49 protein-coding genes and 1 pseudogene (1 of these 50 only partly in view) are annotated in these 57,498 nt (G+C 64.5%); 17 read left to right on the plus strand and 33 right to left on the minus strand.

Translation table 11 applies throughout. The annotated features are described in order from the left end of the window. Positions 1-682: 682 nt before the first annotated feature. Both GGD67_RS33265 and GGD67_RS33270 read right to left on the minus strand, forming a co-directional pair. Positions 683-1,900: pseudogene (locus GGD67_RS33265) on the minus strand (ComEC/Rec2 family competence protein); the annotation flags it as partial. A 95-nt stretch (positions 1,901-1,995) separates the two neighbouring features. Next, positions 1,996-2,229: a DUF2171 domain-containing protein gene (locus GGD67_RS33270; protein WP_024341296.1), complete on the minus strand. Its 234-nt coding sequence runs from the start codon at positions 2,227-2,229 to the stop codon at positions 1,996-1,998. 387 nt (positions 2,230-2,616) lie between these two features. Between GGD67_RS33270 and GGD67_RS33275 the strand changes: the two genes are divergently transcribed. Continuing rightward, positions 2,617-3,939 carry an MFS transporter gene (locus tag GGD67_RS33275; protein ID WP_018320231.1) on the plus strand — a complete coding sequence of 441 codons (1,323 nt, stop codon included), beginning with the start codon at positions 2,617-2,619 and terminating at the stop codon, positions 3,937-3,939. A 135-nt stretch (positions 3,940-4,074) separates the two neighbouring features. Here the strand turns inward: GGD67_RS33275 and GGD67_RS33280 are convergent, their stop codons facing one another. The 3 genes from GGD67_RS33280 to GGD67_RS33290 form a co-directional block, all read right to left on the minus strand. Continuing rightward, the gene (locus GGD67_RS33280; RefSeq protein ID WP_018320230.1) at positions 4,075-4,437 is read right to left on the minus strand and encodes an SPW repeat protein; all 363 of its coding nucleotides are present in this window, start codon (positions 4,435-4,437) and stop codon (positions 4,075-4,077) included. Between the two features lie 171 nt (positions 4,438-4,608). Beyond that, complete coding sequence (locus GGD67_RS33285) at positions 4,609-4,995, minus strand: nuclear transport factor 2 family protein (protein WP_179738714.1); 387 nt, start codon at positions 4,993-4,995, stop codon at positions 4,609-4,611. A gap of 7 nt (positions 4,996-5,002) precedes the next feature. Continuing rightward, positions 5,003-6,679 carry a glutamine--tRNA ligase/YqeY domain fusion protein gene (locus tag GGD67_RS33290; protein WP_018320228.1) on the minus strand — a complete coding sequence of 559 codons (1,677 nt, stop codon included), beginning with the start codon at positions 6,677-6,679 and terminating at the stop codon, positions 5,003-5,005. Between the two features lie 176 nt (positions 6,680-6,855). Between GGD67_RS33290 and GGD67_RS33295 the strand changes: the two genes are divergently transcribed. The 9 genes from GGD67_RS33295 to GGD67_RS33335 all read left to right on the plus strand — a co-directional run bounded on the left by GGD67_RS33295 (position 6,856) and on the right by GGD67_RS33335 (position 18,242). Continuing rightward, positions 6,856-8,778 carry a hypothetical protein gene (locus GGD67_RS33295; protein ID WP_179738716.1) on the plus strand — a complete coding sequence of 641 codons (1,923 nt, stop codon included), beginning with the start codon at positions 6,856-6,858 and terminating at the stop codon, positions 8,776-8,778. A gap of 143 nt (positions 8,779-8,921) precedes the next feature. Next, positions 8,922-10,352, plus strand: coding sequence for a glutamate--tRNA ligase (gltX, locus tag GGD67_RS33300; RefSeq protein ID WP_179738718.1), 1,431 nt, complete (start codon positions 8,922-8,924; stop codon positions 10,350-10,352). 147 nt (positions 10,353-10,499) lie between these two features. Next, positions 10,500-11,804, plus strand: coding sequence for a citrate synthase (gltA, locus tag GGD67_RS33305; protein WP_018320224.1), 1,305 nt, complete (start codon positions 10,500-10,502; stop codon positions 11,802-11,804). A gap of 261 nt (positions 11,805-12,065) precedes the next feature. Then, positions 12,066-13,244 (plus strand): ROK family transcriptional regulator, encoded by a 1,179-nt coding sequence (locus GGD67_RS33310; protein ID WP_179738720.1) that lies wholly within the window; start codon positions 12,066-12,068, stop codon positions 13,242-13,244. A gap of 57 nt (positions 13,245-13,301) precedes the next feature. Beyond that, complete coding sequence (locus GGD67_RS33315; RefSeq protein ID WP_179738721.1) at positions 13,302-14,588, plus strand: ABC transporter substrate-binding protein; 1,287 nt, start codon at positions 13,302-13,304, stop codon at positions 14,586-14,588. Then, a complete protein-coding gene (locus GGD67_RS33320; RefSeq protein ID WP_018320221.1) occupies positions 14,585-15,508 on the plus strand; it encodes a carbohydrate ABC transporter permease in 924 nt (307 codons plus the stop codon). The genes GGD67_RS33315 and GGD67_RS33320 overlap by 4 nt, the downstream gene beginning before the upstream one ends. Continuing rightward, positions 15,501-16,358 carry a carbohydrate ABC transporter permease gene (locus tag GGD67_RS33325; protein ID WP_179738723.1) on the plus strand — a complete coding sequence of 286 codons (858 nt, stop codon included), beginning with the start codon at positions 15,501-15,503 and terminating at the stop codon, positions 16,356-16,358. The genes GGD67_RS33320 and GGD67_RS33325 overlap by 8 nt, the downstream gene beginning before the upstream one ends. A gap of 10 nt (positions 16,359-16,368) precedes the next feature. Continuing rightward, positions 16,369-17,478 carry an ABC transporter ATP-binding protein gene (locus tag GGD67_RS33330; protein ID WP_018320219.1) on the plus strand — a complete coding sequence of 370 codons (1,110 nt, stop codon included), beginning with the start codon at positions 16,369-16,371 and terminating at the stop codon, positions 17,476-17,478. Beyond that, positions 17,475-18,242 (plus strand): SDR family NAD(P)-dependent oxidoreductase, encoded by a 768-nt coding sequence (locus GGD67_RS33335; protein WP_179738725.1) that lies wholly within the window; start codon positions 17,475-17,477, stop codon positions 18,240-18,242. Before GGD67_RS33330 ends, GGD67_RS33335 begins: the two co-directional genes overlap by 4 nt. Before the next feature lie 137 nt (positions 18,243-18,379). On the opposite strand, the gene lpxB is transcribed toward GGD67_RS33335, so the two are convergent. Genes lpxB through lpxA form a run of 3 tightly spaced genes read right to left on the minus strand, consistent with a single transcriptional unit; the run spans position 18,380 to position 21,223 of the window. Then, positions 18,380-19,558, minus strand: a complete 1,179-nt coding sequence (gene lpxB / locus GGD67_RS33340) for a lipid-A-disaccharide synthase (protein ID WP_179738727.1) — start codon at positions 19,556-19,558, stop codon at positions 18,380-18,382. After that, positions 19,555-20,412, minus strand: a complete 858-nt coding sequence (locus GGD67_RS33345; RefSeq protein ID WP_049814974.1) for an LpxI family protein — start codon at positions 20,410-20,412, stop codon at positions 19,555-19,557. The genes lpxB and GGD67_RS33345 overlap by 4 nt, the downstream gene beginning before the upstream one ends. A gap of 19 nt (positions 20,413-20,431) precedes the next feature. After that, positions 20,432-21,223, minus strand: coding sequence for an acyl-ACP--UDP-N-acetylglucosamine O-acyltransferase (gene lpxA / locus GGD67_RS33350; protein ID WP_179738729.1), 792 nt, complete (start codon positions 21,221-21,223; stop codon positions 20,432-20,434). A 174-nt stretch (positions 21,224-21,397) separates the two neighbouring features. Between lpxA and GGD67_RS33355 the strand changes: the two genes are divergently transcribed. Continuing rightward, complete coding sequence (locus GGD67_RS33355) at positions 21,398-21,721, plus strand: KTSC domain-containing protein (RefSeq protein WP_179738732.1); 324 nt, start codon at positions 21,398-21,400, stop codon at positions 21,719-21,721. Between the two features lie 30 nt (positions 21,722-21,751). Here the strand turns inward: GGD67_RS33355 and fabZ are convergent, their stop codons facing one another. The 16 genes from fabZ to GGD67_RS33435 form a co-directional block, all read right to left on the minus strand. Then, the gene (gene fabZ / locus GGD67_RS33360; protein ID WP_018320213.1) at positions 21,752-22,213 is read right to left on the minus strand and encodes a 3-hydroxyacyl-ACP dehydratase FabZ; all 462 of its coding nucleotides are present in this window, start codon (positions 22,211-22,213) and stop codon (positions 21,752-21,754) included. Further along, a complete protein-coding gene (gene lpxD, locus GGD67_RS33365; RefSeq protein WP_179738734.1) occupies positions 22,210-23,277 on the minus strand; it encodes a UDP-3-O-(3-hydroxymyristoyl)glucosamine N-acyltransferase in 1,068 nt (355 codons plus the stop codon). The genes fabZ and lpxD overlap by 4 nt, the downstream gene beginning before the upstream one ends. A 125-nt stretch (positions 23,278-23,402) precedes the next feature. Continuing rightward, positions 23,403-25,940, minus strand: coding sequence for an outer membrane protein assembly factor BamA (bamA, locus tag GGD67_RS33370; protein WP_179738736.1), 2,538 nt, complete (start codon positions 25,938-25,940; stop codon positions 23,403-23,405). A 177-nt stretch (positions 25,941-26,117) separates the two neighbouring features. Next, a complete protein-coding gene (gene rseP / locus GGD67_RS33375; RefSeq protein WP_038949774.1) occupies positions 26,118-27,269 on the minus strand; it encodes an RIP metalloprotease RseP in 1,152 nt (383 codons plus the stop codon). Between the two features lie 44 nt (positions 27,270-27,313). Beyond that, positions 27,314-28,537: a 1-deoxy-D-xylulose-5-phosphate reductoisomerase gene (gene dxr, locus GGD67_RS33380; RefSeq protein ID WP_179738738.1), complete on the minus strand. Its 1,224-nt coding sequence runs from the start codon at positions 28,535-28,537 to the stop codon at positions 27,314-27,316. 4 nt (positions 28,538-28,541) lie between these two features. After that, positions 28,542-29,384 (minus strand): phosphatidate cytidylyltransferase, encoded by an 843-nt coding sequence (locus GGD67_RS33385; protein ID WP_179738740.1) that lies wholly within the window; start codon positions 29,382-29,384, stop codon positions 28,542-28,544. Continuing rightward, positions 29,381-30,139, minus strand: coding sequence for an isoprenyl transferase (locus tag GGD67_RS33390; protein WP_018320207.1), 759 nt, complete (start codon positions 30,137-30,139; stop codon positions 29,381-29,383). The genes GGD67_RS33385 and GGD67_RS33390 overlap by 4 nt, the downstream gene beginning before the upstream one ends. A 100-nt stretch (positions 30,140-30,239) precedes the next feature. Then, positions 30,240-30,803: a ribosome recycling factor gene (gene frr / locus GGD67_RS33395; protein WP_026202318.1), complete on the minus strand. Its 564-nt coding sequence runs from the start codon at positions 30,801-30,803 to the stop codon at positions 30,240-30,242. 70 nt (positions 30,804-30,873) lie between these two features. Further along, complete coding sequence (gene pyrH / locus GGD67_RS33400) at positions 30,874-31,590, minus strand: UMP kinase (RefSeq protein ID WP_026202317.1); 717 nt, start codon at positions 31,588-31,590, stop codon at positions 30,874-30,876. 60 nt (positions 31,591-31,650) lie between these two features. Then, positions 31,651-32,574: a translation elongation factor Ts gene (gene tsf / locus GGD67_RS33405; protein WP_018320204.1), complete on the minus strand. Its 924-nt coding sequence runs from the start codon at positions 32,572-32,574 to the stop codon at positions 31,651-31,653. A gap of 132 nt (positions 32,575-32,706) precedes the next feature. Next, positions 32,707-33,702: a 30S ribosomal protein S2 gene (locus GGD67_RS33410; RefSeq protein WP_018320203.1), complete on the minus strand. Its 996-nt coding sequence runs from the start codon at positions 33,700-33,702 to the stop codon at positions 32,707-32,709. Positions 33,703-33,923: 221 nt separating this feature from the next. After that, complete coding sequence (locus tag GGD67_RS33415; RefSeq protein ID WP_179738742.1) at positions 33,924-36,473, minus strand: caspase domain-containing protein; 2,550 nt, start codon at positions 36,471-36,473, stop codon at positions 33,924-33,926. 142 nt (positions 36,474-36,615) lie between these two features. Continuing rightward, positions 36,616-36,978, minus strand: coding sequence for a DUF2846 domain-containing protein (locus GGD67_RS33420; protein WP_026202316.1), 363 nt, complete (start codon positions 36,976-36,978; stop codon positions 36,616-36,618). A gap of 309 nt (positions 36,979-37,287) precedes the next feature. Continuing rightward, positions 37,288-38,031: a carbonic anhydrase gene (locus GGD67_RS33425; RefSeq protein WP_092257205.1), complete on the minus strand. Its 744-nt coding sequence runs from the start codon at positions 38,029-38,031 to the stop codon at positions 37,288-37,290. 128 nt (positions 38,032-38,159) lie between these two features. Continuing rightward, the gene (gene dnaE, locus GGD67_RS33430) at positions 38,160-41,663 is read right to left on the minus strand and encodes a DNA polymerase III subunit alpha (RefSeq protein WP_179738746.1); all 3,504 of its coding nucleotides are present in this window, start codon (positions 41,661-41,663) and stop codon (positions 38,160-38,162) included. A gap of 487 nt (positions 41,664-42,150) precedes the next feature. Next, positions 42,151-42,873 carry an outer membrane protein gene (locus GGD67_RS33435; protein WP_018320197.1) on the minus strand — a complete coding sequence of 241 codons (723 nt, stop codon included), beginning with the start codon at positions 42,871-42,873 and terminating at the stop codon, positions 42,151-42,153. A gap of 253 nt (positions 42,874-43,126) precedes the next feature. On the opposite strand from GGD67_RS33435, the gene GGD67_RS33440 reads away from it, so the two are divergent. Continuing rightward, positions 43,127-43,447: a DUF3551 domain-containing protein gene (locus tag GGD67_RS33440; RefSeq protein WP_018320196.1), complete on the plus strand. Its 321-nt coding sequence runs from the start codon at positions 43,127-43,129 to the stop codon at positions 43,445-43,447. Position 43,448: 1 nt separating this feature from the next. After that, complete coding sequence (locus tag GGD67_RS33445; RefSeq protein WP_018320195.1) at positions 43,449-43,715, plus strand: DUF3551 domain-containing protein; 267 nt, start codon at positions 43,449-43,451, stop codon at positions 43,713-43,715. Between the two features lie 50 nt (positions 43,716-43,765). On the opposite strand, the gene GGD67_RS33450 is transcribed toward GGD67_RS33445, so the two are convergent. Both GGD67_RS33450 and GGD67_RS33455 read right to left on the minus strand, forming a co-directional pair. Then, the gene (locus GGD67_RS33450) at positions 43,766-44,404 is read right to left on the minus strand and encodes an HD domain-containing protein (RefSeq protein ID WP_026202315.1); all 639 of its coding nucleotides are present in this window, start codon (positions 44,402-44,404) and stop codon (positions 43,766-43,768) included. Between the two features lie 44 nt (positions 44,405-44,448). Beyond that, positions 44,449-44,910, minus strand: a complete 462-nt coding sequence (locus GGD67_RS33455; protein ID WP_018320193.1) for a carboxymuconolactone decarboxylase family protein — start codon at positions 44,908-44,910, stop codon at positions 44,449-44,451. Between the two features lie 108 nt (positions 44,911-45,018). Between GGD67_RS33455 and GGD67_RS33460 the strand changes: the two genes are divergently transcribed. Further along, on the plus strand, positions 45,019-46,428 hold the full coding sequence (locus GGD67_RS33460) for a PLP-dependent aminotransferase family protein (protein WP_179738747.1): 1,410 nt from the start codon (positions 45,019-45,021) through the stop codon (positions 46,426-46,428). Between the two features lie 22 nt (positions 46,429-46,450). Here GGD67_RS33460 and map read toward each other — a convergent pair whose 3' ends face one another. The 3 genes from map to GGD67_RS33475 form a co-directional block, all read right to left on the minus strand. After that, positions 46,451-47,200 (minus strand): type I methionyl aminopeptidase, encoded by a 750-nt coding sequence (gene map, locus GGD67_RS33465; RefSeq protein ID WP_092257216.1) that lies wholly within the window; start codon positions 47,198-47,200, stop codon positions 46,451-46,453. Between the two features lie 132 nt (positions 47,201-47,332). Then, a complete protein-coding gene (locus GGD67_RS33470) occupies positions 47,333-48,232 on the minus strand; it encodes a GNAT family N-acetyltransferase (protein WP_179738748.1) in 900 nt (299 codons plus the stop codon). Between the two features lie 53 nt (positions 48,233-48,285). Continuing rightward, on the minus strand, positions 48,286-49,662 hold the full coding sequence (locus GGD67_RS33475) for an FAD-binding oxidoreductase (RefSeq protein ID WP_179738749.1): 1,377 nt from the start codon (positions 49,660-49,662) through the stop codon (positions 48,286-48,288). Positions 49,663-49,771: 109 nt separating this feature from the next. Between GGD67_RS33475 and GGD67_RS33480 the strand changes: the two genes are divergently transcribed. Together GGD67_RS33480 and GGD67_RS33485 are read left to right on the plus strand one after the other, a co-directional pair. Further along, positions 49,772-50,680 carry a LysR substrate-binding domain-containing protein gene (locus GGD67_RS33480; protein WP_179738751.1) on the plus strand — a complete coding sequence of 303 codons (909 nt, stop codon included), beginning with the start codon at positions 49,772-49,774 and terminating at the stop codon, positions 50,678-50,680. Between the two features lie 142 nt (positions 50,681-50,822). Then, on the plus strand, positions 50,823-52,130 hold the full coding sequence (locus tag GGD67_RS33485; RefSeq protein WP_179738753.1) for a hypothetical protein: 1,308 nt from the start codon (positions 50,823-50,825) through the stop codon (positions 52,128-52,130). Between the two features lie 48 nt (positions 52,131-52,178). On the opposite strand, the gene GGD67_RS33490 is transcribed toward GGD67_RS33485, so the two are convergent. Continuing rightward, the gene (locus GGD67_RS33490) at positions 52,179-52,958 is read right to left on the minus strand and encodes a helix-turn-helix transcriptional regulator (protein ID WP_179738755.1); all 780 of its coding nucleotides are present in this window, start codon (positions 52,956-52,958) and stop codon (positions 52,179-52,181) included. A gap of 110 nt (positions 52,959-53,068) precedes the next feature. Here GGD67_RS33490 and GGD67_RS33495 point away from each other — a divergent pair, with 110 nt between their 5' ends. Next, positions 53,069-54,148, plus strand: coding sequence for a zinc-binding alcohol dehydrogenase family protein (locus GGD67_RS33495; protein WP_179738757.1), 1,080 nt, complete (start codon positions 53,069-53,071; stop codon positions 54,146-54,148). A gap of 84 nt (positions 54,149-54,232) precedes the next feature. On the opposite strand, the gene GGD67_RS33500 is transcribed toward GGD67_RS33495, so the two are convergent. The 3 genes from GGD67_RS33500 to proS form a co-directional block, all read right to left on the minus strand. Further along, positions 54,233-54,937: an ABC transporter ATP-binding protein gene (locus tag GGD67_RS33500; protein ID WP_018320184.1), complete on the minus strand. Its 705-nt coding sequence runs from the start codon at positions 54,935-54,937 to the stop codon at positions 54,233-54,235. Positions 54,938-54,944: 7 nt separating this feature from the next. Further along, a complete protein-coding gene (locus GGD67_RS33505; RefSeq protein ID WP_018320183.1) occupies positions 54,945-56,225 on the minus strand; it encodes a lipoprotein-releasing ABC transporter permease subunit in 1,281 nt (426 codons plus the stop codon). Positions 56,226-56,315: 90 nt separating this feature from the next. After that, positions 56,316-57,498, minus strand: the 3' portion of a protein-coding gene (proS, locus tag GGD67_RS33510; protein WP_018320182.1) for a proline--tRNA ligase. Its footprint extends 137 nt past the window's final position; 1,183 of the gene's 1,320 nt are visible here — the last part of the coding sequence; its start codon lies off the right edge, out of view; the stop codon is at positions 56,316-56,318.

Consider the following 57,498-nt stretch of genomic DNA (forward strand, 5'->3'; position numbering starts at 1 on the left):
CCGATGGACACAGTAGCTGCCTATGCGATCTCGGCCTTTATCGTCGGCTTTGGCATCGGGATCTTCATTGCCGGCCTAAACTCTGGCGCGCCAGCTCTATGGGCCTGCGTCGCCCTGATACCCGTCCTGATCGGGCTCCTGAGTGCCTTCGGTCCCAAATAACAAAACGGCAAAGAACGGCCCCAGCTTTTGGCGGCGGCTGGGACCGTTGGACTACTCCGGGACCGGGGCATGGAGCCGGAGCACAGCACCAATCCAGTCGCTTGCCGGTCGTTCCTGGACTGTCCGCGGGATTGAGGCCCCAACTCAGCGGCCTTACTTCTAGGTGTTCCGCGTGTAAATACACGTTTAGAGAACAAATGCTGACCTATTTAATTTCCACGGGTGTTCTTTCCGGAGAACAACGGGGGCGCGCAACTTAAAAGCGATTTATTTGGTTGTGCGGTTGTGTTTAGGCGAACAAGCCGGGAAGATTGACGACGGCCAGGCATCGAACACCACGTGAACGCCCGCTAGTCACTCCGGGACTTTTTCCGGGACTCTGCGCTGCCAATCCGGGGTTTTTGCCCAGTTTTGAGCGGCTTTCGTTCCGGGGGAGCGATGCCGGCAGCTCCAAAAACCGTAGGGAACTCAATGGCTTTGCTGGCTTGGACAGGGCTCAAGTCCGTGACGCATTCAATCTCTGAAAACTCGGATGCACCAGCGCCTCCGGTGCGACCGCGAGCACGATCAGCGCCGCCACTGCGAGCGTGCGGAAGGTGATGGCGCGGCGATCGACCATCACTGCGATCAGCACCACCGCCGTCATGAAGAACGATCTCTGTGTCGCGACCTCCGCGCCCGACAGCAGCAGATAAAACGCAGCCGCGACCAGCGCTGCGGCCGCCGACCATTTCTTGATGGCAAAGCCGGCCGCAAGTCCCGGGATCAAGGCCAGCAATGCGCGCACCGCGAAGAAGACCACGCCGGCGACGACCGCCATGTGATAGCCGGAGATCGAGAGCACGTGCCCGAGCCCCGAGATGAACATCGCGTCGTTGACCGGCGTGGAAATCGCATCGCGCCGCCCAGTGAGCAGCGCTGTCGCGATCGCGCGGTTGTCGCCCTCGAGCGTGGCCCGGATGCGCGCATCGATCGTATCGCGCAGGCCTTGCATGAAGGCGGCATAGCGCAGCCGCAGGCCGCCGGCATCGGGCGGGATTGAGGCCGTGATCGCGCCCATCACGAAGCCGGAAGCGCCGATGCCCTGAAAGAACATGTCGCGCGAGAAATCGTAGCTGCCGGGGCGCACCGGCGAGAGCGGCGGCATCAGCCGCGCCTTGAGCTGCACGAAGCTGCCGACCTCGGGCGCAGTGCCTTTGCGCACCGACAGGCGGACGCGCTCCAGCTTGACCTCGCTGCGCTGCGCCTCCATCGCGGTGACGCGCAGCACGAAACGATCGGTGCGCTCGCGGATATCGCGGGCCTCGACGAAACCCGACAGCGACACCGAATAGAGCGGCTTGGCCAGCACGGGGTGGGCGATGCGCGCCGTCTTCCAGGTCGCCACGGCAAAGCCGGAAGCGACCGCCGCAATCATGATCGCAGGCGCAAAGAGCCGGCTCCGCCGCAACAGGATCGCGCCAAACGTGAGCGCGATCGCCGTCGCGGCAACGACCCACAGCACTGGCTCATGATCGGCGGCAAAATAAAGGGCGATGCCGCCGCCGAAGGCGACCGGCACCCACGGCAACAGTCGCCCCGCGCCGGCCTCGGCGCGGGCCCATTCCCGCAGCGTCTCGACGATTGCCGGCCAAGCTCCAAAGCCCGCGGGGGCAAAGCCGCCAGCCGGTGCCGCACGGCCGACCGGCCACGTCCCGGCAACTCCCTGGGAGCGTATTGGCCGGCCCGGCTCCGCCATATCCCTGCACCTAACGCGACGCGACTGGCACAGAGGCTACCGGAACGTGCGACCGCGCGAATAGCGGTACAAATCGGGAACGCGAGAAGGCGCCCCTACTTTTCCTCTTCCATGGTCACGGCGACCGACGCCTTGGCAGAGAGCCGCACCTTGTTACCCTCGACATCGGCAACGAGACCCTTGTCGATGAAATGATGATGGCCTTTGTGGCTACCCTCACCGCTGTCCTTCTTAGTCAACTTGATGCGATTGCCTTCGACGCGATCGACCGTGCCGACGTGGACGCCGTCGGCGCCGATGACTTCCATATGCTCTGCGATGTTCTGCATGGTGGGTTCCTTTTCCGGCCCCCTCACAACGCCTGAGACGCCTTTCCGTTCGCTGATTACCAGACGTCGCGGACAATTCGAGTCCTTGCGATCTCTGTCGCAAAAACGCCCCGTGTCAGATCGATTGAGCCGAAAGTCTCATAAGTTGGCAGCCCGCGGTGGGATTACACTACGGTTCCCCGCCTCCCCGACAGACGGGCAGGCAGTGGTGGCTCTCGGCTCTAAGGCCGCCGGAGCTCTTCTCAGGTGGCGCCAAACGCGCCTGAGGTCAGACGTTGCCGACGCAACTCTTTGAATTGGCGCCTGCAACGCCGCGCATCACGCTCTCCGCGAGAAGATCGACGCTGAATCAAGCGAGGAGGCGTTTTGAAACCATAGGAGGCGCACATGCAGGTACCGAGCGATTTTCGCCGCGTGATCATCGCTGCGTCGGTAGGAAACATCATCGAATGGTATGATTTCTATATCTTTGGCAGCCTGGCCGCAGTTCTATCGGTCAAGTTCTTTGAACAGTCCCACCCCATCGCCGCCCTGCTCAGCACGATCGCGCTGTTCACGGCAGGATTTCTGATCCGTCCGGTGGGAGCATTCCTGTTCGGATGGATGGGTGACCGGGTCGGCCGCAAATATACGTTTCTCGTTACGCTCAGCGGAATGGGACTGGGCACGGGAGCGATCGGATTGATCCCAACCTACCAGTCGATCGGGCTGACGGCTGCGATCCTTCTCTTCGGCTTGCGCATGATCCAGGGGCTGTGCCTGGGCGGCGAATATGGTGGCGCCATCACCTATGTTGCCGAGCATGTGCCTGACGACAAGCGCGGCTACTACACCGGCTGGCTACAGACCTCTCCGACTCTCGGGATCGTGGTATCGCTGGCAGTCATCATCCTGACCCGAACCTATGCCGGCAATCAGGCCTTCGATGAATGGGCGTGGCGCATTCCGTTCCTGGTGTCCTTCCTGCTGGTGGCCATCGCGATCTATATTCGCCTCCAGCTCCAGGAGACGCCGATCTTCCAGGAGATCAAGGCCCGCGGACAGATGACGAGGAATCCGTGGAAGGAGGCCTTCCTCAGTTCGAACATCAAATACATCGGGATCGCCATCGTGGTCCTGATCGGACAGGGCGTGGTCTGGTACAGTGGTCAATTCTGGGCGCTATACTTTCTGCAGCAGGTCTCCAAGGTGGACCCGCTGACCTCGGCCTACATCGTGGGAGCAGCATTGCTCATTGCAACGCCGAGCCTGATCTTCTTTGGCTGGCTGTCGGATCAGATCGGCCGCAAGCCGGTGATCCTCGGAGGCATGCTGCTCGCCGCGATCACGTACTATCCGCTGTATCTGTGGCTGGGATCGGTCACGCAGCCCGGAAACATCAACTATCCGACCGCTATCTTCATCATCTTTATCCTCGTTTGCTACGTCGGGATGGTGTACGGGCCGGTCGGCGCATTTCTGGCAGAATTCTTCCCCGCCAGGATCAGGTACACGTCGGTCTCCGTGCCGTACCACATCGGCAACGGCTGGGGTGGCGGATTGGTGCCGTTCATCACCTCGGCGGCATTCGCCGCGACCGGCAGCATCGGCTACGCACTGATCTACCCGATCGTGGTCCCCGCGGTGTGCTTCGTGCTCGCTGTCTTCCTGATGCCGGAGACGCGCAAGATCAGCATCTGGCAACCGATCGAGCCCAGAGCCGCATTGTAATGGCTTGTGATGGGATGACCTGGTGCAGGACCGCGAGGCCCTGCACCGCACATTTCCTTCGGAATGCCGGAGCCAAATCCCCCCTCTCCGACCGTCAGTGGATAGAGGTCGGCGAAGTTCGGCTAAACGCTCTTGTCAGCCGGCTGGATGATGCCAGCGATCGTGCCACCAGGCGGTGAAGTCACGATCGGTCATCAGTTCCCAGCCGCCGAGCAAGATCACCAATATGCCCGACAATACGCTGCTCACCGTGGCTGATGCTGACTCATAGCCAATGGTCCAAGGCGCCAGCACAAGAGCCAGACCCAGCAGCATTTCTCCCCACTCTTCCAGATATGACGGGATGACAAACGCTTCTACGGCAAAGAGCACGACGCCGAGCCCGAGCGCGATGGTGATCCAGACAGCCGCTCCGGACAAGCCCAGGATGAAGGACGACAGGACCAGCCATACGCCGACCAACAGGCTGGCAGCATCTTGCCAATGTTGGATGCGCATAATGCTCACCTCCCCTCTTCCAATTAGATGGGGCGCACCGATGAAAATGCATCCATCCAACCTGCGTTATGTTGCCGCTGCGCTGATCCGGGGCGCCAATCCTGACACGTATGTCGCTGGAAAGGGCCCCAGCAACCGCCTTGCGTCAGGACGCAGGACGTTCCGCTGCCGCTAGATCAGCGATGTCCGCGACGAGGCGTGGTGATTGACGATCTTCCAGTCGCCGTCCTCGCGGACGATCACCCAGCTCATCTTGACGATGAGATCGTCCCGCTCGCCCGCGAGATCGAACGTGATGGTCGCGGCCATGTTGATCAGATCAGGGCCGGCCTGCGCTGCGTTCACATCGGAAAACACAGCGCTTGGCTTGCGCCAGCGCGGCAGGCCGTGGAAATAATCGGCAACGCCGTCCCTGCCCCGATAGAGTCTTGGGTTGGAGCCGAAGAAGAACGCGCTCTTCGAATAGAGCGATGACAGCGCGCCCGCATCGAGCGTCGCGAAGCCGGCGCACCATTTCGCGATGATGGCGGAAACGATGGCGTCGGCTTCGCTGCTCATGTGCGCCTCAACCTTTCGCGACTTCCTTCGCGAACGTGTCGCGCAGGCCGATGGTGCGCGAGAACACCGGCTTGCCGGGCGTCGAGTCCTTGTCGCGCACGAAATAGCCCTGGCGCTCGAACTGCATCGGCTCGGTCGAATTGCTCTGTGCGACCGATGCCTCGATCCGCGCGTCCGCGAGGATCTCCAGCGACTGCGGATTGAGATCCGCCGCGAAATTCGAGGCGTCCGGGCTCGGATTGGCGAACAGCTGGTTGTAGATGCGGATCTCCGCGGGCACCGAATTCGCCGCCGGCAGCCAGTGCATCGTCGCCTTGACCTTGCGGCCGTCGGGCGCGTTGCCGCCCTTGGTCGCGGGGTCATAGGTGCAGCGCAGCTCCACCACCTCGCCGGCATCGTTCTTGATCACGCCGGTGCATTTGACGAAATAGGCGTAGCGCAGCCGCACCTCGTTGCCCGGCGACAGGCGGAAGAACTTCTTTGGCGGGTTCTCCATGAAGTCGTCCTGCTCGATATAGAGCTCGCGGCCGAACGTGATTTTCCGCGTGCCCGCCGAGGGATCGTCCGGGTGGTTGATCGCCTCGAGCTCCTCGGTCTGCCCTTCAGGATAGTTCTCGATCACCACCTTGAGCGGCCGCAGCACGCCCATGCGCCGCTGCGACGTGCGGTTCAGCTCCTCGCGGATGCAGAACTCGAGCATGCCGACGTCGACCACGCTGTTGGCCTTGGCAACGCCGATGCGCTTGACGAATTCACGCAACGCGGCCGGCGGCACGCCGCGGCGGCGCATCCCCGCCATCGTCGGCATGCGCGGATCGTCCCAGCCTGCGACATGGCCGTCGCGGACGAGCTGGGTCAGCACGCGCTTGGACAGCAGCGTATAGGTCAGGTTGAGCCGCGCGAATTCATACTGGTGCGGCTGCGACGGCACCGGCAGTTTTTCGATGAACCAGTCGTAGAGCGGCCGGTGGTCCTCGAACTCCAGCGTGCAGATCGAATGCGTGATGCCTTCAATGGCGTCCGACTGGCCGTGGGCGTAATCGTAGCTCGGATAGATGTGCCACTTGGTGCCGGTGCGCGGATGATGCGCATGCAGGATGCGGTACAACACGGGGTCGCGCAGATTGATGTTGCCCGCGGCCATGTCGATCTTGGCCCGCAGCACCCGCGTGCCGTTCGGGAATTCACCGGCCTTCATGCGGCGGAACAGGTCGAGGTTTTCGTCCACACTGCGGTCGCGGAACGGCGAATTCTTGCCGGGCTCGGTCAGCGTGCCGCGCGAGAAGCGGATCTCCTCCTGGGTCTGGTCGTCGACATAGGCGAGCCCGTCGCGGATCAGCTGCTCCGCCCATTCGTACAGGCGCTCGAAATAGTCGGAGGCAAAGAACAGGTTCTTGCCCCAGTCGAAGCCGAGCCAGCGCACGTCGGCCTGGATGGAATCGATATATTCCTGCTCTTCCTTGACCGGGTTGGTGTCGTCGAAACGCAGATGGCAGCGGCCAGGAAACTCCTGGGCGATGCCGAAATTGAGCGCGATCGACTTGGCATGGCCGATATGCAAATAGCCGTTCGGCTCCGGCGGGAACCGGGTCACGATCTCCCTGTATTTGCCCTGATCGAGGTCGGCCTGGATGATGTCACGAATGAAATCGCGCCCAACCTCAATCGCCACCGGTTCTGTCATTACGAAAATCCTGCAGGGAAATCAGCGGTCCTTCTGCCAAATTCGGGAGGCTGAGCCAAGCCCGGTTTCGCGTCAGTCGTAAGCTCTTCAGCAACTATTATAGGTAGATTTTCTCGAATTTCGCACTCCATGGATGGCATACTTGCCACACCGCAGGACTCCGAGGTTCTCCATTCATGACGGTCGTCGCTCGCTTCGCCGCCTTCCTGGCAATGGCACTCATCGTGTTTGCATGTGGCAGTGCCAATCCGACCCTCGCGGAGGAAGCTCAAGCGGCTGCCGGCGGCACGACCGTTGAGAGTCCCGGCCGGGGTGAACTCAAGGGCTTCGTCGCAACCCCGCAAACCGAGGCCGGGGGTAACCGGGCCTTCCTGATTGCGCCCAACAGCCTGTGGTTCATCGCCACCTCACCCCGGGCTTCGGGGGCGCGGCTGATTGACATCAACAATGGCATCACGCTGCGAATTCTCACCAGCCCGGGCCTGCACATTGCCGCCGTGTCAATTTCGTCCGACAGCAAGACCGTCTTCGCTCGGGACTACGATGGACATAGCGTCGCCTGGGACGCGGCGACGGGGCGGCCGGCCTCAAACGCGCCGCCAGCGGATTTCCACGACATCGCGAAGCTTTCGTTGTCCTACGAGAGCAACGATGCCAGCAACCGTGTTCCGCCAGAACTGCTGTCGCGCCATCATCTTCAGTCCCACTTCCCGCAATTGAAGCAGTTCGACGAGATTACGCTCGATCCAGCGCAAGATTACGCGATCGTTGGTTCCGTCGGCGACGCCGATTGGAAGGCGTTCCAGATATGGGATTTGAAGCAGGAAAGGACTGCGGTCTTCTTCCGGCTTGCGAGCGATACCTGCGGCTTCAGCCCTCCGGCGTTCGACTACGATGGCAAGCACCTCGTCTTTGGCAACAGCAGGGGCGAAAGCGAACCCAATCATCTGGATTTTGCGGTCTTCGAGATTGCCTATTTCGGTCCGGACAAAGGGCCCAAAACGGCCAGGGCAACCCAGACCCTGGGCAACAAGTGCAGCGTTCCCTTGGATTTCGACGGTGGGTACGAGCAGAACTTCTCGATTGCTCCGGGAGGGGAATTGATCCTGAGAGGTGGGGGAATTCCTGGCAGTCCGGAGTGGGCTGCATGGGACCTCCGCAATGGCAGGAAAGTCGCTTCCATTCGTCCGGATGGCTACGGCACCGTTTCCGACGACGACAGGACGATCGCCGTCCTACACGATATATCGCGCGATGGTTCGTCGTTGAGACAGTCGATGACGGTCAGGCGCGGAGGCAAACAAGCGACCTTCGAGATCCCCCGGAGCATGCGGTCCGAGAATTGGCGGCCTATCGTACTGTCCCCGAACGGCCATTGGATCGCATCGAAAGTAGGCGGGACGGTCGCGGTCTGGTCCTCCGACAACGGCAAGACGCTACGAGAGCATCACGTCGGCGATGGCAGAATCAGCGACATTCTGCGGCTCTCGGATGCGGGCGATCCGCTGCTGATTAATGACGACGAAGGTACCGTTTTCGTGAAAGGCACTTGGCGCCCGGCACGGTCCGAGAAAAGCGGGTTGATCGTACCGCTCACGTCGAATTTTCACGCGCAGTGCGGCGTAATTTTCTGCGATCGGATCATCGCCGAACTCGGCGTCGTCGAACGCAAGAGCCTCAAGGGCCCCCTGCCAGAAAACCTCCGACGTGACCTGTCGGCTGACGGCCGTTTCATGATTGTCCGCTTGGACTACACGGCCAGTGGCGTCTCCAGGGGCACCGACATCGTCGATGTCGCGGACGGACACATTGTCATGCATGTCGACAAGGATGACGTCCGCTTCCTGTCCGATAGCCTGCACATTGTCGCACGGGATGCCGACTTCGGCGGCTTCGTCGAATACGAGATCGCCACGGGGAAACAGCTTTGGATGGCAATCCCGAATTGGAGACAGGACGGTTTCCACATGATCCTGGCGGACGGCCGCGTGCGCTACACCCCGCCGCGAACGGCCGATTTGTGGCTGGTCCGGGGATTTGAAACCCGACCGTTCGACGCCACCGCAGCGAAGCAGTTCGTTGCGCCACCTGATCGCTGACCAGCGTCAAGGGCCTCGACAGCCGCCGACGCGGAACAGAAGCGACGCTTAGCGCTTGATGATTTCCGGCTTTCGTTGCCGCCGGTTCCTGCTATACCCACGCGCTTGCGAGACCTGTCCTCATCGTCCACCACCTGCCACGAATGACCACATCCCCAATCGTCACCCGCTTCGCTCCCTCGCCGACCGGCTTCCTCCATATCGGGGGCGCCCGTACGGCGCTGTTCAACTGGCTCTATGCGAAGAAGCATGGCGGCAAGATGCTGCTGCGGATCGAGGATACCGACCGGGAGCGCTCCACGGAGGCCGCGATCGGCGCCATCCTCGACGGGCTGAAATGGCTGGAGCTCGGCTGGGATGGCGACGTCATCTACCAGTTCAGCCGCGCCGCGCGCCACCGCGAGGTCGCCGAGCAGCTGCTCGCCGACGGCAAGGCCTATCGCTGCTACGCCACCGCCGAGGAACTCGCCGCCATGCGCGAGAAGGCGCGCGCGGAAGGGCGCACCCGCCTCTATGACGGGATGTGGCGCGACCGCGATCCCGCGGCAGCCCCGTCCGACGTCAAGCCGACGATCCGCCTGCGCGCGCCGCAGACCGGCGAGACCGTGATCGAGGACCAGGTCCAGGGCCGCGTCGTCTGGCAGAACGAGAACCTCGACGACCTCGTGCTTTTGCGCGGCGATGGCAACCCGACCTACATGCTCGCTGTGGTGGTCGACGACCACGACATGGGCGTCACCCATGTGATCCGCGGCGACGATCATCTGATCAACGCCGCGCGCCAGAAGCAGATCTACGATGCGATGGGATGGGCTCTGCCGAGCATGTCCCACATTCCGCTGATCCACGGCCCGGACGGCTCGAAGCTGTCCAAGCGCCATGGTGCGCTCGGCGTCGATGCCTACCGCGCCATGGGATATTTGCCGGCCGCGCTACGCAATTACCTCGTCCGGCTCGGCTGGAGCCACGGCGACCAGGAGATCTTCTCGACCGAGGAGATGATCGCGGCGTTCGACCTCGCCAGCGTCGGCCGTGCCGCCGCCCGCTTCGATTTCGCCAAGCTGGAAAACCTCAACGGCCACTACATCCGCCACGCCGACGATCAATCACTCGTGAAGATGTTCGAGGACGTGCTCGACCATCTCGTGCCCGCGCGCGACGAGCTTAAGGCCAAGTTAAACGACACCACGCGCGCCCAGCTTCTCAAGGCCATGCCGGCCCTGAAGGAGCGCGCCAAGACGCTGATCGAGCTGATCGACAGCGCTTATTTCATCTTCGCCGACCGGCCGCTGGAGCTCGATCCCAAGGCGCAAGCGCTGCTGACGCCAGAGAACCGCAAGCTGATCGGCCAGCTTCATTCCGCGCTGGAGAAAGTCGAGACGTGGAGCGGCGCCACCACCGAAGCTGCGCTGCGCGCTTTTGCCGAGGAAAATAGTCTCAAGCTCGGCGCGGTCGCCCAACCCTTGCGGGCCGCGCTGACCGGACGGACGACGTCGCCTGGTATATTTGAGGTTTTGGACGTCCTGGGACGCCAGGAAAGCCTCGGCCGGCTTAAAGATCAGTCTACGACGTAAGTCGAGCATGCGTGCGGTGATCTTGCAGCGCACACAGCAATAATATACCCATCTCCCCCGTACCTTCTGGAACATCCGGCCTGCCCCATCATCTCGCAAAGGGGGCCTCCGGCTCCGGCCCGCTTCACATTTCATCGGGGACCTACGATGGACGCAAAACCGAGCAATAAGACCGCTACGCTGACGGTCGGAAACAAGAACTACGATCTCCCGATCCACAGCGGCAGCGTCGGGCCTGATGTCATCGATATCGGCAAGCTCTACGGCCAGTCCGGCCTGTTCACCTACGATCCCGGCTTCACCTCCACCGCGAGCTGCCAGTCCAAGATCACCTATATCGACGGCGACGCGGGCGTGCTGGAATACCGCGGCTACCCGATCGAGCAGCTCGCCGAGAACGGTGACTTCCTCGAGACCTGCTATCTCCTGCTGTTCGGTGATCTGCCGACTGCCGCGCAGAAAAAGGATTTCGACGACCGCGTGACCCATCACACGATGGTGCACGAGCAGATGGCCCGTTTCTTCCAAGGCTTCCGCCGCGACGCCCATCCGATGGCGATCATGGTGGCTGCGGTCGGCGCGCTCGCCGCGTTCTATCACGACTCCACCGACATCAACGATCCGAAGCAGCGCATGATCGCTTCCATGCGCATGATCGCCAAGATCCCGACCCTGGCGGCGATGGCCTACAAGTACACGGTCGGCCAGCCCTTCGTGTACCCGAAGAACTCGCTCAAGTTCGCCGAGAACTTCCTGCACATGTGCTTCGCCGTGCCGTGCGAGGACTACAAGATCAACCCGGTGCTGGCTGACGCGCTGGACAAGATCTTCATCCTGCACGCCGACCACGAGCAGAACGCCTCGACCTCCACGGTGCGCATCGCCGGCTCGTCCGGCGCCAACCCGTTCGCCTGCATCGCCGCCGGCATCGCGTGCCTGTGGGGTCCGGCGCATGGCGGCGCCAACGAAGCAGCCCTCGCGATGCTCGCCGAGATCGGCTCCGTGGACAAGATTCCCGAATTCATCGCCAAGGTGAAGGACAAGAACTCCGAAGTCCGCCTGATGGGCTTCGGTCATCGCGTCTACAAGAACTACGATCCGCGCGCCAAGATCATGCAGAAGATGTGTCACGCCGTGCTCAAGGAGACCGGCCATGGCGACGATCCGATGCTGAAGGTGGCGCTCGAGCTCGAGAAGATCGCGCTCAGCGACCAGTACTTCATCGACCGCAAGCTCTACCCGAACGTCGACTTCTATTCGGGCATCACGCTGAAGGCGATGGGCTTCCCGGTCTCGATGTTCACCGTGCTGTTCGCGGTCGCCCGTACCGTCGGCTGGATCAGCCAGTGGAGCGAGATGATCGAGGACCCGCAGCAGAAGATCGGCCGTCCGCGCCAGCTCTACACCGGCGTCACCCGCCGCGACTACGTCGCGATCAAGGATCGCAAGTAAGCTCCAAGCCGATACGGCTTTCGAAGCGGCGCCATCGCAGGATGGCGCCGTTTTTGTTTGTGGCGGTGCCGTAGGGTGGGCAAAGCGCAACAGATACGAAGTCGTGGGCACGCTTCGCTTTGCCCACCCTACGAGACCAATCGGGCCGTGACACTCTTGCTGCCGCGCACAACAACAAGTCCACGCTTACGGCTGCAAACGCCTTGACAGTCAGAGCGCTCCGCGCGCAAATTCTTACACTAAGTAAGAATTACGACAGGGATGGAAATGCCGGAGCAGCCGAGAAGTCGGCGGCAGACGCGCGCTGCCATTTTGACCCATCTGCTTCAGTCGGGCGGCTCGTTTCGCCCGCCGCTGGCCAAGGCCGTGCGCCTGTCCGAAGCGAGCCTGTCGCGCATCCTGCTTGACCTGAAGGCCGAAGGCCTGATCGAGGAAGTACGGCGCCCTGCCCCTTACGTCGGCGGCCCGACCGGCCTCGTGTCGCTCGATGGAGCGGTCGCCCTCGCAGCCTTCGAGCTGACCGCTCAGCACCTCAGCGTCGGCGTCGGCGGCCTGTCGGGCGAGCTGCACTACACCGAGCGCGTACCGCTGCCGAAGACGCCGACCGTCGAGACCGTCGGCCGGGCCTTTCGCGAAGCGATGACATTGCTGCGCGACTGGACGCGGCGCCGCCGCGTCGTCCTCTCGCAGGTCGGCGTCTCCATTCCGGGCCTCGGCCGGCTCAGCGCCGCGGGTAATCCCATCATTCCCTGTGACGTCGGGCGCATCAGCGACATGTTCGGCGAGATGTTCGCCGACGTGCCCGTCGAATTCACCAATTCGGTCGTGGCGCACGCCACATTCCATCGCTGTCGCACGGAAAACTATCCGTTCAATGACACGCACCTGTTCGTGTTTGTCAGCCATGGCGTTGCGGGCGCCTGGATGGATGATCCCGCCGAGACCGACGCGCTCCAGCCGATCGAGCTCGGTCACATGGTGTTTGGCGAAGGCGGACCGCGCTGTCGCTGCGGCCACCTCGGCTGTGTCGAGGCCTATACCTCGCTTCCGGCGCTGGCCGAGCTTCTCGGCGTGCCCGAGCCGGAGTTGCTCCAGCTCGGCAGCGATTGGGTGACTGCGATCCCGATCTCCTCGCGCGTGCGCCAGGAGCTGCGGCATCGCCTGTATCGCCTTGGGCTTGCGATCGGCAACACGCTGAACGTCAAGCCCTGTCACGGCGTCGCCATCTCCGGCTGGCCTTCGCTCCTTGCGGAAGGCGATCGGAAAGCGCTGGTCGACGGCGTCGATGCCTGCCTGCTCGGCGGCCGCAAGCATGCGCAGGTGTCGCTGGCTTTCGTGCCGCCGTCGAACGGCAATGATCCCAGGGCCGCGCTGGCCTTCGCCGCGTTCTGCCTCGCCTGCCGCGGCGGCATGCCGGCCGCGTCGACGGAGGCCGCCTGAGATGGCCTGAAGCTGCGCGGCTCGCGCGCAAGAGAGTTCACACCGGGAGGAACTGCCATGCCGATCACGACAACAAGGCGCCGTCTGCTCGCTGGATCCGTTGCCACGCTCGCACTGCCGGCATTTGCCAGCGCGCAAAGCGCGGTCAAGCCGCGCCTGACCGCGATCTCGCAATGGTCCGCGGGCAGCGACGGGGCGGCCATCACCGCGCTCGGCAAGAAGTTCGAGGAGAAAGGCGGCGTCTGGCAGCACTCGCCCGTCCCCGGTTTCACCACCGAGATGATGAACAAGCTGCGCGCCCAGATCATGGCCGGCGATCCGCCGGCCTGCTCGCAGCTCAAGGGTCCCGAGATCGCAGCCTGGTCGAAGATTGCCCCGACTGTCGATCTCGACGCCGTGGTCGCGGCCGCCGGCTATGAGAAAGTTGTCGCGCCGGACCTTGCGAAATTGCACAAGCCGGGCGGCAAATGGATCGCACTGCCGTTGCAGATCTACAGCACCAACATGCTGTTCTTGTCCAAGCGCGCGATGGACAAGGCCAAGGCCGACAAGATCCCCGTCACCTGGGCTGACTTCAACGACCTCGCCGAGAAGATGAAAGCGGGCGGCGTCCCCTATCCCGTCGCCAACGGCGGCACCCGCCCCGACGACGGGCAAAAATTCGAGGCCGCCCTGGCCGGCATTAGTCCCCTCGCCTACCGCGCCGCCATCATGAATCTCGAGAAGAAGGCCCTGGAGGGCCCCGAGATCAAGGCTGCGTTCGCGCAGGTGCGCAAGATCGCCGACTGGATGGACCCCAATGTCGGCGCCCAGCACTTCTCGACCAATCTCAAGCGCTTTATCGACGGCGACATGGGCATGATGATCATGGGCGGCTGGGCGCAGGGCGTGTTGCGCAATGCCGGCTTCAAGTTCGAGGACTTCATGATCGCGCCAGGTCCGAGCGACAATAGCAAGCCGGTGTTCCTGTTGAACGCCGATGCCTTCATCTTCTGGCAGCGCAAGGAGCCCGACCTGCAGGCCGGCCAGACCCTGATGGCCCAGCTCGTCATGGATCCGGCGATCCAGACCATGTACTCGCAGATCACGGGATCGATCCCCGTGCGCACCGACGTCGATCTGTCCGGCGAAGGCTGGTCGGACGGTCAGCGGCGGACCGCGGCAGCCCTGAAGGACGCGATCGCCAGCAACCAGGCGGTCCTGAGCCTTGCGCACAACATGGCGCAGGAAAACGGCATGACCGCCGCGATGATCGACGTGATCACGGAGTACGTGAAGAACAAGACGATCAAGCCCGAGCAGGCGGCCACCCGCCTCGCCGAGGCCGTCGAGGGCGCGCGTTGACCAATGCCGTCTCGATCAGACCGGGCCGGCCGGCGCTTCCTGAATGGGTGCGCCGGCTGCCCGAATATCTGATGATCTGGGTGCCGCTGCTGCTGTCCGCCGCGCACCTCGTCTCGTTCTCGCTGTGGACGATCTGGATCTCGTTCACGCCATCGACGCTGATCCCGGTCTCGGGCTGGGTGGGGCTGCGCAACTACTCGGCGGTCGCGGCGTCGCGGAATTGGCAGATCGCCTTCGACAATCTGCTGCTGTTTGGCAGCGCTTTCGTGCTGCTGAGCTTGGTGACAGGCCTCGCCCTTGCGATCCTGCTCGATCAGCGCATTCGCGGCGAGAACCTGCTGCGATCCATCTTCCTCTATCCCCTTGCGGTGTCGTTCGTGGTCACCGGCACGGTCTGGAGTTGGCTGCTCAATCCTGGCCTTGGAATCCAGAAGCTGGTCCACGACCTCGGCTGGACCTCCTTCAAGTTCGACTGGCTGATCGACCGCGACATGGCGATCTGGACCATTGTGATCGCCGCGATCTGGCAATCCTCGGGCTTCGCCATGGCGCTGTTCCTTGCCGGCCTTCGCTCCGTCGACACCGACATCATCAAGGCCGCCCAGATCGACGGCGCGGGACCGATCCGAATCTACCGGCGCATCATTCTGCCGTCGCTTTGGCCGATCACCATCACCGTCGTCGTGATCCAGTTGCAATTCGCGATTTCGACGTTCGACCTCGTCCGCGCGCTCACCAATGGCGGACCGGGAATCGCGACCCAGCTGCCGGCACTGGTCGTCTACGACCTGATGTTCCAGCGCAGCCTGCTCGGCCGGGGCGCGGCGGCGGCAGTCCTCATGCTGCTCATTCTTCTCGCGGTGCTGCTGCCGTATGCGGCGTGGCGATATGTCCAACGACGGCGGGCCGCCCATGCGTGAGCGGACCTTCGCACCAAGCCGGATCTTGATCTACCTCATCGTCCTGCTGATCGCTGCGGCATGGCTCGCGCCATTGGCTGTTGTCGTGCTGAACTCGCTCCGCAGCAACGAGGAAATCGCGCAGGGCTCGATGATCGGCTGGCCGCAGCACTGGGCCTGGAGCAACTACCTGGCTGCCTGGAGCGGCTTCTGCGTCGCCGAGACCTGCGCCGGCATCCGGCCGTACATGCTGAACTCCGCCCTCGTCACGATTCCTGCGACGATCTTCTCGACCCTGCTCGGTGCCGTCGCCGGCTACGCCGTATCGCTCTGGCGTTTTCGCGGCGATACCTGGATCTACGGCATCGTGACCCTCGGCCTGTTCCTTCCCCAGCAGATGCGCCTGCTGCCCTGGACCATCGTGCTGCGCGACATCGGTCTCATCAACACGCTGGCAGGCCTCGTGCTGATTCACACGATCCAGGGGCTCTCCTTCACCACGCTGTTCTGCCGCAACTATTATGTCGCCATCCCCCATGAATTGATCAGGGCCGCGCGCATCGACGGCGCCGGGTTCTTCCGCATCTTCTGGCGCATCATCCTGCCGCTCTCGCCGCCGATCTTGATCGTCACCGTGATCTGGCAGTTCACGCATATCTGGAACGAGTTCCTCTATGGCGTGACGTTCACGAGCGGCCAGCAGCAACCTGTCACCGCCGCTCTCATCGCGCTGTCCGCTGCAGTCGCAGACATACCGCAGCACGGCGTGCAGAGCGCCGCGGTGATCATCGCGGCGCTCCCGACGCTGTTGATCTATCTCCTTGGTGGCAAATACTTTGTCCGCGGCCTGACTGCCGGGGCCGTGAAATGATGGAGTTGTCATGGCAGCACTGAGCATTCGAACCCTGTCGAAGCGCTACGCCAATCTGGAGGTGCTGAAGGGCGTGGATCTCGACATCGAAAGCGGCGAGTTCACGGTGCTGGTCGGGCCATCCGGCTGCGGCAAGTCCACGCTACTCAACATCGTCGCCGGGCTCGATCATCCGAGCGCAGGGACCGTCGAAATCGGTGGACGCGTGGTCAATGACGTCCCACCCAAGGATCGGGACATCGCCATGGTGTTCCAGTCCTATGCGCTCTACCCGTCGATGACGGTACGCCAGAACATCACCTTCGGCATGGAATGCCGTCACGTACCCAAAGCGGAGCAAGACGCTGCGGTCGCGAATGTCGCGAAACTGCTCCAGATCGAGGCACTGCTAGGCCGCAAGCCATCGCAGCTCTCCGGCGGCCAGCGCCAGCGGGTGGCGATGGGCCGTGCGCTGGTGCGCGATCCCCTGCTCTTCCTGTTCGACGAGCCGCTGTCCAATCTCGACGCAAAACTGCGCGTCGAGATGCGGATGGAGATCAAGCGGCTGCACCAGCGCATCGGCGCGACCATCATCTACGTCACCCACGACCAGATCGAGGCGATGACGATGGCGACCCGGATCGCCGTGATGCATCGCGGCGTGGTGCAGCAGTTTGCCGATCCCGATACCGTGTACCGCTATCCCGCCAATCTGTTCGTCGCACGCTTCATGGGCTCGCCGCCGATGAACACCATGCCGGCGCGGCTCGAGGCTGACGCCGGTGGTCCTGTGGTCGTGATTGGCGCGGGGCGGCCGGACGAAGTTCGCCTTCGTCTGCAGGGATACGATGCCGCGGCACCTTATCTCGGTCGCGAGGTGGTGTTCGGGATCAGGCCGGAATGCATCGCGGAGGGCAACCGCGTGTTCTCCGGCGGTGCACCCATCGTCGTCCACGCGCCGGTGGAGATGGTCGAGCCCACCGGCGCCGAAACCATCGTGCTGCTGCGGCTCGGCGGCGAGTCTGCGCTGGCGCGCATCACGCCGGACATCCGCCCCCCGCCGGGGACGGCAGCCCCCTTCGCGCTCGACACGCGCCGCATCTGCCTGTTCGACCCCGAGACGGAGCGACTGATCGCATGACAAAGACGAGCTATGCCGGACTTGCGGACCGCGTCGTACTGATCACCGGCGGCGCCAGCGGCATCGGGGCCGCCTTCGTGCGCGCCTTCGTGGCGCAGGGAGCGCGCGTTGCGTTCCTCGATGTGGATGAAGAAGCCGGCGGGGCTCTGGTCGCGGAGGTGAGCGCTGCGTCCAAAACCGCGCCCTTGTTCTTGCCATGCGACCTCCTGGACATCGAGGCCTTGCGCGCCGCCATGGCACAGGTGCAGCGATCGCTCGGGGATGCCGCAGTGCTCGTCAACAACGCCGCCAATGATCAACGCCAGGTGCTGGCCGAAGTGACGCCGGCAGAGTTCGACTGGATGATCGGCGTCAATCTCAAGCACGTCTTCTTTGCCGCGCAAGCGGTGGTGCCGCAGATGCAGGCGCGCGGCGGCGGCTCGATCATCAACATGTCGTCGATCGCCTGGATGCGCGGTGCGCCGGGGCTGCCGGTCTACGCCGGGGCAAAGGCGGCGATCGTCGGTTTCACCAACTCGCTCGCCCGGCTGGTCGGCCCCGACCGCATCCGCGTCAATGCGATTGCACCGGGCATGGTGATCACCGAGCGCCAGCGCCGGCTGTGGTATCCGGACGAGCAGGTCATCGTCCAGATGCGCTCGCGTCAGGCCGTACCAGTCGCAGTGACGCCCGAGGACGTCGCCAATATGGCGCTGTTCCTCGCCTCCGACGAAAGCCAGCGCATCACCAGCCAGTGTTTTCGGGTGGATGCAGGACTTGCGTAGAACTTGATCCGGCCACAATGGCGCAACGTTCACGGTCTCGTAGGGTGGGCAAAGCGAAGCGTGCCCACGAATTCTTCTCATCGCGACGAATCGTGGGCACGGCGCGACGCGCCTTTGCCCACCCTGCGAGACCTCCGTTACCGCCTGCCCTTGCGCATCGTTGCCAGCACGATGTCGGCGGCGAGCACGCTCGGTGACTTGTTGCCGGTCGACATGATCTCATCGAGCTGGGCAAAGGCCTCGACCTGCTGCTTGCGCAGCGGCGAATCCGTCAGCACCTCGGCGAGCGCCGGCGCCAGTTTCTCCGGCGTGCACTCCTCCTGCAGGTACTCCGGAATCACATCCCTGCCGATCACGAGATTGGCGAGGATCACCGAGGAGACCCGGATCGCGCGGCGCAGGATGAAGGCCTCGATTGCACCGACGCGGTAGGCTGTCACCATCGGAATACCCGACAGTGCGAGCTCCAGCGTCACCGTACCGGACTTGGCCAGCGCCGCACGCGCGATCCGGAACACGGCGCGCTTCTCGTTCTCGCCGGTCACAACCCTTGGCTTGACCGGCCAGCTCGCGATGCCCTCGCGGATGGTGGCTTCCAGATGCGGCATCGTCGGCAGTATCAGTTCGAAGGCACGGCCTTCCGCCTGCAAGCGGCCGAGCACCCGGCCAAACACGTCGAGATGGTGCCTGACCTCGCTGCGGCGGCTGCCGGGCAGCACCAGCAGCACCGGCGGCTCACTGTCGCGACGTGCCTGCTCCTCTGCGTTCGGCCGCAGCGAGGGCAATTGCTCGATGAGGGGATGGCCGACATAGCTGCATGGCGGTCCGCCGAGCTTGCGGTATTCCTCGGGCTCGAACGGCAACAGGCCGAGCACATGGTCGACATATCCGAGCATGGTCCGCGCCCGCCCCGGCCGCCACGCCCAGAGCTGCGGCGAGACGTAATCGACAACCGGAATCTCAGGATTCTTCGCGCGCACGCGGCGGGCGACGCGATGGGTGAAGTCGGGACTGTCGATGATGACGAGCGCGTCCGGCACCGCCTCGGCCACGGCGTCGGCCGTCTCGCGGATCAGCCGCAGAATTTTCGGCAATTGCTGCACCACCGCGGCGAAGCCGACGATCGACAGCTCCTCGATCGGAAACAGCGATTCCAGCCCCTCGCGCGCCATGGTACGTCCGCCGACGCCGACGAACTGCACGCCGTCGCCGAGGCGCTGGCGCAGCACCTTCATCAAGGCACTGCCGAGCCGGTCACCGGATTCCTCCGTGGCGATCAGGAAGATCTTGCGCTTGGGATCGCGCGACTGCATCACGCTGGCAGTCCGATGACGAAGAGATATTTGGCGTCCGCGAGGCCGATCATCGCCTGTGGTTCGGCGGCGATGGTGTTGCCGGCGATGACGGCGAGGCCCGCAAGGCCGGCTGCCGCGACGCCCTCGATGGTGCGCGGGCCGATCGTCGGCAGGTCGAAGCGCAGATCCTGGCCGCTCTTCGGCGCCTTCACCAGAACGCCGCGGCCGGCGGCCGCGCGAATGCGTCCCTCCTCGCGCAGCCGCGCGACGCGCGCGAGCAGCGCGTCGGTGCCCTCGATGTCCTCGACCGCCACCACATGGCCGTCGATCACCACCGCAGCCTGGCCGATGTCGAACGGGCCGAGCGCGGTCAGCACTGCGCGGCCGCGCGCGATGTCGGTCTTGCTGGTATCGCTGGGCCAGGCGCGACTGATGCAGCCTTCGGGCATCAGGAGATCGGGTGCGAGGTCCTTGATGCCGACCATGCGAAAGCCGTCCTGCTCGAGGATGCGGCCGACGCCGGACAAGAGATGATCGTCGCCGCCGCGAAAGGCGCGGATGACATTGCCGAGCAGCCGCATCGTCTTGACGTCGAACCGGATCTCGGAGAGCGAGGGCCGCACCAATGTGCCGATGAAGATCAGGTCGCGGCAGCCCTCCTCGCGGAACAGCCGCATTGCGCGACCAAGCTGGCCGACCGAGATCCAGCGATGGCGGAATTTCTCCACCCGCGCGGGATCGCAGGCCCCGCGCAGCGGAAACAGCACCGGCGTGATGCCGCGGGCGGCAAGCGAGTCGGCAACCGCAAACGGCATCGCGCCTCCGCCGGCGACGATGCCGACCGGCGATGAGATGTCCGACGCCGCCGATGTCATGTCCGCGGCCATCCCGAAATCACTTCGCAATGGCGGGAAGACAGAGCGGGCGCTTGCCCTTGCCGATGAAGTCGAGGATTTCGGCGATCGCCGGATCTTCGCCCGCGAGCGGGCGCGCCGATTCCAGCCGCTCGGCGAAGGTACCGGGCCCGTGGAAGAGCTTTTGATAGAACCCGCGCACCGTCGCCAGTCGCTGCTTGGTGAACTTGCGCCGCTTCATGCCGATCAGGTTGAGGCCTTCCAGCGCCGCATATTGGCCATTGACCAGCCCAAACGGGATGATGTCATCGCGCACGCCGCACACGCCGCCGACCATGACCTGCGGTCCGATGCGGGTATACTGGTGCACTGCGGAGAGGCCGCCGATGAAGACGAAATCGCCGATCTCGGCGTGACCGCCGAGTGTCGCCGAGGTCGCGAAGATCACGTCGTTGCCCACATGGCAGTCATGGCCGACGTGGCTGCAATTCATGAAGTAGCCGCGATCGCCGACCGTGGTGATACCACCGCCGGCGACCGTGCCGGCGTTCATCGTCACGGATTCCCGTATGGTGCAGCCCGATCCGATCCGGAGCTTCGTCAGCTCGCCCCGGTAGCTGAGCGACTGCGGTGGCGTGCCCAGGGAGGCAAACGGATAGATGGTGCAATCATCGCCGATGGTCGTCTGCGCGGTGATATGCACATGCCCAATCAGCTTACAGTTCGCGCCGATCACGACATTTGAGCCGATGATGCAATACGGCCCGATCTCGGTGCCCTCGCCGATCACGGCGCCGTCCTCGACCCGTGCGGTGGGATCAATCTTGCTCATCAAGCAATCTTACTCGTCAAGAAGGTCTGGTTATGCGTTGAAGTCGCTCAGTTTTCCGGTGGTTAGCGCGACTATGCCCGATCTGTCCAGTGACGTATCATCTCTGCCTGTTTCAAGTACCGGATGAGGTGCCTTCCCGGCTCCTCAACAACTTCATGCGGAGCTTCAGCTTTCATGGTCAGGGCCCTGGCACTTCTGCTCGCACAGCTCGCGGCCGCACCGATCGTGTCCGAGACGGTCGAGACCGGCGAACGCCACCCTATCGACCTCGCGACATTCGAATGCCGCGACATCAACCGCAGCACGGTGCTTCAGCGTGTCTGCTACGACCGTACGCAGCGCGACCTCGTCGTCGCGACTGGCGGCAGCTATACGCGCTATTGCGGCGTCGCGGCCGAGACAGCCGACCGTCTCCTGGGCGCACCGTCCATGGGCCAGTTCTTCAACCAAAGCATTAAGCGCGAGGCACCCGGCGGCCGCTACGATTGCGGCGCGTGAGGAATCCGTCCAGCGCGGCCCGCGTGCCGCTCAGTCCGTCAGCATGGCGCCGACGTCGGCTTCCGCGACCACCTGCCCGTTGACCTTGGCGTCGCCGTGAAACCACCACATGGCCTTGCGGCGGCCGACCGAGCGCATGTGATACTCGATGGTATCGCCGGGCAGCACGGGCTTGCGGAATTTGCACTTGTCGATGGTGAGGAAATAGACCGCCCGCGGCTTTTCGGTCCCTTCGACGGACTTGATGCCGATCACGCCCGCGGTCTGCGCCATCGCCTCGATCATCATGACGCCGGGATAGACCGGGCGCTCCGGGAAATGCCCCTGGAAGGCCGGCTCGTTGAAGGTGACGTTCTTGATGCCGATGCCGCTATAGTCGGCGCGGATGTTGATCACGCGGTCGATCAGCAGCATCGGAAAGCGGTGCGGCAGCGTCTGGAGGATGGCATTGATGTCCACCAGCTCGAACTTAACAGGTGATTCCGCCGTCATTCCCGTCCCTCATCCTTCGGATCAGCCCTGCTGTCGCGTACCAAGCGCTCCACCGCGATGATCTCCTTGAACCATTGTTTGGTCGGCTTGGCGAAAAAGCCACCCCAGCGTCCGCCCGGCGGGATGTCGTCCTTGACGCCGCTCATCGCGGTCACCTGGGCCCCGTCCCCGATCTTGAGGTGGTTGTTGATGCCAACCTTCGCTCCGAGTGCCACGTTGTCGCCAATGGACAGGCTGCCGGCGAGCCCGATTTGGGCAGCCAACAGGCAGTGCCGTCCGATCGTGACATTGTGACCGATCTGGACCTGATTGTCGATTTTCGTACCCTCGCCGATCACGGTGTCGCGCAAGCTGCCGCGGTCGATCGTGGTCCCGGCGCCGACCTCGACGTCGTTCTGGATGAGCACCCGGCCGGTCTGGGGCACCTTCAGATGGCCCTCGGGGCCGAAGAAGATGAAGCCGTAGCCGTCCTGGCCGATCGAGCAGCCGGGATGGATCAGCACATTGTTGCCGATGAGGGCGCACTGGATCGCGGTGCGCGCGCCGACATTGCAGTCCCGGCCGATCTTGACGCCGGGCCCGATCACCGCCCCGACGCCGACCACCGTGCCGCTGCCGATCTCCACATCCGGGCCGATCACGGCCAGGGGATCGACGATCACGCCGTCCTCGAGCCGGGCCGAGGGATCGATGATCGCCGACGGCGCGATGCCGTCATTGCCGACCCAGGATTGCGGCCTCAGCGCTTCGCCGTGCCATTCCCGCGCGATCCTGACAAAGGCCCGGAACGGCTGCGCCGCCCGCAGCACGGCCACGTGCGCGGGCACCCGGGGCTCGAAGCGCGGGCTCACCAGGCAAGCGCCGGCCTTGGTCGCCTTGAGCTCATCGGCGTATTTGAGGTTGTCGAAGAACGCCAGATGCATCGGGCCCGCTTCGTCAAGCGAAGCGAGGCCCGTGATGATGTGGCCGCCCCTGGCGGGATCGACCAGCTGCGCCTTGGTCAGCGTGGCGATGTCAGCCAGCGTTGAGGCAGGCGGCTTTGTGAAGAAGGTCGGCTGCGCCATTCCACCCCGTCGCGGTCCGGCTTCGGCATGAAGCGGTCGAGCCGCATCATGCTCCATCTCTTGGATCGGCACGATCCCTTTCGGAAACCGGTTCCAGTGATCCGGATCGTGCCGTGCTGATCGAATTAGAACGTGGTGCCGCCGCCGAACCGGAACTCCTGCGTGCGATCGTACTTGCCCTTGCTGAGCGGCACGGCGTAGTCGAAGCGCAGCGGACCGAACGGCGACTGCCAGATCAGGCCGACACCAACCGACGAGCGGACCACCTTGCTGTCGTCATACACGAGGCCGGTACAGGTTCCGGCGCTCGATGGATTGATCGACGACGGGATACAACCAGGTGCATTGACTTCGTTGGTGCCTGAGACGCCGTTAAACGCCCAGCTGGTTGGTCCTTGGTAGTCGTAGAGGCCGCCGGCATCGGCATAAACCGCCCCCTTCAGACCCACTTCCTTCGGCAGGAACCAGAACGGCATCTGCAATTCGAGCGAAGCGCCCCAGTACTTGGTGCCGCCGAGGGCGTCCTGCGTACCGAACGGGTTCAAATCGCGCGGGCCGATGCCGTTCGGAGCAAAGCCGCGGACGAGGTTCGAACCCATCTGGAAGTGATCGAGCATGCGCAGATCGCTGCCCATCTTGTTCAGCATGCCGCTCTGCAGGCGGACGAGGCCGACGATGTCCGACACCAGCGGAGTGTAGTACTTCGCATCGATGACCGATTTCATGTAGGAGACGTCGCCGCCGACGCCGGCGAAATCCTGACGGAAGTCGATGAGCAGACCGTCGGTGGGGTTCTTGTTGTTGTCCAGCGTGTTGTAGGTCAGCGTGTAGCCGAGCGCCGAGGTCAAAGTCTTGCCGTTGGCAAGCTCCTTGCGCACCGGCAGCGAGGCTTCACCGTCGCTGTAGCAGCCGAGGCCGTTGGTGGAGACAAGACTGATACCGTTAGCGGCGGCGTAAGCCGGGCTTGGATTGAATGCCGCGGAGCCGGCAACGTTGTTACAGTTCGCCAGGTAGTTCGGCAGGGTGATTTCCTGCTGGTAGATCGAGTAGCGCAGCTGGAGCGCCAGATCCTCACGCAAGGAGAAGCCGAGGCGCGGCGAGAAGCCGAGCGTCTTGGTGCCGTAGGAGATGTAGCTGTTGGACAGCTGCTGGCGCTGATAGAGGTCGAGGCCGAGCGCGACGCGGTAGTCGAGCAGATACGGCTCGACGAACGACAGCGAGTAGCCGCGTGCGTATTGGCCATAGGTCACCGACGCCTTGGCGAACAGACCGCGGCCAAGCAGGTTGCGTTCGGAGATCGAGACTTCGGCCAGCGCGCCGTCGGTGGTGGAGTAACCGCCTGAGATCGAGAAGTCGCCGGTCGATTTCTCTTCCATGTCGACGATCAGGATGACGCGATCGCTCGACGAGCCGGGCTCCGTCGTGATCTTCACGCTCTTGAAATAGTCGAGGTTCTTCAGGCGCCGCTCGGCACGGTCGACCAGGGCGCGGTTGTAGGCGTCGCCCTCGGAGATATCGAACTCGCGGCGGATCACGTAATCGCGGGTACGCGTGTTGCCGCGCAGGTTGATGCGCTCGATATAGGTGCGCGGACCTTCGTCGATGTTGAACACGACGGAAACGGTGTGCGCCTCGAAATTGCGGTCGCCGCCGGGCCGGACCACGGCGAAGGCATAGCCGCGGCGCGAGGCCTCGATCTGCATCTCCTCGACCGACTTCTCGACCGATTCGACGTTGTAGAGCGAGCCGACATTGACGCGCGAATAGGCGCGCATCGACGAGGGATCGAAGTTCGGAATGCTGGAGCGGAAGTCGATCGCGCCGACGCGGTACTGCGATCCTTCCTCGATCTTGAAGGTGACGTTGAAGCCCTTCTTCTCCGGATCGTATTCGGTGAGCGCGGCCACCACCTGGACGTCGGCGAAACCGTTCTTGAGATAGAAGCGGCGGATCAGGTCGCGGTCGGCTTCGACGCGGTCGGGATCATAGATGTCGCCGCTGGCCAGGAAGCTCAGCAGGTTCGATTCGCGGGTCTTGATGACGTCCCTGAGGCGATAGGACGAGAATGCGACATTGCCGATGAACTCGATCGACTTGACGCCGGTCTTGGCGCCCTCCTCGATCGTGAAGATGAGATCGACGCGGTTGTTCGGCTGCTCGATGACCTCGGGCGTGACGCGCACGTCGTAGCGGCCGGACCGGCGGTAGATTTCAGCGATTCGCAGCGTGTCGGACTGCACCATGGCGCGGGAGAAGGTGCCGCGCGCCTTGGACTGGACCTCAGTGGTGAGCTGCTCGTCCTTGATCTTCTTGTTGCCCTCGAAGGCGATGCGGCCGATTACCGGGTTTTCCACCACGGAGACGACGATCTGACCGCCGCCGCCGCGGTTGATTCTCACGTCCTGGAACAGGCCGGTCTCGATCAGGGCCTTGAGGCCGTCGTCGATGGCGCCTTGATCCAGGCGGCCGCCCGGACCCGGCTTGAAGTAGGAACGGATCGTCTCCACCTCGACCCGGCGATTTCCTTCGACGGAAATCGACTGCACGGTCTGAGCGAGCGCAGACGAAGACACAAAAACAGCCCCGACCGGGGCAATCACCGGCGCGCCGAACATGATCAGGGTTGCGAGCAAGCCCCCCCGGAGTCGCAGTCCAAACTTCATCGCGCAACGCGCCCTTATCATTCCGAGCCAGACCCAACCCCAACGCCGGTCTGGAAGATTCCCCAAGTTCAGGCCGCTTGTAGCCAATTTCACCGACGCCGCAAACGGCCGAAAGCGCCGTAATTTCAATTTCATTCCAAGACGTTGCTCATCAGCAACGCCACAAAAAAGCCTCCATCAAGATGCCGCCATCCGCAGGATGTCGTTATAGGTCGCAAACACCATCAACATCAGCACCAAACCGAGCCCGATTCGGAACCCCATCTCCTGAGTCCGCTCGGACAGGGGCCGGCCGCGGACGACCTCCGCCGCATAGAACATCAGGTGGCCGCCATCGAGCAGCGGGATCGGGAACAGGTTCAGCAGGCCGATCGACACCGACAGCACCGCGCACAGATTGATCACGAACTGGAACCCGGCGCTGGCCGCCTGCCCCGACATCTTCGCGATGCCCAGGACGCCGCTGACCTCGTTGGGATTGCCGTTTCCGACGAACAGAGAGCCCAGGAACTTGAAGGTGCTGGTGATGATGAACCAGACCTGCTCGACCCCGATCTTGAGCGCCTCGCCGATGCCCACCGGGGCGGTCGAGGCCTCGCCGGCCTGCGATTTGTGCTCGACGCCGAGCACACCGAGACGGTGGCTGTTGCCGAACGGATCCTTGCGCTCGAGCAGCGCCGGCGTTGCGGTCAGCGAGACGATGGCGCCGTCCCGCTTCACCTGGAAGGCAAGCGCCGAACCCGCATTCATCGCAACGATTCGCTGCATGTCGGCAAAGCTCTCGATCGGCTTGCCGTCGATCTGGACGACGACGTCCCCGATCTTGAAGCCGGCCGCGGCCGCGGCGCCATCGGCGACGACGCCATCGACCCGCGCGATCGTGCTCGGCTTGCCGTAATACAGCGCCATGCCCGCGAAGATCAGCGCGCCCAGGATGAAATTGGCGATGGGTCCGGCCGCGACGATGGCCGCGCGCGGGCCGACCTTCTTGTGGTGGAAGCTGCCGGCGCGCTCCTCGGTCGTCATGGCCGCGAGCGTCTGGGCCGAGGGGGTCGAGGCCTCGCTCTCGTCGCCGAAGAACTTGACGTAGCCGCCGAGCGGGATGGCCGAGATCTTCCAGCGGGTGCCGTGGCGGTCATTGAAACCGACCAGCTCAGGTCCGAAGCCGAGCGAGAAGGTCAACACGCGAACGCCCGCCCAGCGCGCGACCAGAAAATGGCCGAGTTCGTGGAAGAACACGACGATCGTCAGGACGAACAGGAAGGGAACCGCGTAGCCGAGGAGCCCATGGCTCAACGTATTGAAACTATGGACAAAAAAGTCGATCATCGAATTCCCTCATCCAGCGCCGCAAGGCCCTGGCCCCGAACCATCTAGGATGCCTTTAAGGCAATTTGAGGCAATAGGGCGGCAGCTCTATTTCGAGCAACATGGTCAACAGAGATTGCATCATCGGCGGACGTCAGGGGCGCCTGGTTCCCGCTGCGGATCCAGTCGTCCAGTGTTGCCTCCACCAGCCGGGCGATCGCGCCGAACCGGATCTTGCCGGCGATGAACGCGGCGACCGCGACCTCATTGGCCGCGTTGTAGACGGTGGTCGCCCCCTTCCCGGTCCGGAGCGAGTCGAAAGCCAGCCGTAGCCCGGGGAAGCGCTCGAAATCGGGCGCCTCGAAGGTCAGCTGGCCGATCTTGGCGAGGTCCAGCTTGGCCGCCGGCCCTTTGATCCGGTCGGGCCAGCCCAGGCAGTGCGCGATGGGGGTGCGCATGTCGGGCGCGCCGAGCTGGGCCATCACCGAACGGTCGGAGAACTCGACCATGCCGTGAATGATCGACTGCGGATGCACGAGGACGTCGATCTCGTCGGGCGACAGCGCGAACAGGTACGACGCTTCGATCACCTCGAGCCCCTTGTTCATCATCGACGCCGAATCGATCGTGATCTTCTGGCCCATGCTCCAGTTCGGGTGCTTCAGGGCCTGCTCGAGCGTCGCCTGCTCGATGTCGGCCGGCTTCCAGGTGCGGAACGGGCCGCCCGACGCCGTGATGATGACACGGACGAGTTCGTCCCGATTGCCCGAGGCAAGCGCCTGAAACAGCGCATTGTGCTCGGAATCGGCCGGCAGGATGCAGGCGCCGGCCTTGGCGGCGCGCTGCATGAAGAAATCCCCGGCGCAGACCAAACATTCCTTGTTGGCCAATGCCACATGCGCGCCGCGGTCGACCGCGGCGAGTGCCGGCTTCAATCCGGCAGCGCCGCTCACCGCCGCCATCACCCAATCGGCCGGACGCGCGCCGGCTTCGATCACCGCGCTTTCGCCGGCGCCGCATTCGGTGCTGGTCCGGGCGAGCGCGGCCTTGAGCTCGGCGAGCTTGGAGGTGTCGGCGATCGCGACGTAGCGCGCGGAGAATTCCTTGGCGAGCTTGGCCAGCGCTTCGACATTGCCGTTCGCCGTCAGCGCCTCGACGCGATAGCGCTCGGGCGAGGCGCGCAGCAGATCCATCGTGCTGTCGCCGATCGAGCCGGTGGCGCCGAGAACCGTGACGCTGCGGACGCTGGACGCCGCAGCCTTGTTATTACGCAATGGAACCGCGCTCATATCCTCACCAAACCATAAGACCGCTTCCGGCGCTATGCACACCATGGCGGAGAAAGCCGATAATCCATGCCGCCAGGATGGCGGCGACAAAACCGTCCAGGCGGTCCATAAGCCCGCCATGGCCGGGAATTAAGTGACTGGAATCCTTGACACCGAAGCGCCGCTTCACCGCGGATTCGAACAGATCGCCCAGTGCCGACACCACCGAAAGGATGGCGCTGACGAGCAGCAATGGTCCCATCTTTCCGAACCCGCAAGCCGCAAAGCCCACCGCAACCAGAAGGCTTGCGGCGAAGCCGCCCAGCGCCCCGGACCAGGTCTTTTTCGGACTCACGCGCGGCCAGAGCTTCGGCCCGCCGATGCTGCGACCGGCAAAATAGCCGCCGATATCGGTCGCCCAAACCACCAGCAGCACGAACATCAGCGCAGAGAAGCCGTTGACGAGATCCTTCCGCACCAGGATCGAGGCCAGCAGCGCTGCCGCTGCATAAGCGAATCCGGTCGCCGCCCAGAGGAACTTGCCGCGCGCGATCAGCGTCACGATCGCGCCGCCGACGAGGCCGACGATGATTGAGGTCTTCAGCCCGCCAAAAGCGACGGCGGCCCCCATCATCGCGATGACGATCGTCCCCGCCCCGGTCAGCGCGGCCGAGCCCGCGCCCACCACCGTCAGCCATTCCGCGAACAGCCCGATCGACACCAGGGTGACGAGCAGCGCCCACAGCCAGCCGCCGGCATAAGCGACCGCGATGGTCAGCGGCGCCAGCACCAGCGCTGCGAGGACCCGCATCACCAGATTGTTCGGGGCAGGCTTGGCGCCCGCCGGTGCGGCGTCTTGTTCGCTCACGAGGCGGTTTTCGCGACCAGGCCGCCGAAACGGCGCTCGCGCCTGGCGAATTCGGCGATCGCGCTTTCCAGCGCCGCCTTGTCGAAATCGGGCCAGTGGATCGGCACGAACACAAGCTCGCTATAGGCGGCCTGCCACATCAGGAAATTGGACAGGCGCTGCTCGCCGCTGGTGCGGATGATGAGATCGGGATCGGGAATGTCGGGCGCATCGAGATGCGCGCCCAGCGTTTCGGCGTCGATCGTGGCAGGATCGCGCTTACCTTCCGCGACCTCGCGCGCCAGCTTCTGCGCCGCCTTCGCGATCTCCTGCCGCGAGCCGTAATTGAAGGCGACGACGAGCGTGAGGCGCGTGTTGTCGCGCGTCAATTCCTCGGCCTCGTTAAGCAGCGCGCAGATGTCGCTCTCGAGCCCATCGCGTTCGCCGATGATGCGGACCTTGACGCCGTCGCGATGCAGGCTCGCCAAGTCGTTGCGGATGAAGCGGCGGAGCAGACCGAAGAGATCGCCGATCTCGCTCGCCGGACGCGACCAGTTCTCCGACGAGAAGGAGAAGATGGTGAGGTAGCGGATGCCGAGCTCGTGCGAGGCACGCACGACGCGACGCAAGGCCTCGACGCCGCGGCGATGCCCTTCCGCACGCGGCAGACCGCGCGCGGCCGCCCAACGCCCGTTGCCATCCATGATGATGGCGACATGCGCGGGCGCCTCGGACCGATCGGGTCCCTCCGTTGCGGGCGCGGCGGCGTTCGACATTGAAGGTGGCCTTAAAGCATGATCCGGAAAAGTGCGAAGCGGTTTTCCGAAAAGATCATGCGCTTACAATAACCTGAAGCGCGATGACATTCATCGCGCTTCAGACGGTGAGGATTTCTTTTTCCTTGGCGGCCAGCAACTGGTCGATTTCGGTGATCGTACCGTCGGTCGCCTTCTGCACCTCGTCGGCGTGGCGCTTCTGGTCGTCCTCGGACATTTCGTGGTTCTTCTCGAGCTTCTTGAGGACGTCGAGGCCATCGCGGCGGACGTGGCGCGCGGCGACCTTGGCGGCTTCCGCATATTTATGCGCGACCTTCACCAGTTCCTTGCGCCGTTCCTCGTTCAGCTCGGGGATGCGCAGGCGCAGCACCTGGCCTTCGGTCGCGGGCGACAGGCCGAGGTTGGAATCGACGATCGCCTTCTCCACCGCCTTGACCATCGACTTGTCCCAGACCTGCACCGAAATCAGGCGGGGCTCCGGCACGCTGACGGTGGCGAGCTGATTGAGCGGCATGTGGCTGCCATAGGCGTCGACCTGCACCGGATCGAGCATCGAGGCGGAGGCGCGCCCCGTCCGCAGGCCGCCGAGCTCGTGCTTGAGGGACTGGACGGCGCCCTGCATGCGGCGCTTCACTTCGTTGAGGTCGAAAGTACCGGTGGGCATCACGTTTCTCCTTCAAGATCCCGGCGACCGCTCCCGCGACCTTCCCTAAAGGCGCGCGACGGTTGAGCGGTCAGCCGGCGACAATGGTTCCGTGGCCGACGCCACGTAGAATCGCGCCGATCGAACCCGGCTCCGCGATCGAGAATACGATGATAGGCAGAGACGTCTCGCGAGCAAGCGCGAAGGCGGTCGCATCCATCACCTTGTAGCCGCCCTCGATCGCCTGCGAATGGGTCAGCCGGTCAAACCGCGTGGCGGACGGATCCTTCTTCGGATCGGCCGAGTAGACGCCGTCGACATTGGTCGCTTTCAGCACCGCCTGGGCGCCGATTTCGGCGGCGCGCAGCACCGCGGTCGTATCGGTGGTGAAGAACGGATTGCCGGTTCCGCCGCCGAGCAGCACGATCCGGCCCTCGGCGAGATATTTGTGCGCCGCAGTGCGGGTGAACAGCTCGGAAATCTCGGGCATGACGAAGGCCGACAGCGTGCGCGCCGGCGTGCCCTTGCGCTCGATCGCCGCTTCCAGCGCGAGGCAGTTCATCATGGTGGCGAGCATGCCCATGGTATCGCCGGTCGGGCGCGATACACCGCGGGAGGAGACCTCGACGCCGCGCACGATGTTGCCGCCGCCGATCACGACTGCAACCTCGGTGCCGAGCTTGCGGGCCGCGATCAGATCGTCCGCAACCCGGTCGACGGTCGGCTGATCGATGCCAAAGCCTTGCTGTCCCGCGAGATATTCGCCGGACAGCTTGATCACGACGCGACGATAGACCGGATCAGACATGAGCACTTTCCTTGTCCGAGCGCCGCTTCCGGCGGCACGCCGGAAGGAACGTTCCGGCGCTTACTTCTTGCCGCTGGCCGCAGCGACCTCGGCCGCGAAGTCGCTTTCCTGCTTCTCGATTCCCTCACCGAGAGCATAGCGCACAAAGCCGGCGATCTTCACAGCGCCGCCGACCTTGCCTTCGGCTTCCTTCAACGCCTGCGCCACCGACTTGCCGGTGTCGTGGATGAAGGCCTGCTCGAGCAGGCAGACTTCCTTGTAGTAGGTCTTGAGGCCGGACTCGACGATCTTCTCGATCACGTTCTCGGGCTTGCCCTGCTGGCGATATTTGTCGGCGAGCACGTCCTTCTCGCGCTTGACGACCGCCGGATCGAGGCCGGACGGATCGAGCGCCAGCGGATTCGCGGCGGCAATGTGCATCGCGATCTGGCGGCCGAGCGTTGCGAGCTCATCGGCCTTGCCGGGCGATTCCAGCGCCACGATCACGCCCATCTTGCCGGCGCCCTCGACGACCGCGCCGTGGACGTAGTTCGACACCACGCCCTGGCTCACTTCGAGCGAAGCTGCGCGGCGCAGCGTCATGTTCTCGCCGATGGTGGCGATCGCGTCATTGATGGCGGCCTCGACCGTGACGTCGCCGACCTTGGCGGCCTTGATTTTCTCGACATCGGAGCCGGCGTCGAATGCGACCTGGGCGACCATTTTGACGAGGCCCTGGAACTGGCCATTGCGCGCGACGAAGTCGGTTTCGGAGTTGACCTCGACCACGACACCCTTGGTGCCCTTGGTCAGGGCGCCGATCAGGCCCTCGGCCGCGACGCGGCCCGACTTCTTGGCGGCCTTGGACAGGCCCTTCTTGCGCAGCCAATCCTGCGCCGCTTCCATGTTACCGTCGTTTTCGGTCAGCGCGGCCTTGCAGTCCATCATGCCCGCGCCAGTCGACTCGCGCAGGTCCTTGACCATCGCAGCTGTGATCGTTGCCATCGTTGAAAATCCTTTGTGCCTGCTGGTTCGCCGCGGCGTGGCATCGAAGCGCCCCGCCGCGGTCCATCTCAGGGATTCGCGTCAACTGAAATGGTGGCCGGATCTTGTCCGGCCAACCCATCGCTCTCTTGACTATTCTGCTTCCGCGGTCAGCGCCTTGGCCTTGGCCACCCAGGCGTCCGCACGGCTCGGCAGACCGACTTCTTCGCCGATCGTGTGCGCGGTGTCGTGATCGAGCTCGGCGAGCTGCCAGAAGTGGAAGATGCCGAGGTCGTTGAACTTCTTCTCGATCGCACCCGACACGCCCGGGAGCTTCTTGAGGTCGTCGGCGGTGCCGCGCGGACCTGCGAGGCCCTGGAAGCCGCTCGACGAAGCCGCCGGCAGCTCTTCAGCGAGCGGACGGGCCGAGGCGCCGACGTCGATACCCGAATCGCCCTGGGCGCGGGAGATGCCGTCGATCGCGGCACGCGCGATCAGGTCGCAATAGAGCGCGATCGCACGGCCGGCGTCGTCATTGCCCGGCACCACATAGGTGATGCCCTTCGGGTCCGAATTGGTGTCGACGATCGCAGCGACCGGGATGTTGAGCCGCTGGGCCTCCTGGATCGCGATGTCTTCCTTGTTGGTGTCGATCACGAAGATCAGGTCGGGCAGACCGCCCATGTCCTTGATGCCGCCGAGCGAGCGGTCGAGCTTGTCGCGCTCGCGCTGAAGCGTCAGGCGCTCCTTCTTGGTGTAGGAGCTGGCATCGCCGCCCGAGAGCACGTCGTCGAGGTGACGCAGACGCTTGATCGAGGCCGAGATCGTCTTCCAGTTGGTCAGCGTGCCGCCGAGCCAGCGCGAATTGACGAAATACTGCGCGCAGCGCTTGGCAGCGTCCGCGACGCCGTCCTGCGCCTGGCGCTTGGTGCCGACGAACAGGATGCGGCCGCCCTTGGCGACGGTGTCGCTGACCGCCTGCAAGGCGTTGTGCAGCATCGGCACGGTCTGCGCGAGGTCGACGATGTGAATGTTGTTGCGAGCGCCGAAAATGAACGGAGCCATTTTCGGATTCCAGCGGTGAGACTGGTGACCAAAGTGCACGCCAGCTTCAAGCAGCTGACGCATGGTGAAATCGGGTAGCGCCATCGTTCTAATTCTCCGGTTGGTTCCTCCGGAAACGTGTGAGCAAAACGGAGCGTCCTCGCCCCGGTTGCCACCGGACGGCCTTGTGAGCCATGTTTCCGTGTGAGATGGCGCGCTATATAGCGCCATTTCGGCCAGAAGCAAGGAAATAAGGGCCGTTCAGAGGCGGTTTTCGCCTGCGAGAGGCCCTTTCCCTGGAGACCGGGCCGCTCGCTAGCGCCCGACTAGCATCTGGGCTGGTTCGGCGGGCACTTCTTGGCCGCCGGCGGCGGAGGTGCGGGACGCGGCGGAGGCGGCGCGGCCGGGCGCGGTGGGGGTGGTGGCGCAACGGCCATACGCGGCGGCGGCGGGGGTGCCGGTCGGGCCACCGGCGGCGGTGGAGCGGGCCGCGCCATGGGCGGAGGCGCCGGCCGCGCGACGGCAACCGGAGGAGCCGGGCGTGGCGGCGGAGGTGCGGCCATCCTCGGTGGGGGCGCCGACACATGCGGCGGGGGTGGTGGCGTGGGCCGCGCCACGGCCTGCGGCCGCGGCGGCGGTGCAGCCGGCCTGGCCGCCTGCGGCGGGGCCGCAGATGGCAGGTGCTGCGGCCTGATCGGCTCACGTGCCGCCGAAGGCGGCGGCGCGATCGGCCTCCCGGCCGCGGCCGGAGGTGTCGCCGGCGCGCCTGCAGCGGCGGGCGGCGAGCCAGCAGGCTCACGGGTCGCAGACTTGGCGCGATCCGCAGGCCCGGTGCCGGGTGGCGTCTGTGCCACCGGCGGCCTGGGGGGCTGGCCGGGCACAGCAGTCGGGTTGGTCACGGCGGGCGCAGCGGTTGCCGGCGCGGCAGCCGTTGGCGCATTGGAATGAGCAGGCAGTGTTGTGCCGGGACCGGCCGTTGTGCCGGGAGCAGCTGTGGTCGGCGCCCCCGGACGAGCCGGCGGTGTCGCACCGGGTGCGGTCGCCGTCGGCGGCACGGGCCCTCCGCCCGGCAGAGCCCCTGCCCCCGCTGGCGGTGGCGGCGGGCCGCCATGGGCACCAGGAACTGGCAGCGTGTTGGCCTGGGGCAGCCTGGTCTGCGGAGCAAGCGTCGGCGCCGTCTGCGGCGCAGCCGTTGGCGCTGCGGTCGGCGCGACTGCCGTGGTCGGCGTCACCGGAGGCGCGCCGGGCCTCGCCGTCGGCTGGATCGTCGCGCTTGGCGGCATCGGCGCCTTGCCCTGCTGGATCAGCGCGGCGCGCTGCACGACCGCCTGCGGAACGGCAGGCCCGGCTGGGTTGGCACGGCCGGCAATCGCTGGCGCCAGATTACCCGGTCCAGCCCCTGCCCCCGCAGCCGGTGCTGGTGCCGGCAGGCGGTTGATCACGGTGTTGATCACCGTCGTATTATGGATGTTCTGGTAGATGATGTTGTTCGGCGGCGGCGCGACATAGACCGGCGGCCTGACGAACACCGGGATCGGCACGAACACCGGCTGCGGCAGCACGAACAGGCCGACCACGGGCAGCGGCGGCGGCAACACGACGAAATCCGGCGGCGGCGGCGGCAGATAATAGACCGGAGGCGGCGGTGGCGGCGCGAAGCCGAAATCGGGATCGCTGAAATACAGCACCGGACGGTCGACATAGACCACCTCCTCCGGCGGCGGTGGCGGCACGTCGTAGTCGATCATCGCAAAGCTCGGCGGCGGCTCGGCCGGCGCCGTGAGGATCGCGAGGCGCCGGCGCGCGTCCGCCGCATGCGGCCCGCGCGGATAGCGGCGCAGATACGACCAATAGGCTTCCGGCGTGTCGTTCCGGTAAGTGCGTCGCCAGGTGATCGCTTCGCGGCGCGCCGCGACGATCGCCATCACGCGCTTCGCCAAGGGATCACCGGGATAGGCGGCGAGAAACTCCTCATAGGCCGGCAGCGTGTCGCGCTCGAGCGCGGCGGCATAGGCATCCCGCACGCCGAGGTCGCGGATCGGTTTGCTCCGGATCGCGGCGACCTGGTCGGGCGCGGCCTCCGGCGGCGGCGCGTCAGGCCCGCGCTCGAAGAACGAGAACGGCGCCGAGATCTTCTGCTCGTTCCAGGGTACCTGCGCGCCCTTGGAGGCCTCGTTGACGCGCAGGCGAACGCGGTCGAACACCTCAGGCAGCGGCAGGCCGCCGGTCCGGATCATCTCGGCCAGCGACTGGGCGTAGATGCCGTAGGGCCCCGGCTCCTCCGGCGCGACCGTGCCGGGCGCGGCGTTGAACGCGATCAGCATGTTCGGCTCGGGCTCGACCAGCGCCAGACCGCTCGCGATCGGCTGGCCGCCCTCGATGAAGGGCTGCGCGCGGGCCGCATCGAGCACGACGATGTTGGCCTTGAGTGGGATCGAGGCGAGCTGGCGCACATAGTCGCTGATCCGCAAGGCCTCGGTCGGAACGTCGGTGTCGCGGGTAATGTTGGAATCGACCGGGATGAAATAGTTCTCGCCGGCAAGCTGCACGCCGTAGCCGCCGAGATAGATCATCGCGACCGTGCCCGGCCCCGAGGCCTGGGCCTTCTGGATGAAGTCGCGAAAACTCTTGCGCAGCGTGTCGCCGTCGAGATCTCGGGCACCGACGACGTCGAAGCCGGCCGCCTGCAGCGTCTGCGCGATCAGGCCGGCGTCGTTCGCAGTCGTTGCCAGCGGCGACTTGGCATAGGCGCCGTTGCCAACCACGAGCGCGATGCGCTTCTCCTGCTGCTGCGCGTTCGCTGCTCCCGGCGTGCCAGCGGCAAGGGCCACGATCGGCAGGAGTAGGCAAATGAAGACTCGGAACGTCCCACGCATGGCTTGCTTGCCCGCTACTGTAGTTGAGGTGCCACCACGCATGAGGCGCGCAGCCGGCTGAACGGCGGTTGAACGAAAAGCTCGGATTGAGGCAGTGGCGTGGCCACGCCGCTGCTGGCGTCAGCTTCAGGTCAGCCTCACCTTACTCCACAGCTTGCAGCTCGGCGAGCTTCGTTCGCGCGGTCGCCTCGTCCAGCGCAATGAGTTCGGCCGGCCCGGGATTCGCCTCTCCTGCCGTCGCGATGGAAACGGCTGCAAGCCCGACCAGGCCGCCGAGGACCGCGCCGCCCGTCGCGGCATCGTGCCTGGGGCTGCTCTTGATGAGATAGAAATGCGTCCGGCCGGCTTCCATCACGATCTCGCGCTTGGTGTCGCCCGGAAACATCAGCTCCGTCACCAGCAATTCATGGCGACCCGCGGGACGATCGGCATAGGCATATTTCCCGGCGACGATTTTGCCGAGCGCCGCACCGTCGAGCTTCACCTCGCAGGCGCAGATCGCCATGCTGAGGCCATTCCTCTTGTCCTGGAGCAGGACGACGCGCGAGTGCCCGGCGCGCGGAGGCCCTACCTTTCTTGACACAGAGGCAAAGTCGGTCCCGACCTGATCGCTGACACAGCCCACCAGCATCACACCAACGGCCAACAACAACGCGCCCCGTCGCAGCATCGCACACCCCAGTCCATTCCCCGGGATTCATGCTAGCTGGAATCAGCGACAGGTTGCAACAACGCCCGGCAACCATCGCGTGGATGGCGCGGGCCGGGCGTCGGAGCTGCTGCACACGACGCCCGATGCTCCAAACGCCGGGCTTTAACCCTGGGCAATCAACTCGACGGTCCCTGTACGCAACCGATAGATACCGCCGACCACCTTGAGCTTGCCCTGTTCGACCGCTGCGTTGAGAAGCGGGGCGGCCGATTTCAGCTTGGCAACGTTGTCGATGACGTTCTGGCGAATAGCGTTGTCGAGCGCGTTTCCGCTCTGCTGGGCTGCCGTCTTCACCGAAGGTGCGATCGCGGCGACCAGCGTCGGGATGTGTCCCGGCAGCGGCTTGTCGTCCTTCAGCGACTTGATGGTCGCATCGACCGCGCCGCAATTGTCGTGGCCGAGCACCAGGATCAGGGGCGTGCCCAGCACGGCGACGGTGTATTCCATGCTCGCAACCGTCTCGTCGCCGGCAAAGTTTCCGGCAACGCGGCACACGAACAGATCGCCGCGTCCGCTGTCGAACGCATATTCGGGCGCGATGCGCGAATCGGCGCAGCTCAAGACGGCGGCGTAGGGATTCTGACCGCCGACCAGCGCTTCGCGCTCATGCGTGAAGTCGTGGCGGCGCGACACACCCGACACATAGCGCGAATTGCCCTCCATCAGCCGCTTGAGCGCCGCATCGGGCGAAAGCACGTTCTGGGGTTTGGGCGGCGCCTTCGCCTCCTTGGCTAATGCGGTCCCGCCAAACGCCGCCACTCCGAGTGCCGAAGCGGCAAGAAGCATCATCGAGCGCCGGGAGGGGGCAACCGATTGATGCAGATTTTCAGAGCATTTGTCGCACATGGCTGTTGTTCTTCCTGGCTTCGCCGATCGAGATTCTCGGAACAACAACTAATAGCTGCGTGCGAGCGACTTCGAAACCGGGCGGGAGCCAAATAGTTAAGCTTTGGTTTGCGGGGGCGCCGGCAATGTCAGAGCTGCTGCACGTCCACCACGCCCGCGACCGCCTTGATCGCGCCGGCAATCTGCGGCGAGACCTTGAAACGGCCGGGCAGCTTCATCTCCACCTCGGTCTCGAGGTCGAGCATCATCACCAGCGAGACCTCGCCGTCGCCATTGGAGCGCGGCGCGATACCGGGACTGCCGACCTTCGGCGCGGCGCCGTTCGAGGCGGCCATGTCGGGACCGGCCAAGCGCTTGGCGATCGATTCCAGCGGCTTGGTGTCGCGCAGGAAGATGCGCAGGCCCTTCTGCGTCTTGGCGGCGGCGTCATCCAGCGGCTCGGCATGCAGCACGCGGGCGCGAACGTCCTCGCCCTGCAGCTCGGCGCCGAGCTGCAGCAGCACGGCAGCGCCCGGCTCCAGCACGTCGCGATATTGCGCGAGACCTTCGGAGAACAGCACCGCCTCGAAGTGGCCCGTGGGATCAGAGAGCCCCATGATGCCCATCTTGTTGCCGGTCTTGGTGCGCCGCTCCATGCGCGAGACCACGGTGGCCGCGACCTTGCCGGCAGTGGCACCGGTCTTCACCGCGCGCGAGAATTCGGCCCATGACTGCACCCGCAGCCGCTTCAGCACGGTGGCGTAATCGTCGAGCGGATGGCCCGACAGGAAGAAACCGACGGCGTCGTATTCGCGGCGGAGCTTTTCGGCCGGCAGCCAGGGCTCGATCTGCGGCAGCATGATGGTCGGCGCATCCGCCGACATGCCGAACATGTCGTTCTGGCCGATGGTCTCGGCCTGATGCGCGCGCTGGCAGGCGGCCAGGATCGAGTCCGCGCCGGCGAAGACGCGGGCGCGGTTCGGCTCCAGCGTGTCGAACGCGCCGGCGGCGGCGAGACTTTCGATGATGCGCTTGTTGATCGCGCGCGGATTGACCCGCGCGGCGAAGTCGGCGAGCGAGGTAAACAGCCCGCGCTTGGTGCGCTCCTCGATGATCTGCTCGATCGCCTGGATACCGACGCCCTTCAGCGCTGCGAGCGCATAGTAGATGACCTTGTCGCCGACCTCGAAGGTCGCGCCGGAGCGGTTGATGTTCGGCGGCTCGACCTTGATGCCGAGGCGCTGCGCCTCGGAGCGGAATTCGGAGAGCTTGTCGGTGTTGTTGAGATCGAGCGTCATCGACGCCGCGATGAACTCCACCGGATAATGCGCCTTCATGTAGGCGGTGTGATAGGACACCAGCGCATAGGCCGCCGCGTGGCTCTTGTTGAAGCCGTAGTCGGCGAACTTCGCCAGGAGCTCGAAGATGGTCTCGGCCTGCCCCTTCGGCACGCCGTTCTTCACCGCGCCCGCAACGAAGATGTCGCGCTGCTTGTCCATCTCGGCGCGGATCTTCTTGCCCATGGCGCGGCGCAAGAGGTCAGCGTCGCCGAGCGAATAGCCCGACATCACCTGCGCGATCTGCATCACCTGTTCCTGGTAGATGATGACGCCGAAGGTCTCCTTCAGGATCGGCTCCAGCACGGGATGCAGATATTCCGGCTCCTCGTCGCCGTGCTTGCGCGCGCAATAGGTCGGGATGTTCGCCATCGGACCCGGGCGATACAGCGCCACCAGCGCGATGATGTCTTCGAAACGGTCGGGGCGCATGTCGACGAGCGCGCGCCGCATGCCCTGGCTTTCAACCTGGAACACGCCGACCACCTCGCCGCGCGCCAGCATCTGGTAGCTCTCGGCGTCGTCGATCGGCAGCGTCGCGAGATCGACGTCGATGTTGCGCGGCTTGAGCAGCTTGCAGGCGACATCGAGCACAGTCAGCGTCTTCAGGCCGAGGAAGTCGAATTTGACGAGGCCCGCCGGCTCGACCCATTTCATGTTGAACTGGGTCACCGGCATGTCGGATTTGGGATCGCGGTAGAGCGGCACGAGCTCGCTCAAGGGGCGATCGCCGATCACGATGCCGGCGGCATGGGTCGAGGCGTGGCGGGTGAGGCCTTCGAGGCGCTGGGCGATGTCGAAGGCGCGCGCCACGATCGGATCTTCGTCGCGGAACGCCTGGAGTTTTGGCTCGCTTTCGATTGCGGCCGCGAGCGTGACGGGCGCGGCCGGATTCTGCGGCACCAGCTTGGTCAGCTTGTCGACCTGGCCATAGGGCATCTGCAGCACGCGGCCGACGTCGCGCAGCACGCCGCGCGCCTGCAGCGTTCCGAAGGTGATGATCTGCGCGACCTGGTCGCGGCCGTAGCGCTCCTGGACGTACCTGATCACCTCGCCGCGGCGGTCCTGGCAGAAGTCGATGTCGAAGTCCGGCATCGAGACGCGTTCGGGATTGAGGAAGCGCTCGAACAGCAGGCCGAACTTGATCGGGTCGAGATCGGTGATGGTCAGCGCCCACGCCACCAGCGAGCCTGCGCCGGAACCGCGGCCCGGCCCGACCGGAATGCCCTGGCTCTTCGCCCATTTGATGAAGTCGGACACGATCAGGAAGTAGCCCGCGTATTTCATGCGCATGATGACGTCGAGCTCGAACGCCAGGCGCTTGCTGTAATCCTCGTCCGTCGTGCCCTGCGACAGGCCGTGGACCCGCAGGCGATTGGCGAGCCCCTCCTCCGCCTGGCGCTTCAGCTCCGCGGCCTCGACTGCGGCGGCATCCGAGCTCGACGCGGCGCCGACGGTGAAGAACGGCAGGATCGGCTTGCGCGTCATCGGGCGGAACGAGCAGCGCTCGGCGATCTCCACCGTCGAGGCCAGCGCCTCCGGAATGTCGGCGAACAGCACCGCCATCTCGGCGCGGGTCTTGAAGCGATGATCCGGCGTCAGCTGCTCGCGCTCGGTCTCGGCGATCAGCCGCCCGCCGGCAATGCACAGCAGCGCGTCATGCGCTTCGTAATCGTCGGTCGCGGCGAAATACGGCTCGTTGGTCGCGACCAGCGGCAGTCCCTTGGCGTAGGCGATGTCGATCAGGCCGCTTTCGACGCGCCGCTCCTTCTCGGTGTTGTGGCGTTGCAATTCGATGTAGAGGCGGTCGCCGAACAGGCCGGCCAGACGCTCGCAGCGCAGGGCGGCGAGCTCGGCATGACCGCCGGCAAGCGCCAGCGAGATCGGCCCGTCGGGTCCGCCCGTCAGCGCGATCAGCCCTTCGGTCTCGCCCTCGAACCAGTCGAGCTTGACGAACGGCGCGTGGCTATCCGGCGATTCGAGGAAGGCGCGCGAGTTGAGCCGCATCAGGCTGCGATAGCCGCGCTCCTGCGCGGCCAGCAGCACCACGCGCGACGGCCCCATCGCGTTGCGCGCATTCGGATCCTGGTCGCCGAAATCGATCGCCAGCTCGCAGCCGACGATCGGCTGGATGCCGGAGCCCGCCATCTTGTCGGAAAACTCCAGCGCACCGAACAGATTGTCGGTGTCAGTCAGCGCCAGCGCCGGCTGGTGGTCCTTCTTGGCAAGCTCGGCGAGCTTGGCGATCTTGATCGAGCCCTTGAGCAGCGAATAGGCCGAGTGAACGTGAAGGTGGACAAATCCGGCGCTCGGCATGGTCGCGTGACGGCCTCTTGCAGATGGAATGGAGCGGTCGCCGGCTCCTCAAGGCATCATGCACTCGCCATCTGCCTTCGTTTGCCGACTCGCCTCGCAATGGTGAGGTGTCGCAGCTTCAGAGTCCACGCCGGAGCGGCCAATTGGCCGCGTCGTCCCGCTTTTCCCCAAGGGGGCACCGGTCGGGAGAGCATCGGTTTACAAAACCGCTGCCCCTAGAGCTGCGGTATGACCTGCGCCCAGATCGCGATCATCCCGACGAACAGCGTGATCGACGCCAGTGCGGCGGCCTCTTCCACGAAAACCCTGAACATGGCTTGCTCCCTTGTTGGAACGTATGAAGAACATTGTTCTCATTTCGTTCTCAAGAGTCAAGCGTGGCGGACGACCTCCAAAGGCAATGGTTAACTCGCTGAATTCACGCAATAAAAAAGCCCCGGCCTAAGCCGGGGCTTTTCGAGGACCGCTCGATGACGCGCGATCAGGCTCAGTAACGGCCGAGGATCGGGCCGCCGAACTTGTAGTTCAGGCGGACGAGACCCATGTCGACGTCCTGCTTGACGCGCTCGACAGCGCCGCTGGCAAAGGTGATGTCGTGGTCGCCGAGGAAGATGTGGTTGTACTCGACGCCGACCGTCCAGTTCGGAGCAAAGCCATACTCCAGGCCCGCGCCAACCGTGGCACCCCAGCGGGTCTCGTCAGCCCGGTCGAGGTTTGCACCCGTGACAGTGCTGTAGACGTCGTACTTGTTGCTGACGACAGCCGCACCGCCCTTTGCGTAGAGCAGGACGTTGTTCCAGGCGTAGCCAACCTGGCCGGTGATCAGACCGAACGAGTCGACGCGCGTACGATTCCGGAATCCGGTGATGCCGCTGATGTTGTCACCCGAGAAGTCGGCCCAGTTGCCCTGGCCTTCGAGGCCGAACACGAACTGGCCGGACTGCCAGCGGTAACCGACCTGACCACCGACCGTGCCGCCGGTCGAGTTGTGCGAGCCTTCCGCACCGAAGTTAACCAGGTTCCACGACGTGTCCGCCGAACCGCCGCCGCCGTTGACGCCGATATAGAAGCCGCTCCAGTCATAGACCGCGGCGATCGCCGCCGGCGGTGCCTTGGTGTACGGCCGAGCTGCGAGGTCAGCAGCCAGCGCCGGCGCAGTCGCGCTCAGCGCGACAAGGCTCACAGCGGCAAGCAACAAATTCTTCTTCATTTGAGTCCCGTTCCAGTTTCGTCGTTAGGCCCCCTGGCCGCAGCGTGGTCATAACAGTGATCGACGGAATTGCTGTAACCTCGACGCAACAGTTCGCTCCAAAGGCCCGCGCTTCATTAATGAAGATTTATCAGCGCGTTCTGGAAACCCTTTGAAATAAGTGTTTTCTGTAGTTCCATTGTCGGCGACACGAGATAAATTGCATGCGCGCGTAACAACGTCGCGCGCACATTCGCGTGATGGAGAATTGAAGATGCGCAGACGAATTGTCCTCCCCATTGTCGCCACACTTTCGCTCGCACTCGCCACATTCGCATTCGTGTCGAGCGCATCAACACCCGCGCGCGCGTTCGGCACGCATCATCCATTCTGCCTCACCGGCGATGAATGGCCGGGCCTGAGCAATTGCAGGTTCGACACCTATGCGCAGTGTCAGGCGAGCGCATCGGGACGCGCGCTGACCTGCATCGCCAATCCGTATTTCGTCGGACAGAGCGACGACCCCTACGCCTATCAGAATCGTCCGCGCGCGCAGACGCAGGGCTATTCACCGGGCTACTTCCTGCCGCGCTGAGATGCGCTGCGCCCGCCTCGCACTGGCCGTGATCGGCCTGCTTCTCGCGGGCGGATCTGCATGCGCGCAGACCTATGATCCGAGCTATCCCGTGTGCATGCAGATCTACGGCCAGGTCGGCTATTTCGACTGCCGCTACGGCTCGCTCGAGCAGTGCCGATATCTCGCCGTCGGGCGTTCGGCGACATGCGTGATGAACCCGTATTTTCCGCTGAAGAAACCAACGCGCCCTCGCCGCTCGAGCCCGCCGCCTCGCCCCGGATCCTAACCGTTCAGTTTCCGGCGGAGATAGGGCGGCGTAGGCGTGCGGCGATCGGCTCAGCTCTGCCAGGGCGTGCTGCGGATGCGCGTGCACGCATTCGGCTTGCGGAAGCTGGGATCGTGATCCTCGATGTAGTCGAAATTGACCGTCCCGAACGTCGTCTGCGGCTTCTTCAGCGCCGAGCAGGTCTGCACCTTCAGGAACTCGTTCTTGAAGTCACCGCGCGGAAACGCCGAGATCACCTGGCCGCGCTGCTCCGGCGTGTAGTCGTCATACCCAATGCCGACGACGTCCACCAGGACACCCGCGTTGGTGAGCGCGATTTCCGGCCGCATGAATTGCGGAATGCCGGGCGTGGTGTGCAGCGCGATTGCCTCCCACACCAGATCGGCTTGCGGCTCGGCGATGCCGCGCGCCCGCAAGAACTCACGCGCAGCGTCGGCTCCGTCAACCTCAAATCGCTTTGTCTGCGTGTGGTAATGGTCGACGAGGCCGAGATCGTGAAACAACGCCGCGACATAGAGAAGTTCGGGATCGAATTTCAGCTGCTGACGCAGCCCCTTCATGGCGCCGAAGACGTAGACCCGGACGGAATGGTTGAAAAGCATGTCGTCTTCGTAGCTGCGCACCAGTTCAGCCGCCTCGCGCGCCAGCTTGCTGTCGGGGATTTTGACGCCGGAAATCACACTCATCATCTTCAAGCTCCTGCTTTGCGTTTCGGCTGATGCCGCGCGATCCGTCAGGCCGCCTTCTCGAGCGCGGCCTGCGGAGTATTTCGGAAGCTGATCGACATGCGATTGTACGCATTCATCAGGCTGATTGCGATCGTAAGATCGACAAGCTCGCGCTCGCTGAAGACCTTGCGGGCGGCTTGATAGGCCTCATCGGGCACGTTGGTCTCGGCGACGCGGGTGACAGTCTCGGCCCAGGCGAGAGCCGCGCGCTCGCGGTCGTCGAAGAGATCGCCGCCCTCGGCCCAAGCCTGCAGCAGCGCGAGCTTTTCGACCTTCACACCGCTCTTCAGCAGATCCCGCGTGTGCATGTCGAGGCAGTAGGCGCAGTTGTTGATCTGCGAGATGCGCAGGTAAGTGAGGGTCACCAGCGTCGCGGGAAGCCCGCTCTGCATCACGTAGCCATAGACGCCGCCCAGTGCCTTCGCGCCTGCCGGCGCAATGTGGTTGTAGTTGAGACGTTCACTCATCCGCTTTCTCCTTGATCATCGAGGAAGCCCCTCTTTCCTCCCTCAGATGCCCCTGTCGTGGTCTATAAAAAAGAACCAAGAACGCGAGAAAATCGTGTACCAAGGATCATGACCAGATCGCTGCGGTTGAAGCTCGACCGGTCGGCGAAGACGCCGCTGGCGGAGCAAATCCACAGGGGGATCAGGGCCGCCATCGAGCGCGGCGTACTCGCCCCGGGCGCGCGCCTGCCCTCATGGCAGGATTTGGCGGCCCAGCTTGGCGTCGCGCGCGGCACCGTACGCTCAGCCTATGAAAAGCTCTCATCGGCCCAACTGATCATCGCGGCCCGCGCGACAGGCACGCACGTCGCCGACCGACCGTCCATTCCCGTGCGGCGGGACAAGGCGCCGGACCCCGGCTCGTTCATGGAGATGTACCAGGAGCTCACGGCGGGGCCGGCGATCTTCCAGATGGGCGTGCCTTCGCAGGAGACCTTTCCTGCGACGCTGCTCGCGCGAATGCGCGCACGGGCAATTCGCGTCGAGATGAGCGCACCTGCGATCTACCCCGATCCGCGCGGCGAGCTGGACTTGCGCCGCGAGATCGCGGCCTATCTTGCGCTGGCGCGCGGGATCGAATGCGCACCGTCCCAGATCATCATCTCCAGCGGCTTCAGCGGCGGCCTCGGCCTGGCGCTCCGTGTCCTCGACCTCGGGCAAAGGAAGAAAGTCTGGATGGAGGATCCCGGCTTTCCCTTCACCCGGCACGGCCTCGAACTTGCGGGATTGTCGATCGTGCCAATCAAGGTTGACGCAGATGGGATCGATGTCGACGACGGCCTGCAACAAGCGCCCGACGCCGCGCTGGTTGTCGTGACACCGGGGCAGCAGGCGCCGCTCGGATCCACGCTGTCACTGGCACGTCGATCGCGCCTGCTCGACTGGGCAACCCAAAACAACGCGTGGGTGATCGAGGATGACTATCTCAGCGAACTTCAGCTCAAGGGCCGGGCCACGCCGGCGCTCGCCTCGCTCGATCGCGCCGGCCGCGTCATTCACATTGGCTCCTTCAGCAAGACCGTAACGCCTGCCCTACGGCTTGGCTTTGTCGTTGCACCAGCCGCTCTGGCGTCGCGATTTGCCGAGACTGCGGCGTGCCTCGCGCCGGCACCCGGACCAGCGGTGCAGCTCGCCACGGCAGACTTCATCCGCGAAGGCCATTATCTGCGGCATCTGCGGCGCACCAAGCGCGCCTACACCGCGCAAGGCGATGCATTGCTGAAGCAGCTTCGAACGCGCACCACGAACGTTGCGATTGCAGGACTGGCCGCGGTCCTGCGCTTGCCGGACGGAGCGCCTGATCTCGCCATCGCCAGGCAAGCTGCATCGTTCGGACTGGCGCCCACGCCGCTCTCGCTCTGGTATGCCTCGAAGGCTTCGGCGCGTCCGGGACTGTTGCTGGGCGTCGCGACGTCTCCACTCAAAAGGATCGACGCGTCCTGCGACCGGCTCCTTCAGATCATCGACCGTCTGACATGATCCGACTCCGACCTCGGCGGCCTTAACCCGCCCTCGTCACGATCAAAGGTCCGTTGCGGGTGGCGACAACCGTGTGCTCGTATTGAACGGTCGGCGCCTCGGGGCTGCTGTAGAGCGTCCATGGGTCGTCGCCATTCTCCGCCCATTCGGCACCCATGGAGAGGAACGGCTCGACGGTGAACACGAGGCCATCCTTCATGATGCGGCGTTCGGAGCGGTCGGGCCAGGTTGCGATCTCCGTCGGCTCCTCATGGAGCGACAGGCCGACGCCGTGACTGGCCAGATTCCTGACCAGGCTGTAGCCGTTCTTTCGCGCAAATGTCCCGATCGCCTGGCCGATCCCGGCAATCGGCCTGCCGGCGCCAACCTGTTGCAGGCCGGTCCACATCGCCCGCCGGCCGTCCCGGCAAAGACGTTCGATCGCGCGGTTTACGGGGGGAACGGCGAACGAGGCTCCCGTATCGGCAAAGAAGCCGTTCTTCTCGGCTGACACGTCGATGTTCACGAGGTCGCCGCGCGCGATCCGCCGTTCGCCCGGAATGCCGTGAGCGATCTCCTCGTTCACGCTGATGCAGGTCGCCCCGGGAAAATCATAGGCCAGCTCCGGCGCCGAACGCGCGCCAGCGGCCTCCAGCAACTTTCGTCCGATTTGGTCGAGCTCGGAGGTGCTCATGCCCGGCTCAATCGCCTTCCCCATCGCCTCCAGCACATTGGCGACGATGCGACCGATCTCTTTCAGGCGCGTCAGGTCGTTGTCATCGGAGATTGTCATGTCAGGGCTCTTGTCCGGGAGGCCCGGACATAGCCCCTGCAAGGTCGGCTTGCAAACGCAGCAGGTACGCCAGAATCGTTCGCGCAGCCGCGTCAGCGTTCCGCCAACGCGGGATCGCAAGTCCTGCCAGACCTACATGAAGCCCGGATTGCGCGGAAGGTAACTAACCCAATCTCCGAACTGTCGATTGGACATCAGCAGCATCGGGAACGTCAGATGCATGCCGTAGTCGGTCGCCACCTTGAGCGCCGGCTCGCTCGAACCCGGCAGGAAGGCCGAGATGGTTGCAACATCGCTCCGCGCCGCCAACGAAAGCGCAGCCGCAAAGGCGGGGCCAACCAGATCCGGCCGGCGGACCGCGAGCGGGCCAATGTGTCCATCTGAAATATAGACATACCCGATTGACTCACGGCCGGCGTGAATGGTGAACCCGTTCGTCGTGCTGTCGCCGAGGAGATATCGATGATGCTTCGCTCTGGAGACGCCGAGAGCGCTGACATCGATCGGCACCAGGTCCTCGAACCGGGCCGTCGCGGCGGCAAGAGGTTCAAGACGCAGCGGCGGCTCGGCCAACCGTGACGCCAGGCGTTCACGAGGCACGCTGACCATGTAGATCAGACAGCGCGGGAATAGTCCGTGACGGATGTAGAGGCCCTGCGACACGTTGTTGAAGGCGAAGGTGATCAACGCTTTGACGGATGCTCCGCGCGTTACCGCGTGAGCGAATGACTTGCCGAGCAATTGATTGCCAATGCCGTCGCTCTGGCGATCAGGCGCCACGAACAGCTGCGCCAAGAACCAAAGCTCGCCACATACCCAACTCCACGCGAAGCCGACAATGTCTCCATCGTCCTCCGCAACCCATAGACCTTCGGGATCATCCGCAAGCGAGAAGGCTTGAAAATGCTGCGGGCGAGAGGAAGCCATCTTGCCGAACCCCCGCCGTTCCGTGAGTTCGTTGATGCTGGCGACCACGAGCTCGTCGGCTCTCGCCAAATCGTCGCTACAAGCGGGTCGGCACACGACAGCCATTCTCGAATTCTCCCGAAGACGGCCATGAGAGCGACGAAATCCTCAACCGGCAATCAGGCCAGGGGCCGGATGTTCTGGTTCATCCGGAAGAAGTTCGTCGGGTCGTATTTCGCCTTGATCCGCTGCAGGCGCCGGTAGTTCGGTCCATAGGCGGCCGCGACAGGATCGCCCGTCTCGTCATCGTCGAGATAATTGACATAGCGGCCGGAGGCGAAGAAAGGTCGCATCCTTTCGTAGGTGTCGCGCGCCCAGGACATGCAGCGGCTGGTATCGCTGGCCTGCATCCACTGCGCGAGAATCAGGAAATTATAGCCCTCCTGCCGATGCGGGAATGCCGTATCCCCAGCATCGACGCGGGCCGCCGCGCCGTGGACGTGTTCGACCAGGAACTGCCCCATGGGAGTCGGGCAGCGCGCGAAGCATTCGATCATGGTCGCAATCGCGCCATCACTGAGCTCCGCGAGGAAGTTCGATTTCCAATAGTTGAAGGCGCCTTTCGGATAGTTGGCGTCGAGCATGCGGTTGAGGTCGCAATAGGGAATCGGCCCGACTGCATCCAGGATCGGAGTCCCGAACTGTTTCAGCGGCCGCACCGCTCGTTCGGCATCCGCCAGCGGTCCGCAGTGACTGGTGACCAGGACCGCGACCTCCGTGCCGGAGCCGTCCGGCGCATGCGTCAGGGATGCAAACAGCATGTGCTCGTCCGCGAGCGACCGCGTGCTGGTCCGGAAGAATTCGAGCACCTCACGGGAGCGTTCGATGGGATGGACGATCGGACCGCCGGTCATGATCGGTCCGACCGGATGAAGATCGTATTCGAGACTGGTGGCGATCCCGAAGTTTCCGCCGCCGCCGCGGAGGGCCCAGAACAGATCGGGCTCCTCCTGCCTGCTGGCGCGCAAAACCTTGCCATCGGCGGTGACGAGTTCGACGGCTCGCAGATTATCCAGTGCCAGACCGTACTTGCCCATCAGCCAGCCCAGTCCTCCGCCGAGGGTCAGGCCGGCAATCCCGGTGGTCGAGACCACGCCGCCGGTGACCGCAAGTCCGTGAAGTTGCGTTTCGCGATTGACCTCGCCCCAGGTGGCCCCGCCCTGCGCCCAAACGGTCTTGCCGACCGGGTCGACCCGGACACCCTTCATGGGCGAGAGGTCAATCATGATCCCCCCGTCGATGGTCGCGCGTCCTGCCACATTGTGGCCGCCGCCGCGAACGGCGACTTCGAGGCCGAGCTTGGTCGCAAGAGCGACGGCGTCGACGACGTCGGCCACGCTGCGGCACCTGGCGATCAATGCCGGCCGCTTGTCGACCAGCCCGTTATGGACCTTTCGCGCTTCGTCATAGCCCTCGTCCGCCGGTTTGAGCAGTTGCCCTCCAAAGGAGGTGCCAAGATCGGCGGCAGCGCTTGCGACAGATGCGATGGACGACATGACCTGATCTCCTCAGCTTGACCCGCCATATCCTCGACCGCGCACTATCTCCGCGCAAATCCGAAGAATTCAGGTGACGATGAATTAGTTTCACCTAGACTGGGCGGGCATGCACAAGCTCCCGCCCCTGATCGAGCTTCGCGCTTTTGAAGCCGCCGCCCGCCATCTGAGCTTCAAGAAGGCAGCGGCAGAACTCGGCGTGACGCCAACGGCGATCAGCCACCAGATCGGATTGCTCGAGCTTTATTGCGGTCGCGCTCTGTTCCGCCGCAGACCAAGGCCGCTCTCGTTGACCGATGCCGGAGCGCGGCTTTTCCCCGCCATACGCGGCGGGCTCGAGGTGTTTGCCGCGGCCATTGCGAGCGTCAAGCAGGAAGGCGCCCAACAGCCTCTCCGGGTGACGACAACCAACGCATTCGCCAGCCGCTGGCTCGTGCCCCGCCTGCCCCTGTGGCGCAAGTTGCATCCCGACGTGCCGCTGGAGGTCATCGGCACCGACACGGTGCTCGATCTGCAGGCCGGAGACGGCGACGTCGCCATTCGCTACGCGACCAGCCGAGTACGGCCGACAGACGGCATCGTCGAAGATCTCTTCACCGATACATTCTGGGCCGTCTGCAGTCCGCGCCTGCTTGCAACGGGGCGCCTGAAGCGACCGGTCGACCTCGCAAATCACGTCCTGATCCACTCTTACTGGTCGCCGGCCGATCGTGAGCCGCCCACCTGGCAGCGATGGCTCTCCGCGGCTCAGCGCAGATGGCGTGCTGTGCCCCCGTTCAAGGACATGCAGCATCTGAGTTTCCGCGAGGAATTGCACGCCATCGAGGCGGTGATCGCGGGACAAGGAATCGGAGTGTTCAGTGATGTGCTCACGGCACACGACCTCGCCGCCGGTACGCTCGTGAAGGCGTTCAAGTTGAGCTTGCCTGGCTACGGCTTCCATGTGGTCAGCAAGGCAGGCCATCCGCGCGAGAGAACCATCCGCGCCTTTTCGGAATGGTTACGGTCAAATCCTTGATCCGCGTCCCTGTGCCGTTCGAGATGTCCACTCCGGATCCCGGCGAAAAAAACGTGGACCGCCATGCCACCGCAAGTTGTGATCACGCCGATCGTCGTATAGCGTCAGTCACGGTCCCTCACCATACGTAGTCGATCGCTCCATGCTCGCCCGAATATTGCTTCTGCTGGCCTTGCTGTCGCTTCCCGGCGCATTGCGTGCCGAAGGGACCCCGGCCGAGAAACCCGGCTTTGCCTCCAGGCTGACGATCTATCTCGCCAAAGGCGCGCCTGACGCGTGCGGGCCGGGCTGCGACCGCTGGATCGCGATCGAAGGCCAGATCGATCAGGACGCAGCGTCCCGCATTCGCCGCTTCCTCGCCGGCGTCAAGGACCTGCAGCGCCCGATCTACCTCCATTCGCCCGGTGGAAACGTTGAGCAGTCCTATGTCATCGCCCGGCTGCTGCGCAGCCGCAAGGCGATCGCCCGGGTTGGCCGGACGATCGCGACGGCGTGCGCCGCGGGCACGCAGATCGACGCCGCATGCCTGAAGATCAAGAACGCGACCGGCGAGGTCGAGGCCGAACTCACCACCTATCATGCGATGTGCAACTCGGCCTGCGGCTACCTGTTTCTCGGAGCGACCTCTCGCGAGGTTGCGCCCGATGCCGCGCTGGCGGTCCATAACTCCAGGCTGATTCTCCGGTTTCGAGGCGATCCGCCTCCGGAAGTGGTCGCCGAAGCGCGGCGGCGGCGGATCGCCGGCGCCGACCGCGACCGCGCCGCGTTCATTGCGGCGATGGGAATCAGCCGCGAGCTCGATGCGCTGATCAGCACTGTGAAGTTCGAAAGCCTGCACGTGCTGACGCGGCCCGAGCTCTACCGGTTCGGGATCGACACGCGACCGTTGGCCGAGACGATGTGGCGGCTGGAAAAGGGAGCGCGACCGTTCATCAGCAAGATCGCCGCGGTGAAGAAGGAGAGCGACGCCTCGTTCCGGACCATGGAATGGCGCCTGTATTGCGAAAACAAGAAGCGCGTGCCGCTGATGTTCGCGGGTGAGATCGACGCATCGGCCGCCGGCAAGAAAACGATCCTGATCGCGGCCAGCGCCGACATGAGCAAGCAAGCCGGAGGGCCTCCGGTGCGGTTCGGGAAGTACGAGGTCTGGAACGGCGCCGTCGACCCCGACATGGTCAAGGCGGTACTGGCCTCGCACTCCCTGCAGGTCCGGGAAACCACGCCGGAACCAGAGGGACGGGCTGACGTCACGAGCTTCAACATCGACACGACCGGTTTGGCCTCGGTGTGGACGCAGCTCGGGACGTCGTGCACCTCGGTGGCGACGGGCCCGGCAAAACCCTGGCCGGCGAATTCTCTGCAGCCGACACCCTGGACGGACAGTCCATGGACAGCAGGCGGTACCCTGCCGAACGCCAGCGCAACGCCCGCGGCCACGCAGTCGCCGTAGCGCGCAGGCTTGCAAAGCAGTCTTCAAGAGCTGGAGCCTGCCCCTCCCTCAGTTCTCGACCGGCGTGTAGATCACCAGCTTCAGTGCGGGATCGTCGTTGGCCTGGAAGCTGGTGTGCTCGAACCGGAGTACACCCCTGGTCGGATGGTTCATGGTCTTGAGACCCGCGGCGGTGTTGCGGATGTCGTGGGCTTCCCACCATTTGACGAATTCCGGACTGCCCTGGCGCAGCCGCGTCAGCAGCTCCGTGAAAGCGGGATCGCCGGCCCAGACGTCGTGATTGGCGCGGAACATCGCGACCATGCTCCTGGCGACGTCGGTCCAGCTCGCGCCGTAGAATTTTCGCGTCTGCTTGTTGGTCATCACCAGCAGCAGCGTATTGCGATCCTGCTCGGGCAACTGACCGAAGGCAAAGACCTCCTCGGCCGCCGCGTTCCAGGCCAGCACATCCCAGCGGCGCCCGGTGATATAGGCAGGCTGAGACAGGCTCTCGATCATCCGCCGAATGGGCGGCGGCACGATCTCGCGCGTGAACGTCCCCCTGGCGCCGTCGCGCGCCAGCGCCTTCAGATGCGCGTGCTCGGTCTTGCTGAGGCGCAGCGCGCGGGCCAGCGCGTCGACGGTGGTGACCGAAGGGCTGACGGTGCGGCCCTGCTCGAGGCGGATGTACCAGTCGACGCCGATGCCGGCGAGCTGCGCGACCTCCTCGCGGCGTAGCCCCGCGGTGCGCCGGCGCCCGCCGATCGGAAGCCCGACGGTCTTCGGCGATAGCTTTTCGCGGCGAGACCTCAGGAAGTCGCCGAATTCAACGCGGCGCGGATCGGCCATGATGTCGCTCCCCCATGGAGGGTCTTTGGAATACTAGGATAATACCAGGCCTTCTTGGCCCGTCCAAGGCGGCGCATATGGGTTTCACCGCGACTTTGAGGTGAACATCCATGAAAGCAGCCGTACTCAAATCCTTTGGATCGCCGCTGGTGATCGAGCATGTCCCGGAGCCAATCATCGGAACCGGTGAGGTTGTCGTCGACGTCGTCGCCACGCGCGTGCTGTCCTACATGAACGAGGTATTTGACGGGACGCGCAATTACGCGCTCGATCTGCCTGTTATCCCCGGTCCCGGCGGCATCGGCCGGGTGCGCGCGATCGGCCCGGATGCCACCAAGCTCAGCGTCGGCGACTGGGTGTTTTGCGACCCGACGGTGCGCTCGCGCGATGATGTCGTAGCGCCCGATATCGCCCTGCAAGGGCTCACCGCCGCCGGCCCCGGCGGCATGCGCCTGCAACAGCATTTTCGCCACGGCTCCTTTGCCGAGCAGATGCGCTTGCCGACCGAGAATGTGAAGCGGCTCGGCGCGATCGCGCCGGAGGAAGCGACGCAATGGTGCGCGCTGGGCACGCTGCTGGTGCCTTACGGAGGCTTTCTCGCCGCCAACCTGCGACCAGGCGAGACCGTGCTGGTGAGCGGGGCCACCGGCAACTTCGGCAGCGCCGCCGTTTCGGTCGCGCTCGCGATGGGCGCAGCCGGCGTGGTCGCGCCCGGCCGCAACGAGAAAATCCTCGCCGACCTCGGCCGCCGCTTCGGCAACCGCGTGAGGCCGGTCAAGCTTACGGGCAATGAAGATCACGACCGCGAGGCGATGAAGCGCGCAGCGCCCGGCCCGATCGATTGCGTGTTCGACATCATGCCGCCCTCGGTGAGCACGGAGGTCGTGCGCGCGGCGATCATGACGGTGCGCCCCTATGGGCGCGTCGCGCTGATGGGCGGCGTCGGCATGGCCGGCGGCGCGGGCCTTGAGCTGCCCTATCCCTGGATCATGCGCAACTGCATCAGCATCCACGGCGTCTGGATGTACCCGCGCGATGCCGCGAGCCGTCTGATCGCGCTGGTGCGTGCGGGGCAGCTCAGGCTGGAGGAATATGAGACGACGGCCTTCGGTCTCGACCAGGCCAACGAGGCGGTGGCGTACGCCGCGGCCAATGGCGGGCCGTTCAAGATGACGGTGATCAGGCCTTGAGTCTCAGGGTGCGACGAAATGGCGATTTTTTCGCAAGCCCCGCCAAGCACTTGGCTACTGTGCATGGGGTTGTTTTCGCGTTTTTTACTCGAGCTCGACCACCTGGCCGTTCGACAGCGACACCCGCCGGTCCATGCGGCCGGCGAGCTCCATGTTGTGGGTCGCGATCAGCATCGAGACCTTGGTCGCCTTCACCAGCTGCATCAGGGCCTGGAACACGTGATCTGCGGTGTGCGGGTCGAGGTTGCCGGTCGGCTCGTCCGCAAACAGCACCCGCGGCGCGTTGGCAACCGCGCGCGCGATCGCGACGCGCTGCTGCTCGCCGCCGGACAGCTCGGCCGGGCGATGGGTGATGCGGTCGCCGAGGCCGAGATAGCCCAAAATCTCCTTGGCGCGCTTGACGCTCTCGGACTTTTTGAGGCCGCGGATCATCTGCGGCATCATGACGTTCTCGAGCGCCGAGAACTCCGGCAATAGCCGGTGCGACTGGTAGACGAAGCCGATATCGGTGCGGCGAAGCTGGGTGCGCTCGATGTCGGGCAGCTGCGAGGTCGGCGCGCCCGAGACATAGACCTCGCCGGAATCGGGCGCTTCCAATAGCCCCGCGATGTGCAGCAGCGTCGATTTGCCCGAGCCCGACGGCGCCACCAGCGCCACCGACTGTCCGGCCCACAGCGCGAGCTTGGCGCCATCGAGGATCGTCAGCGGCACCTCGCCCTGCAAGTACTGCCGCTTTATCTCGTGGAGATAAATGACCGGAACGTCTTCCGCCCCCTGCTGCTGCTCCATCAACCCCTCACTCGTACCGCAGCGCTTCGACGGGATCGAGGCGCGCGGCGCGCCACGACGGATACAGCGTCGCCAGGAACGACAGCGTCAGCGCCATGATGACGACGGCCGTGGTCTCGCCGACGTCGATCTCGGCGGGCAGTTTCGACAGGAAATAGAGCTCTGGCGAGAACAGCTCGGTGCTGGTCAGCCATGACAGGAATTGCCGGATGGATTCGATGTTGAGGCAGATCACGAGGCCGACGACAAAGCCGACCAGCGTGCCGACCACGCCGATCGAGGCGCCCGTGATCAGGAAGATGCGCATGATCGAGCCTTGCGAGGCCCCCATCGTGCGCAGGATCGCGATGTCGCTGCCCTTGTCCTTCACCAGCATGATCAGGCCGGAGACGATGTTGAGCGCTGCGACCAGCACGATCATGGTCAGGATCAGGAACATCACGTTGCGCTCGACCTGGAGCGCGTTGAAGAAGGTCGAATTGCGTTGCCGCCAATCCACCAGGAACACCGGCCTGCCCGCAGCCTCGGTCACGGCCTGACGGAAGGCGACGATCTGATCGGGATTGGTGGTGAACACCTCGATCGAGGTGACGTCGTTGCTGCGGTTGAAATAGGCCTGCGCTTCCGCGAGCGGCATGAACACGAAGCCGAGATCGTACTCGGACATGCCGATCTCGAACACGGCGACGATCTTGTACGGCTTGATGCGCGGCGTCGTGCCCATGGGCGTCACCGCGCCTTTCGGCGCCACCAGCGTGATGCTGTCGCCGGCATGCAGCGACAGCTGGTCGGCGAGGCGCCGGCCGATCGCGACGCCCTGCCCGTCGTCAAAGCCCTCGAGCGAGCCCTGCTTGATGTTCTTGGCGATCGAGGTGAGGTTGTTGAGGTCGTCGGAGCGGATGCCGCGCACCAGCACGCCCGAGGCGTTCCAGGGCGAGGACGCCAGCGCCTGGCCGTCGACCACGGGCGCTGCAAGCCGGATGCCTTTGACCTGGCTGAGGCGGTCGGCGACGTCCTTCCAGTCGGTCAGCGGCGATTCCAGCGGCTGGACCAGGATGTGCCCGTTCAGCCCCAGGATCTTGTCGAGCAGCTCTTTGCGGAAGCCGTTCATCACGGCCATGACGATGATCAGCGTCGCCACACCCAGCATGATGCCGAGAAAGGAGAACCCGGCGATGACCGAGATGAATCCCTCCTTGCGGCGCGCCCGCAAATAGCGCGCCGACAGCATCCACTCGAATGGCGCAAAAGGCGCGGTTTGCACGGTTTCGGTCATGGTCTCATCCATCGCTCGATAATCCCATGATTCGGGGTCAATTGTGGCCGGATTGGCGGCCGCGATATCGGGCGATGAACAATATTCAGCCGACCAGGCTTATCAGCCCACAAGTCTTGCGACCGCGTCCGCAGGCGACATGGTCTCGCGGGAGCCGTCGGCTCGCCGCTTGATCTCGACCTTGCCGTCAGCGAGCCCCTTCGGGCCGATCATGATCTGCCAGGGGATACCGATCAGATCGGCGGCGGCGAATTTGGCGCCGGCGCGCTGGTCGGTGTCGTCATAGAGCACGTCGACGCCCTTGGCGGTGAGCTCGGCATAAAGCTTCTCGCAGGCCGCATCGACCGCGGCATCGCCCTGCTTGAGATTGAGAATCGACACGCGGAACGGCGCGACAGCCTCCGGCCATTTGATGCCGGCATCGTCATGGCAGGCCTCGATGATCGCGCCGAGCAGGCGCGAGACGCCGACGCCGTAGGAACCGCCATGGATCGGCACATCGACACCGTCAGGTCCCGCCACCAGGGCCTTCATCGCGTCGGAATATTTGGTCCCGAAATAGAAGATCTGGCCGACCTCGATGCCGCGGGTGTTCACCCGCTTGTCCGCGGGCACTTCCTGCTCGAAGCGCGCGGCGTCGTGGACGTCTTCCGTGGCGGCGTAGACCGAGGTCCATTGCTTGATGATCGGCGTCAGGTCGCTGTCGTAGTCGACGTCCTCGCCCGGCACCGGCAGGTCCAGCACGTCGCGATTGATGAAGACGCCGGATTCGCCGGTTTCGGCCAGCACGATGAACTCGTGGCTGAGATCGCCGCCGATCGGGCCGGTCTCGGCGCGCATCGGGATCGCCTTCAGCCCCATCCGCGCAAAGGTGCGCAAATACGCCACGAACATCTTGTTGTAGGCGACGCGCGCCGCGGCTTCGTTGAGGTCGAACGAATAAGCGTCCTTCATCAGGAACTCGCGGCCGCGCATCACGCCGAAACGCGGACGCTGCTCGTCGCGGAATTTCCATTGGATATGATAGAGATTCAGCGGCAGGTTTTTGTAGGACTTCACATAGGCGCGGAAGATCTCGGTGATCATTTCCTCGTTGGTCGGCCCGTACAAGAGCTCGCGCTTGTGGCGGTCGGCGATGCGCAACATCTCCGGACCATAGGCGTCATAGCGGCCGCTCTCGCGCCAGAGATCGGCAAGCTGCAGCGTCGGCATCAACAGTTCCAGCGCGCCGGAGCGGTCCTGCTCCTCGCGCACGATCTGCTCGATCTTCTTCAGCACGCGGAAG

The organism is Bradyrhizobium sp. IAR9 (genome assembly GCF_013408065.1).
GTDB lineage: Bacteria > Pseudomonadota > Alphaproteobacteria > Rhizobiales > Xanthobacteraceae > Bradyrhizobium.

Excerpts from the sequence above, each read along its gene's own strand:
- GGD67_RS33290 (WP_018320228.1), bottom strand. The coding sequence starts at position 6,679 with ATGACAGAACCGGTGGCGATTGAGGTTGGGCGCGATTTCATTCGTGAC.
- GGD67_RS33470 (WP_179738748.1), bottom strand. The coding sequence starts at position 48,232 with ATGGCTGTCGTGTGCCGACCCGCTTGTAGCGACGATTTGGCGAGAGCC.
- GGD67_RS33450 (WP_026202315.1), bottom strand. The coding sequence starts at position 44,404 with ATGATGAGTGTGATTTCCGGCGTCAAAATCCCCGACAGCAAGCTGGCG.
- GGD67_RS33420 (WP_026202316.1), bottom strand. The coding sequence starts at position 36,978 with ATGGCGATCTGCGCCTGCGAGGTGAAGCTCGACGGTGCGGCGCTCGGC.
- GGD67_RS33295 (WP_179738716.1), top strand. The coding sequence starts at position 6,856 with ATGACGGTCGTCGCTCGCTTCGCCGCCTTCCTGGCAATGGCACTCATC.
- map (WP_092257216.1), bottom strand. The coding sequence starts at position 47,200 with ATGACAATCTCCGATGACAACGACCTGACGCGCCTGAAAGAGATCGGT.
- frr (WP_026202318.1), bottom strand. The coding sequence starts at position 30,803 with ATGCCCACCGGTACTTTCGACCTCAACGAAGTGAAGCGCCGCATGCAG.
- tsf (WP_018320204.1), bottom strand. The coding sequence starts at position 32,574 with ATGGCAACGATCACAGCTGCGATGGTCAAGGACCTGCGCGAGTCGACT.
- GGD67_RS33485 (WP_179738753.1), top strand. The coding sequence starts at position 50,823 with ATGCTCGCCCGAATATTGCTTCTGCTGGCCTTGCTGTCGCTTCCCGGC.
- GGD67_RS33495 (WP_179738757.1), top strand. The coding sequence starts at position 53,069 with ATGAAAGCAGCCGTACTCAAATCCTTTGGATCGCCGCTGGTGATCGAG.
- GGD67_RS33490 (WP_179738755.1), bottom strand. The coding sequence starts at position 52,958 with ATGGCCGATCCGCGCCGCGTTGAATTCGGCGACTTCCTGAGGTCTCGC.
- lpxD (WP_179738734.1), bottom strand. The coding sequence starts at position 23,277 with ATGGCGCAGCCGACCTTCTTCACAAAGCCGCCTGCCTCAACGCTGGCT.
- GGD67_RS33505 (WP_018320183.1), bottom strand. The coding sequence starts at position 56,225 with ATGGATGAGACCATGACCGAAACCGTGCAAACCGCGCCTTTTGCGCCA.
- GGD67_RS33345 (WP_049814974.1), bottom strand. The coding sequence starts at position 20,412 with ATGACATCGGCGGCGTCGGACATCTCATCGCCGGTCGGCATCGTCGCC.
- GGD67_RS33270 (WP_024341296.1), bottom strand. The coding sequence starts at position 2,229 with ATGCAGAACATCGCAGAGCATATGGAAGTCATCGGCGCCGACGGCGTC.
- rseP (WP_038949774.1), bottom strand. The coding sequence starts at position 27,269 with ATGATCGACTTTTTTGTCCATAGTTTCAATACGTTGAGCCATGGGCTC.
- GGD67_RS33285 (WP_179738714.1), bottom strand. The coding sequence starts at position 4,995 with ATGAGCAGCGAAGCCGACGCCATCGTTTCCGCCATCATCGCGAAATGG.
- GGD67_RS33315 (WP_179738721.1), top strand. The coding sequence starts at position 13,302 with ATGCCGATCACGACAACAAGGCGCCGTCTGCTCGCTGGATCCGTTGCC.
- GGD67_RS33275 (WP_018320231.1), top strand. The coding sequence starts at position 2,617 with ATGCAGGTACCGAGCGATTTTCGCCGCGTGATCATCGCTGCGTCGGTA.
- GGD67_RS33425 (WP_092257205.1), bottom strand. The coding sequence starts at position 38,031 with ATGTGCGACAAATGCTCTGAAAATCTGCATCAATCGGTTGCCCCCTCC.
- GGD67_RS33325 (WP_179738723.1), top strand. The coding sequence starts at position 15,501 with ATGCGTGAGCGGACCTTCGCACCAAGCCGGATCTTGATCTACCTCATC.
- GGD67_RS33440 (WP_018320196.1), top strand. The coding sequence starts at position 43,127 with ATGCGCAGACGAATTGTCCTCCCCATTGTCGCCACACTTTCGCTCGCA.
- GGD67_RS33335 (WP_179738725.1), top strand. The coding sequence starts at position 17,475 with ATGACAAAGACGAGCTATGCCGGACTTGCGGACCGCGTCGTACTGATC.
- fabZ (WP_018320213.1), bottom strand. The coding sequence starts at position 22,213 with ATGACGGCGGAATCACCTGTTAAGTTCGAGCTGGTGGACATCAATGCC.
- GGD67_RS33280 (WP_018320230.1), bottom strand. The coding sequence starts at position 4,437 with ATGCGCATCCAACATTGGCAAGATGCTGCCAGCCTGTTGGTCGGCGTA.
- pyrH (WP_026202317.1), bottom strand. The coding sequence starts at position 31,590 with ATGTCTGATCCGGTCTATCGTCGCGTCGTGATCAAGCTGTCCGGCGAA.
- GGD67_RS33500 (WP_018320184.1), bottom strand. The coding sequence starts at position 54,937 with ATGGAGCAGCAGCAGGGGGCGGAAGACGTTCCGGTCATTTATCTCCAC.
- GGD67_RS33455 (WP_018320193.1), bottom strand. The coding sequence starts at position 44,910 with ATGAGTGAACGTCTCAACTACAACCACATTGCGCCGGCAGGCGCGAAG.
- GGD67_RS33480 (WP_179738751.1), top strand. The coding sequence starts at position 49,772 with ATGCACAAGCTCCCGCCCCTGATCGAGCTTCGCGCTTTTGAAGCCGCC.
- GGD67_RS33475 (WP_179738749.1), bottom strand. The coding sequence starts at position 49,662 with ATGTCGTCCATCGCATCTGTCGCAAGCGCTGCCGCCGATCTTGGCACC.
- GGD67_RS33330 (WP_018320219.1), top strand. The coding sequence starts at position 16,369 with ATGGCAGCACTGAGCATTCGAACCCTGTCGAAGCGCTACGCCAATCTG.
- dnaE (WP_179738746.1), bottom strand. The coding sequence starts at position 41,663 with ATGCCGAGCGCCGGATTTGTCCACCTTCACGTTCACTCGGCCTATTCG.
- GGD67_RS33415 (WP_179738742.1), bottom strand. The coding sequence starts at position 36,473 with ATGCGTGGGACGTTCCGAGTCTTCATTTGCCTACTCCTGCCGATCGTG.
- GGD67_RS33435 (WP_018320197.1), bottom strand. The coding sequence starts at position 42,873 with ATGAAGAAGAATTTGTTGCTTGCCGCTGTGAGCCTTGTCGCGCTGAGC.
- bamA (WP_179738736.1), bottom strand. The coding sequence starts at position 25,940 with ATGAAGTTTGGACTGCGACTCCGGGGGGGCTTGCTCGCAACCCTGATC.
- GGD67_RS33310 (WP_179738720.1), top strand. The coding sequence starts at position 12,066 with ATGGAAATGCCGGAGCAGCCGAGAAGTCGGCGGCAGACGCGCGCTGCC.
- gltX (WP_179738718.1), top strand. The coding sequence starts at position 8,922 with ATGACCACATCCCCAATCGTCACCCGCTTCGCTCCCTCGCCGACCGGC.
- GGD67_RS33390 (WP_018320207.1), bottom strand. The coding sequence starts at position 30,139 with ATGTCGAACGCCGCCGCGCCCGCAACGGAGGGACCCGATCGGTCCGAG.
- GGD67_RS33410 (WP_018320203.1), bottom strand. The coding sequence starts at position 33,702 with ATGGCGCTACCCGATTTCACCATGCGTCAGCTGCTTGAAGCTGGCGTG.
- GGD67_RS33355 (WP_179738732.1), top strand. The coding sequence starts at position 21,398 with ATGGTCAGGGCCCTGGCACTTCTGCTCGCACAGCTCGCGGCCGCACCG.
- dxr (WP_179738738.1), bottom strand. The coding sequence starts at position 28,537 with ATGAGCGCGGTTCCATTGCGTAATAACAAGGCTGCGGCGTCCAGCGTC.
- GGD67_RS33445 (WP_018320195.1), top strand. The coding sequence starts at position 43,449 with ATGCGCTGCGCCCGCCTCGCACTGGCCGTGATCGGCCTGCTTCTCGCG.
- lpxA (WP_179738729.1), bottom strand. The coding sequence starts at position 21,223 with ATGAGCAAGATTGATCCCACCGCACGGGTCGAGGACGGCGCCGTGATC.
- gltA (WP_018320224.1), top strand. The coding sequence starts at position 10,500 with ATGGACGCAAAACCGAGCAATAAGACCGCTACGCTGACGGTCGGAAAC.
- GGD67_RS33460 (WP_179738747.1), top strand. The coding sequence starts at position 45,019 with ATGACCAGATCGCTGCGGTTGAAGCTCGACCGGTCGGCGAAGACGCCG.